At 67.4% G+C, this 55,567-nt stretch carries 51 protein-coding genes, 2 tRNA genes and 1 pseudogene (2 of these 54 cut by a window edge); 27 read left to right on the plus strand and 27 right to left on the minus strand.

The genetic code is table 11. From position 1 onward, the window contains the following. Positions 1 to 1,392, plus strand: the 3' portion of a protein-coding gene (asnB, locus tag ACFFGH_RS14390; protein WP_386669383.1) for an asparagine synthase B. The gene continues 342 nt to the left of window position 1, outside the view; 1,392 of the gene's 1,734 nt are visible here — the last part of the coding sequence; the start codon falls outside the window, past its left edge; its stop codon occupies positions 1,390 to 1,392. A 94-nt stretch (positions 1,393 to 1,486) separates the two neighbouring features. Here the strand turns inward: asnB and parC are convergent, their stop codons facing one another. Next, the gene (parC, locus tag ACFFGH_RS14395; protein ID WP_386670230.1) at positions 1,487 to 3,730 is read right to left on the minus strand and encodes a DNA topoisomerase IV subunit A; all 2,244 of its coding nucleotides are present in this window, start codon (positions 3,728 to 3,730) and stop codon (positions 1,487 to 1,489) included. A 350-nt stretch (positions 3,731 to 4,080) separates the two neighbouring features. On the opposite strand from parC, the gene ACFFGH_RS14400 reads away from it, so the two are divergent. The 6 genes from ACFFGH_RS14400 to ACFFGH_RS14425 all read left to right on the plus strand — a co-directional run bounded on the left by ACFFGH_RS14400 (position 4,081) and on the right by ACFFGH_RS14425 (position 8,067). Beyond that, on the plus strand, positions 4,081 to 4,650 hold the full coding sequence (locus ACFFGH_RS14400; protein WP_386669385.1) for a sigma-70 family RNA polymerase sigma factor: 570 nt from the start codon (positions 4,081 to 4,083) through the stop codon (positions 4,648 to 4,650). Continuing rightward, positions 4,647 to 5,426, plus strand: coding sequence for an anti-sigma factor (locus ACFFGH_RS14405; RefSeq protein WP_386669387.1), 780 nt, complete (start codon positions 4,647 to 4,649; stop codon positions 5,424 to 5,426). Before ACFFGH_RS14400 ends, ACFFGH_RS14405 begins: the two co-directional genes overlap by 4 nt. A 173-nt stretch (positions 5,427 to 5,599) precedes the next feature. Further along, positions 5,600 to 5,684, plus strand: a tRNA-Leu gene (locus ACFFGH_RS14410). A 228-nt stretch (positions 5,685 to 5,912) separates the two neighbouring features. Then, complete coding sequence (locus ACFFGH_RS14415; protein ID WP_386669390.1) at positions 5,913 to 6,161, plus strand: integrase core domain-containing protein; 249 nt, start codon at positions 5,913 to 5,915, stop codon at positions 6,159 to 6,161. Positions 6,162 to 6,352: 191 nt separating this feature from the next. Further along, positions 6,353 to 7,141 carry a histidine phosphatase family protein gene (locus ACFFGH_RS14420; RefSeq protein ID WP_386669392.1) on the plus strand — a complete coding sequence of 263 codons (789 nt, stop codon included), beginning with the start codon at positions 6,353 to 6,355 and terminating at the stop codon, positions 7,139 to 7,141. Positions 7,142 to 7,143: 2 nt separating this feature from the next. Further along, positions 7,144 to 8,067 (plus strand): NAD(P)H-hydrate dehydratase, encoded by a 924-nt coding sequence (locus ACFFGH_RS14425; RefSeq protein ID WP_386669394.1) that lies wholly within the window; start codon positions 7,144 to 7,146, stop codon positions 8,065 to 8,067. Between the two features lie 245 nt (positions 8,068 to 8,312). Here the strand turns inward: ACFFGH_RS14425 and ACFFGH_RS14430 are convergent, their stop codons facing one another. From ACFFGH_RS14430 to ACFFGH_RS14450, 5 genes are all read right to left on the minus strand, one after another. Continuing rightward, on the minus strand, positions 8,313 to 8,726 hold the full coding sequence (locus tag ACFFGH_RS14430) for a copper-binding protein (RefSeq protein WP_386669396.1): 414 nt from the start codon (positions 8,724 to 8,726) through the stop codon (positions 8,313 to 8,315). Positions 8,727 to 8,736: 10 nt separating this feature from the next. Then, entirely contained in the window at positions 8,737 to 11,886 is a 3,150-nt protein-coding gene (locus ACFFGH_RS14435; protein WP_386669399.1) for an efflux RND transporter permease subunit, read from the minus strand. After that, on the minus strand, positions 11,883 to 13,232 hold the full coding sequence (locus tag ACFFGH_RS14440) for an efflux RND transporter periplasmic adaptor subunit (protein ID WP_386669400.1): 1,350 nt from the start codon (positions 13,230 to 13,232) through the stop codon (positions 11,883 to 11,885). The genes ACFFGH_RS14435 and ACFFGH_RS14440 overlap by 4 nt, the downstream gene beginning before the upstream one ends. Beyond that, positions 13,229 to 14,542 carry a TolC family protein gene (locus ACFFGH_RS14445; RefSeq protein ID WP_386669402.1) on the minus strand — a complete coding sequence of 438 codons (1,314 nt, stop codon included), beginning with the start codon at positions 14,540 to 14,542 and terminating at the stop codon, positions 13,229 to 13,231. The genes ACFFGH_RS14440 and ACFFGH_RS14445 overlap by 4 nt, the downstream gene beginning before the upstream one ends. A gap of 70 nt (positions 14,543 to 14,612) precedes the next feature. Next, the gene (locus tag ACFFGH_RS14450; protein ID WP_386669404.1) at positions 14,613 to 14,999 is read right to left on the minus strand and encodes a hypothetical protein; all 387 of its coding nucleotides are present in this window, start codon (positions 14,997 to 14,999) and stop codon (positions 14,613 to 14,615) included. A 371-nt stretch (positions 15,000 to 15,370) separates the two neighbouring features. Between ACFFGH_RS14450 and rnr the strand changes: the two genes are divergently transcribed. The 3 genes from rnr (at position 15,371) to ACFFGH_RS14465 (ending at position 19,029) form a co-directional block, all read left to right on the plus strand. Beyond that, entirely contained in the window at positions 15,371 to 17,800 is a 2,430-nt protein-coding gene (rnr, locus tag ACFFGH_RS14455; RefSeq protein WP_386669406.1) for a ribonuclease R, read from the plus strand. Between the two features lie 195 nt (positions 17,801 to 17,995). After that, complete coding sequence (gene rlmB, locus ACFFGH_RS14460; protein WP_386669408.1) at positions 17,996 to 18,748, plus strand: 23S rRNA (guanosine(2251)-2'-O)-methyltransferase RlmB; 753 nt, start codon at positions 17,996 to 17,998, stop codon at positions 18,746 to 18,748. After that, positions 18,745 to 19,029 carry a CBU_0592 family membrane protein gene (locus ACFFGH_RS14465; protein ID WP_386669410.1) on the plus strand — a complete coding sequence of 95 codons (285 nt, stop codon included), beginning with the start codon at positions 18,745 to 18,747 and terminating at the stop codon, positions 19,027 to 19,029. Before rlmB ends, ACFFGH_RS14465 begins: the two co-directional genes overlap by 4 nt. Before the next feature lie 152 nt (positions 19,030 to 19,181). Here the strand turns inward: ACFFGH_RS14465 and rnt are convergent, their stop codons facing one another. The 10 genes from rnt to pstS (ACFFGH_RS14515) all read right to left on the minus strand — a co-directional run bounded on the left by rnt (position 19,182) and on the right by pstS (ACFFGH_RS14515) (position 28,184). Further along, positions 19,182 to 19,838: a ribonuclease T gene (rnt, locus tag ACFFGH_RS14470; RefSeq protein ID WP_386669412.1), complete on the minus strand. Its 657-nt coding sequence runs from the start codon at positions 19,836 to 19,838 to the stop codon at positions 19,182 to 19,184. 34 nt (positions 19,839 to 19,872) lie between these two features. Beyond that, entirely contained in the window at positions 19,873 to 20,640 is a 768-nt protein-coding gene (locus ACFFGH_RS14475; protein ID WP_386669414.1) for an HvfC family RiPP maturation protein, read from the minus strand. Further along, entirely contained in the window at positions 20,630 to 21,493 is an 864-nt protein-coding gene (locus ACFFGH_RS14480; protein ID WP_386669416.1) for an HvfB family MNIO-type RiPP peptide maturase, read from the minus strand. The genes ACFFGH_RS14475 and ACFFGH_RS14480 overlap by 11 nt, the downstream gene beginning before the upstream one ends. Positions 21,494 to 21,567: 74 nt before the next feature. Continuing rightward, positions 21,568 to 21,954 (minus strand): HvfA family oxazolone/thioamide-modified RiPP metallophore, encoded by a 387-nt coding sequence (locus ACFFGH_RS14485; protein WP_386669417.1) that lies wholly within the window; start codon positions 21,952 to 21,954, stop codon positions 21,568 to 21,570. 231 nt (positions 21,955 to 22,185) lie between these two features. Continuing rightward, positions 22,186 to 22,884, minus strand: coding sequence for a phosphate signaling complex protein PhoU (gene phoU, locus ACFFGH_RS14490; protein ID WP_386669419.1), 699 nt, complete (start codon positions 22,882 to 22,884; stop codon positions 22,186 to 22,188). Positions 22,885 to 23,033: 149 nt separating this feature from the next. Beyond that, entirely contained in the window at positions 23,034 to 23,840 is an 807-nt protein-coding gene (gene pstB / locus ACFFGH_RS14495; protein ID WP_386670232.1) for a phosphate ABC transporter ATP-binding protein PstB, read from the minus strand. A 49-nt stretch (positions 23,841 to 23,889) separates the two neighbouring features. Continuing rightward, entirely contained in the window at positions 23,890 to 24,750 is an 861-nt protein-coding gene (gene pstA, locus ACFFGH_RS14500) for a phosphate ABC transporter permease PstA (protein WP_386669421.1), read from the minus strand. Then, complete coding sequence (gene pstC, locus ACFFGH_RS14505) at positions 24,750 to 25,721, minus strand: phosphate ABC transporter permease subunit PstC (protein WP_386669423.1); 972 nt, start codon at positions 25,719 to 25,721, stop codon at positions 24,750 to 24,752. The genes pstA and pstC overlap by 1 nt, the downstream gene beginning before the upstream one ends. A 155-nt stretch (positions 25,722 to 25,876) precedes the next feature. Next, positions 25,877 to 26,968: a phosphate ABC transporter substrate-binding protein PstS gene (gene pstS, locus ACFFGH_RS14510; protein ID WP_386669425.1), complete on the minus strand. Its 1,092-nt coding sequence runs from the start codon at positions 26,966 to 26,968 to the stop codon at positions 25,877 to 25,879. Positions 26,969 to 27,173: 205 nt separating this feature from the next. Next, positions 27,174 to 28,184: a phosphate ABC transporter substrate-binding protein PstS gene (gene pstS / locus ACFFGH_RS14515; RefSeq protein WP_386670233.1), complete on the minus strand. Its 1,011-nt coding sequence runs from the start codon at positions 28,182 to 28,184 to the stop codon at positions 27,174 to 27,176. Between the two features lie 382 nt (positions 28,185 to 28,566). Here pstS (ACFFGH_RS14515) and ACFFGH_RS14520 point away from each other — a divergent pair, with 382 nt between their 5' ends. After that, a complete protein-coding gene (locus tag ACFFGH_RS14520; protein ID WP_386669427.1) occupies positions 28,567 to 29,874 on the plus strand; it encodes a porin in 1,308 nt (435 codons plus the stop codon). A 63-nt stretch (positions 29,875 to 29,937) separates the two neighbouring features. Here ACFFGH_RS14520 and nth read toward each other — a convergent pair whose 3' ends face one another. The 3 genes from nth to ACFFGH_RS14535 are packed head-to-tail and all read right to left on the minus strand — an operon-like array spanning position 29,938 to position 31,847. After that, entirely contained in the window at positions 29,938 to 30,633 is a 696-nt protein-coding gene (gene nth, locus ACFFGH_RS14525) for an endonuclease III (protein WP_386669429.1), read from the minus strand. Further along, positions 30,630 to 30,986, minus strand: a complete 357-nt coding sequence (locus ACFFGH_RS14530; RefSeq protein WP_386669430.1) for a hypothetical protein — start codon at positions 30,984 to 30,986, stop codon at positions 30,630 to 30,632. Before ACFFGH_RS14530 ends, nth begins: the two co-directional genes overlap by 4 nt. A 54-nt stretch (positions 30,987 to 31,040) precedes the next feature. After that, a complete protein-coding gene (locus ACFFGH_RS14535) occupies positions 31,041 to 31,847 on the minus strand; it encodes an enoyl-CoA hydratase/isomerase family protein (protein WP_386669433.1) in 807 nt (268 codons plus the stop codon). Between the two features lie 203 nt (positions 31,848 to 32,050). Between ACFFGH_RS14535 and ACFFGH_RS14540 the strand changes: the two genes are divergently transcribed. The 6 genes and pseudogenes from ACFFGH_RS14540 (at position 32,051) to ACFFGH_RS14565 (ending at position 35,989) form a co-directional block, all read left to right on the plus strand. Beyond that, positions 32,051 to 32,737, plus strand: coding sequence for an FKBP-type peptidyl-prolyl cis-trans isomerase (locus ACFFGH_RS14540; RefSeq protein ID WP_386670234.1), 687 nt, complete (start codon positions 32,051 to 32,053; stop codon positions 32,735 to 32,737). 87 nt (positions 32,738 to 32,824) lie between these two features. Continuing rightward, positions 32,825 to 33,642, plus strand: a pseudogene (locus ACFFGH_RS14545) (DUF1289 domain-containing protein). After that, positions 33,639 to 34,487 (plus strand): sulfurtransferase, encoded by an 849-nt coding sequence (locus ACFFGH_RS14550; protein WP_386669435.1) that lies wholly within the window; start codon positions 33,639 to 33,641, stop codon positions 34,485 to 34,487. Before ACFFGH_RS14545 ends, ACFFGH_RS14550 begins: the two are co-directional and overlap by 4 nt. Positions 34,488 to 34,597: 110 nt before the next feature. Then, a complete protein-coding gene (locus ACFFGH_RS14555; protein ID WP_386669437.1) occupies positions 34,598 to 34,951 on the plus strand; it encodes a hypothetical protein in 354 nt (117 codons plus the stop codon). Then, entirely contained in the window at positions 34,890 to 35,744 is an 855-nt protein-coding gene (locus tag ACFFGH_RS14560; protein ID WP_386669439.1) for a substrate-binding domain-containing protein, read from the plus strand. Before ACFFGH_RS14555 ends, ACFFGH_RS14560 begins: the two co-directional genes overlap by 62 nt. Further along, positions 35,744 to 35,989 (plus strand): OmpA family protein, encoded by a 246-nt coding sequence (locus ACFFGH_RS14565; protein ID WP_386669441.1) that lies wholly within the window; start codon positions 35,744 to 35,746, stop codon positions 35,987 to 35,989. Before ACFFGH_RS14560 ends, ACFFGH_RS14565 begins: the two co-directional genes overlap by 1 nt. A gap of 5 nt (positions 35,990 to 35,994) precedes the next feature. On the opposite strand, the gene ACFFGH_RS14570 is transcribed toward ACFFGH_RS14565, so the two are convergent. Beyond that, a complete protein-coding gene (locus tag ACFFGH_RS14570) occupies positions 35,995 to 36,792 on the minus strand; it encodes an enoyl-CoA hydratase/isomerase family protein (RefSeq protein WP_386669443.1) in 798 nt (265 codons plus the stop codon). 103 nt (positions 36,793 to 36,895) lie between these two features. Here ACFFGH_RS14570 and ACFFGH_RS14575 point away from each other — a divergent pair, with 103 nt between their 5' ends. Next, positions 36,896 to 37,339, plus strand: coding sequence for a copper chaperone PCu(A)C (locus tag ACFFGH_RS14575; protein WP_386669445.1), 444 nt, complete (start codon positions 36,896 to 36,898; stop codon positions 37,337 to 37,339). Between the two features lie 30 nt (positions 37,340 to 37,369). Here the strand turns inward: ACFFGH_RS14575 and ACFFGH_RS14580 are convergent, their stop codons facing one another. The 3 genes from ACFFGH_RS14580 to ACFFGH_RS14590 form a co-directional block, all read right to left on the minus strand. Beyond that, positions 37,370 to 37,912: an acyl-CoA thioesterase gene (locus tag ACFFGH_RS14580; protein WP_386669446.1), complete on the minus strand. Its 543-nt coding sequence runs from the start codon at positions 37,910 to 37,912 to the stop codon at positions 37,370 to 37,372. Continuing rightward, on the minus strand, positions 37,909 to 40,800 hold the full coding sequence (uvrA, locus tag ACFFGH_RS14585; protein WP_386669448.1) for an excinuclease ABC subunit UvrA: 2,892 nt from the start codon (positions 40,798 to 40,800) through the stop codon (positions 37,909 to 37,911). Before uvrA ends, ACFFGH_RS14580 begins: the two co-directional genes overlap by 4 nt. Before the next feature lie 132 nt (positions 40,801 to 40,932). After that, positions 40,933 to 41,694 (minus strand): YidB family protein, encoded by a 762-nt coding sequence (locus tag ACFFGH_RS14590; protein ID WP_386669450.1) that lies wholly within the window; start codon positions 41,692 to 41,694, stop codon positions 40,933 to 40,935. Positions 41,695 to 41,895: 201 nt separating this feature from the next. Between ACFFGH_RS14590 and rplU the strand changes: the two genes are divergently transcribed. The 3 genes from rplU to obgE all read left to right on the plus strand — a co-directional run bounded on the left by rplU (position 41,896) and on the right by obgE (position 43,745). Beyond that, complete coding sequence (gene rplU, locus ACFFGH_RS14595; protein WP_386669452.1) at positions 41,896 to 42,213, plus strand: 50S ribosomal protein L21; 318 nt, start codon at positions 41,896 to 41,898, stop codon at positions 42,211 to 42,213. A gap of 12 nt (positions 42,214 to 42,225) precedes the next feature. After that, entirely contained in the window at positions 42,226 to 42,486 is a 261-nt protein-coding gene (gene rpmA, locus ACFFGH_RS14600) for a 50S ribosomal protein L27 (protein ID WP_386669454.1), read from the plus strand. A gap of 194 nt (positions 42,487 to 42,680) precedes the next feature. Continuing rightward, positions 42,681 to 43,745: a GTPase ObgE gene (gene obgE, locus ACFFGH_RS14605; protein WP_386669457.1), complete on the plus strand. Its 1,065-nt coding sequence runs from the start codon at positions 42,681 to 42,683 to the stop codon at positions 43,743 to 43,745. Between the two features lie 429 nt (positions 43,746 to 44,174). Here obgE and rpsT read toward each other — a convergent pair whose 3' ends face one another. Further along, positions 44,175 to 44,447, minus strand: a complete 273-nt coding sequence (gene rpsT, locus ACFFGH_RS14610; protein WP_386669460.1) for a 30S ribosomal protein S20 — start codon at positions 44,445 to 44,447, stop codon at positions 44,175 to 44,177. A gap of 152 nt (positions 44,448 to 44,599) precedes the next feature. On the opposite strand from rpsT, the gene murJ reads away from it, so the two are divergent. From murJ to ACFFGH_RS14640, 6 genes are all read left to right on the plus strand, one after another. Continuing rightward, positions 44,600 to 46,156, plus strand: a complete 1,557-nt coding sequence (gene murJ, locus ACFFGH_RS14615) for a murein biosynthesis integral membrane protein MurJ (protein ID WP_386669463.1) — start codon at positions 44,600 to 44,602, stop codon at positions 46,154 to 46,156. A gap of 43 nt (positions 46,157 to 46,199) precedes the next feature. Continuing rightward, complete coding sequence (locus tag ACFFGH_RS14620; RefSeq protein ID WP_386669465.1) at positions 46,200 to 47,150, plus strand: bifunctional riboflavin kinase/FAD synthetase; 951 nt, start codon at positions 46,200 to 46,202, stop codon at positions 47,148 to 47,150. A 93-nt stretch (positions 47,151 to 47,243) separates the two neighbouring features. Further along, positions 47,244 to 50,048, plus strand: a complete 2,805-nt coding sequence (ileS, locus tag ACFFGH_RS14625) for an isoleucine--tRNA ligase (RefSeq protein WP_386670236.1) — start codon at positions 47,244 to 47,246, stop codon at positions 50,046 to 50,048. Between the two features lie 135 nt (positions 50,049 to 50,183). Further along, positions 50,184 to 50,690, plus strand: coding sequence for a signal peptidase II (gene lspA / locus ACFFGH_RS14630; RefSeq protein WP_386669468.1), 507 nt, complete (start codon positions 50,184 to 50,186; stop codon positions 50,688 to 50,690). A 9-nt stretch (positions 50,691 to 50,699) separates the two neighbouring features. Further along, positions 50,700 to 51,650 carry a 4-hydroxy-3-methylbut-2-enyl diphosphate reductase gene (ispH, locus tag ACFFGH_RS14635; RefSeq protein WP_386669470.1) on the plus strand — a complete coding sequence of 317 codons (951 nt, stop codon included), beginning with the start codon at positions 50,700 to 50,702 and terminating at the stop codon, positions 51,648 to 51,650. 57 nt (positions 51,651 to 51,707) lie between these two features. Continuing rightward, positions 51,708 to 51,783 (plus strand) — tRNA-Thr (locus tag ACFFGH_RS14640). A 210-nt stretch (positions 51,784 to 51,993) separates the two neighbouring features. Here the strand turns inward: ACFFGH_RS14640 and ACFFGH_RS14645 are convergent. The 3 genes in view from ACFFGH_RS14645 to ACFFGH_RS14655 are tightly spaced (at most 20 nt apart) and all read right to left on the minus strand, a layout consistent with a single transcriptional unit that may run on beyond the window. Next, positions 51,994 to 54,231: an SDR family oxidoreductase gene (locus ACFFGH_RS14645; protein ID WP_386669473.1), complete on the minus strand. Its 2,238-nt coding sequence runs from the start codon at positions 54,229 to 54,231 to the stop codon at positions 51,994 to 51,996. Between the two features lie 20 nt (positions 54,232 to 54,251). Beyond that, positions 54,252 to 55,463 (minus strand): UDP-galactopyranose mutase, encoded by a 1,212-nt coding sequence (gene glf / locus ACFFGH_RS14650; RefSeq protein WP_386669475.1) that lies wholly within the window; start codon positions 55,461 to 55,463, stop codon positions 54,252 to 54,254. Between the two features lie 12 nt (positions 55,464 to 55,475). Then, on the minus strand, positions 55,476 to 55,567 hold the final stretch of the coding sequence (locus ACFFGH_RS14655; RefSeq protein ID WP_386669478.1) for a glycosyltransferase. It continues 1,192 nt past the right edge of the window; the window shows 92 of its 1,284 coding nt (coding positions 1,193-1,284); its start codon lies beyond the right edge, outside the window; its stop codon occupies positions 55,476 to 55,478.

Genomic DNA, 55,567 nt, shown 5'->3' on the forward strand with positions numbered 1-55,567 from the left:
GTCGGTCGATGGCTGGACGACCTCAACGGCATCTTCGCGTTCGCGTTGTGGGACCGCGCCGCGGGCCGGTTCGTGATCGCGCGCGATCCGCTCGGCGTATGTCCGCTGTACTGGGGGCACGACGGCGACGGCCGGCTCTGGGTGGCGTCGGAAATGAAGGCGCTGGCACGCCTGTGCGAGGACGTGGCGGCGTTCCCGCCCGGGCACTGGTTCGACAGTGAGACGGGCGAGCTGCGCCGCTACCACCGGCGCGCATGGCGCGACTACGAAGCCACGCGGGGTGCGGAAGTTTCGCCTGCCGAGCTGCGGCATGCGTTCGAGCGCGCCGTGCATCGGCAGCTCATGAGCGACGTGCCTTACGGCGTGCTGCTCTCTGGCGGGCTGGACTCCTCGCTCGTCGCCGCCTGCGCCGCGCGGTTCGCCCGCCGGCGCATCGAGCAGGACGACCAGGCCGAAGCCTGGTGGCCGCGGCTGCACTCGTTCGCGATCGGGCTCGACGGCTCGCCGGACCTCGCGGCTGCGCAGATCGCCGCCGATGCAATCGGCACGGTGCATCACGGCTTTACCTACAGCTTCGAGGAAGGGCTCGATGCCCTGCCTGAGGTGATCCGACACGTCGAAACCTACGACGTGACCACGATCCGCGCGTCCACGCCGATGTTCCTGCTGGCGCGGCGCATCCGCGCGATGGGCGTGAAAATGGTGCTGTCGGGCGAGGGCGCCGATGAGGTGTTCGGCGGGTATCTGTATTTCCACAAGGCGCCGAACGCGCGCGAGTTCCATGCCGAGACCGTGCGGAAACTCGATGCCCTGCACCAGTTCGACTGCCTGCGCGCCAACAAGTCGATGATGGCCTGGGGCGTCGAGCCGCGCGTGCCATTCCTCGATCTCGAGTTTCTTGACGTTGCGATGCGCATGGATGCGCGGCTGAAGATGGCGCGCCCCGGGCCCGATGGCGGTCGCGCGATCGAGAAGGCAGTCCTGCGCGAGGCGTTCAAAGGCTACCTGCCGGATGGAATCCTCTGGCGGCAGAAGGAGCAGTTCAGCGATGGCGTAGGGTACGGCTGGATCGACGGGCTCAAGGCGCATGCCGAGCGCATCGTCAGCGATGCCGAACTCGCAGCGGCGGCCGTTCGCTTTCCGCTCAATCCGTCCGCGACGAAAGAGGCGTACTGGTATCGCAGCCTCTTCGAACGTTATTTTCCGACCGCCGCGTGCGCGGCCACGGTCCCGGCCGGAAGATCGATCGCGTGCTCATCACCAGTTGCGATCGCATGGGACGCCGCGTTCGCGGCTGCGGCTGACCCCTCGGGCCGTTCCGTGGCCGGAGTTCACCGCGCCGCACTGGCGGACGCGGATGCAACGCTGCAACCGGCAGCTGCGTTGCTCTGATCGCAGTCGAGTCGGGTCGCCGAAGTGAAAACGGCCTGGACAGTGGAGTGCTGTCCGGGCCGCGGTATGACGGCGGATCGGGGCGCCGCCGTGGTTACTCGACGGACAGCCCTTCGACCTTCTGCCAGCCACGTGGCAGCAAGCCACCGCGCGTTGCACGCGTGCCGATGTAGGGCTCGAGGTCGGCGAACTTCAATGTCATCGTGCGCGTGCCCGACTTGACACTCAGCGTGCCGCCCGGTGACACGGCGGCAACCGCGACGACGCGTTCGGTGCCGAGTTTTGCCTTCGGGATCTCGATGAGCTTGTTGCCCTTGCCCTTATCGAGCTCGGGCACGTCAGCGATCGGGAACGCGAGCATGTGGCCGGCATTCGTGACCGCAACGAGCAGGTCCTTGGACACATCGGCCGCGGCCGCGGGCGGCAGCACCTTCGCGCCCGGCGTCAGCGACAGCATCGCCTTGCCGGCCTTGTTGCGGCTGACGAGGTTCTCGAAGCGTGTCAGGAAGCCGTAGCCGTGGCTGGTCGCAAGTACGAAGCGGGTGTCGTTGTCGCCGCTGGCAAGTGCCTGGAACGATGCGCCCGGCGCCGGCGAAAAGCGCCCGGTCAACGGCTCGCCGTTTCCGCGTGCCGAGGGCAGGCCGTGGACGATCGCCGAGTACGCGCGGCCGGTCGAATCGAGGAACGCGACCTGCTGCGTGCTGCGGCTGCGCACCGCGGCCATGAGCCCGTCGCCTTCGCGGTAGTTCAGCGTCGACGGATCGATGTCGTGGCCCTTCGCCGCGCGCACCCAGCCCTTCTCGCTGATCACGACCGTCATCGGCTCGCTCGGCACCAGCTCGGTTTCGGAGAGCGCCTGCGCGGCGCCGCGCGCGACCAGCGGTGAGCGCCGTGCGTCGCCGTACTTCTTCGCATCGGCGATCAGTTCGTCCTTGACCAGCTTCTTGAGCTTGGCCTTGCTGCCGAGCGTCGCGATGATGCGTGCGCGTTCGTCGTCGAGCTCGGCCTGTTCGGTGCGGATCCGCATTTCCTCCAGACGGGCGAGCTGACGCAGCTTCGTCTCGAGGATGTAGTCGGTCTGCTCGGCGGTGAGCTTGAAGCGCTGCATCAGCACGGGCTTGGGCTCGTCCTCGGAGCGGATGATGCGGATCACCTCGTCGAGGTTGAGATACGCGATCAACAGGCCTTCGAGCATGTGCAGCCGGCGCTCGACCTTTTCGAGGCGGTGCTTGAGCCGGCGCGTAACCGTGTCGGTGCGGAACTCCAGCCATTCGGTCAGGAAGGCCTTGAGGCTCTTGACCTGCGGGCGGCCATCGAGGCCGATCACGTTGAAGTTGACTCGGTAGCTCTTTTCCAGGTCCGTCGTCGCAAACAGGTGGCCCATCAGCGGCTCGACGTCGACGCGGTTGCTGCGCAGCACCAGCACGATACGGGTCGGATTCGCGTGGTCGGATTCGTCGCGCAGGTCCTCCAGCCATGGCAACTTCTTCGCGCGCATCTGCGTCGCGATCTGCTCGATCACCTTGCCCGGCGATGCCTGGTGGGGCAGTGCCGTCACCACGATATTCGGACCGTCTTTCTCGTACACGGCGCGCGTGCGCACGCTGCCGCCGCCGGTCTCGTACATCTGCAGCAGGTCCGCCGCAGGCGTGATGATTTCGGCCGTGGTCGGGTAGTCGGGCCCGCGCACGTGCTCGCAGAGGTCGCGCGTGGTCGCGTCGGGATCATCGAGCAGCCGCACGCAGGCGCTCACGACCTCGCGCAGATTGTGCGGCGGCACGTCGGTCGCCATGCCGACCGCGATGCCGGTGGTGCCGTTGAGCAGCAGGTGCGGCAGGCGCGCCGGCATCCAGGTCGGCTCTTCCAGCGTGCCGTCGAAGTTCGGCGTCCAGTCCACCGTGCCGTGCGCGAGTTCACCGAGCAGCACTTCGGCGATCGGCGTGAGCTTCGACTCGGTGTAGCGCATTGCCGCGAACGACTTCGGATCATCGCTGGAGCCGAAGTTGCCCTGGCCCTCGATCAGCGGATAGCGGTACGAGAACGGCTGCGCCATCAGCACCATCGCCTCGTAGCAGGCACTGTCGCCGTGCGGGTGGTATTTGCCGATCACGTCACCGACCGTGCGCGCCGACTTCTTCGGCTTCGCGCCTGCGTTGAGCCCAAGCTCGCTCATCGAGTAGATGATGCGGCGCTGCACCGGCTTGAGCCCGTCGCCGAGGAACGGCAGTGCGCGGTCGAGCACCACGTACATCGAATAATCGAGATAGGCACGTTCCGCATATTCGTGCAGCGGGATCTGCTCGAAGCCGTGGAAAGTCGTGCGGACGGGGTCGGTCATGGAAGCCATCGTTCGTTGGGACGCGGCGATTCTACCGGCGCCCTGTCTTTGCGCCTGAGACCGTAGGCGCTTGAAGCCGTTCAGGCCGCGGACGGCCTCGCGACATCCATCGCCGCGCTTCGCCCGTATCTGAAGCATCGAAGCAGAAGGGGAATCCGATGCCGGAGCAGCTATCAGCACGAAATGTGACGGCGTCGGCATCGCAGTATGCGTCGGGCGGACGCGGTCTGCGCAGGGGTGTCACGCCCGCGCGCCAAGGCATCCGAGTAGGCGGTGTATCGCTGTGGCCGGCGGAAATGCTTGCGCTGCGCCTACAATCGACGCCTCCCAGGGCCGCCAACGGGGCGGAAATGACCGATTCCATGGATTCAACCGCAGCAGCGGATCGGCTGGCTGCATGCCTGCAGTCGGTGGCCGCCGGCGATCGGGCCGCATTCGAACAGCTTTACCGGGCCACGTCGTCGAAGCTGCTCGGCGTATGCATGCGTGTGCTGCCGGACCGCGACGAGGCCGAGGACGTATTGCAGGAGGTCTATGTCACGGTGTGGCGCAAAGCGGCGCAGTTCGACGCCTCGCGCGCAAGCCCGATCACATGGCTTGCGATGATCGCGCGCAACCGGGCGATCGATCGCCTGCGTGCCGCGCCGTCGGGCGTGCGCAGCGCCCCGATCGAACTGGCCGAGGAATTGGCCGATCCGGGCGCTTCCCCACAGGACGGCGCCGAATCGTCGGCCGAGAACGCACGCCTCGGGCAGTGCCTTGACCGTCTCGACAGCCAGCGTCGTTCGCTGATCAGGACCGCCTTCTTCGAAGGCGTGACGTACGAGGAACTCGCGTCGCGCATCGGTTCCCCGCTGGGCACGGTGAAGAGCTGGATCCGCCGCAGCCTGCTGCAACTCAGGGCCTGCCTCGAACAATGAATACCGTCGACCTCGGTTTTGAACACGACCCGCCGGGCGACGACCTGCTGGCGGCCGAATACGTACTCGGTGTGCTCGATCGCGGCGCGCGGGCGCAGGCCCAGGCACGCGCCGAACGCGAGCGTGCATTCGCACAGCTCGTCGAGGACTGGGAGCAGCGGCTCGCTCCGCTGCTTGCGGAGATTCCGCCAGTCGAGGTGTCGGAGCACGTCTGGCCGCGACTGCGCACGCGCCTGGGCTGGGCGTCGGTCGAGCGCCGGCCGGGCCTGTGGAACAGCGTGCCGTTCTGGCGCGGGGCGTCGGGCGCCGCGCTCGCGGTGGCCGCCGCGCTTGCCGTCGTCGCGATCCGCCAGCCGGGCGAACCGCCGGGACCTGTGCAGACACCAGCGCCGATCGCAACCGCGCCTACCCCGGCCGCACCTCCTGCCGAGGAGCGTGCGAAGCCGGTCGTGGTCCTGGCGCGCGACGATGGCGGCGCTGGCTGGCTGGCCGCGATCGATACCGCGCGCAAGGCGATCACGATGACGCCGGTGCCAACGCCGACGTCGCCCGATGGCCGGGTCGGAGAGCTCTGGCTGATCCCGGCCGGCGGATCGCCGCGCTCGCTCGGGTTCGTATCGCATGAACTTGCGCATACCGTCGAGGTGCCGGACGACCTCGCGGACGCGCTCGCCGCAGGTGCGGTGCTTGCCGTCACGCTGGAGCCCGAGCAGGGCATCCCGCATGCGGCACCGACCGGGCCGATCGTGGCGAAGGGTGAGATCGGAACGATCTGATCGGATGGCCGGAAGGGTTTCCTTCCGGCCGCGTTGTGTTCGCAAGGCCGCTCGGGTGCGCATTGCGCGGGCGGGCGACCGGATGCCAAGCGGCGCGATGCAAAGCCGGTCGAAACAGATCTCCACGAACTGTTGACAACCCCAACGCCGCGAAGCAACATACGCGCCCCACTGCCCAGGTGGCGGAATTGGTAGACGCACTAGTTTCAGGTACTAGCGGGTAAAACCGTGGAGGTTCGAGTCCTCTCCTGGGCACCAAACGCAAGTCCGGCGACATCGCACGATGTCCCGGACGACGAAGAACCCGCCGCAAGGCGGGTTTTTTTATGCGCGCTCGGTCGCGGGACCCGTTTCTTACGGGCGATCGTTGGCGTTTCCCGCGTTGCGTTCGGCTCGATCCAATCCGAGCGCGCCACGAGCGCCTGCCGGATGCGTGCTTGATGCCGTGCGCTACTACCGCATGCTGGGCGCCGGCTCTTCCGAGAAATGACCGATAACGGGGCCCGCCACGCGTCCGGGCGCTTCCGCCAGCTTCTAAACCGACTCGCTCTGCGCCACCTGCGCACGCGGCCTTGTACGCCGCGGACCAACTGCAAGGTCGAGCGACTCGTCCAGACCCGCCTGCGCGAATCGGCCTGTGCCCGTTCGAGTACCAGCGGCAAACAGAGCGCATTGGCACTGCCTCGATGGCTCCAGCACTACAAGTGGCATCGGCCCCACCCCAGCCTCCGCTAGCAGCCACCGATCAGGCGCCTTCAGCTGTCAGTGAACAACATGGTGGGTCTACCGAAGTAGTCGCCGGACACACCAAGCGCGATCGCTTCTGCCGATCGAAGGTCCACACGCCGAACCGTGTACTGCGGGGCCGGACCAAGGCTGTGCTCCGCGCGATAGCGAGCGCTTCGTCCGTCTTGACGCAGCCTCCCATGTCGCTTGGGCACCGTGCCGCGATGGATCAGACTCAGAAATGGCCCGACCGCCTCTGGATCGTCCGGCACGGCGAGTCGGCGGGCAATGTCGCGCGCGATCGCGCCCAGCGGGTGCGCGCGCATTCGATCGACTATCCGACGCGCGATGCGGACGTCCCGCTGTCGCGCTTGGGTGAGAGCCAGTCCGATGCGCTCGGTCGCTGGTTTGCCGCGCTGCCCGAGGCTGAACGACCGGACGTGTTCCTCTGCTCGCCGTATGTGCGCGCCCGGCAGACGATGGAGCGCGTGCTGCAGCAGTGCGCGGTCGAGCGCGACCGCGTGGTCTACGACGAGCGGCTGCGCGAGCGCGAGTTCGGCATTTTCGATGGGCTGACCCGGCTCGGGGTCGAGCATCAATACCCGGAGCAGGCGCGGGCGTTGACGCTGATCGGCAAGTTCTACCACCGCCCGCCGGGCGGCGAGAGCTGGTGCGATGTCATCCTGCGGCTGCGCAGCGTGGTCGACACGATCACGCGCGAGTACCGCGGGGACCGCGTGCTGATCGTCGCGCACCAGGTCACGGTGCTGTGCTTTCGCTACCTGTTCGAGCAGATGGACGAAGCGCAGATCTTGGAGATCGATCGGCAGAAGGACGTGGCGAACTGCGCGATCACCGCGTACAGCTTCGATCCGTCGTGCGGCCATACCGGCCGGCTGGCGCTCGAGCGCTACAACTTCGTCGCGCCGCTGATTGCAGCGGGCGAACCCGTCACCACCGAGCCCGACGTTCCGGCCGGTCCGAGATAGCCATGCGCGATCCCGTCGAATTGACCCCGCAGTGGCTGCGACGCCACCCGCTTCCACAACCTTCGCAGGACGGTGACAAGGACGAACGCGGGCGCGTGCTGATCGTCGGCGGCGCAGGCGAAATGCCCGGCGCCGCGCTGCTGAGCGCGGTGGCGGCGCTCAGGGCCGGTGCCGGCAAGCTGCAGATCGCGACGCCGACCAGCGCTGCGCCGATGGTGGCCGGCGCGGTGCCCGAGGCGCGCGTCGTGTCGCTGCCAGAGACGCGTGCGGGGGCGCTGTCCTCATCCGCGCTCGATCGGCTTACGCAGATGAGCGAGCGCGCCGACGCGGTCGTTGTTGGGCCCGGGCTGCTGGACGGCATCGGCATGGCGCGCATGCTCGCGCAGTGGCTGACGACGCTGCCCGCGATTCCGGTCGTTATCGATGCTGCTGCACTGTCGGCGTTCGACCACAACCCTGACGCGATCGCTGCCGCGCCGGCGCTGCGCATCGTTACGCCGCATGCGGGCGAAGCGGCGCGACTGCTGGGCTGCGAACGCAGCGACGTGGTTGCGCGGCCAGTCGAGCTCGGCATCGAGCTGGCCAGGCGCTTCAACGCGGTCTGCGTGATGAAGGGCGGCACCGGTTACGTGATCGACGGACCGTCGCTGGACGGCGCCAAGGCTGAGCCGTTGCTCGTCAATCGCTATGGCAATGTCGGGCTTGCCACCTCAGGGTCGGGCGACATGCTCTCGGGCATCGTCGGCGGCCTGGCAGCCCGGGGTGCCAGTCCGTTTCTGGCGACCGCATGGGGCGTGTACCTGCATGCAGTCGCGGGCGATGCCTTGGCCGCGCGCTTCAAGGGCCCGCTCGGATTTCTTGCGCGCGAGTTGCTGGACGAAGTGCCGGCGCTGATGAATGCATTGGCGCCGCGTTCTTCGGGCTAGGTGTCGGGCGTCCCGTCTGTCGAATAGGGCAGGTGGCTGTGCCGCTAGTGGCAGCTCAACCTGACGGTGTGTTTTCTGTCTTCCAAGCCTGAAAACGCGGCCTGACTACGCGTGGCGCTTCGCCCAGCACGCTGCGGGCGAACGCCTGCCACCGGACGCGCGGGCGCCGATGCGCTGGAGCCACGCACGAGACGCTCGAAAGCGACACTGCGAAAGCCGTGCTGCCTTCGCAGTGTCGAAGCGGCTTACTCGGCCGGGGTGATGTTCGTGATCGTGTTGTTCGGGCCCGCGGAGCGGAACTCGAAGTTGACCTTCTGGCCCGCCTGCACGGCCTGGACCTGATCCGGCGTCGCGTCGAAGCCCATCGTCATCGACGGCCACTTCAGTGCCTCGACCGGGCCATGGGCGATCACGATCTTGTTGGCAGCGGCGTCAACGGATTCGACCGTGCCGGTGGCGGTTGCGACGGTGCCGGCGGCATCGCCGGCCATGCCCATCGATTGCGCGTCTGCGCCGGCTACGGGAGCTGCGGCGGGGTCGACGGCTGCAGGCGCTGCGGCCTCGGCGGTGGCGTCGGCCGGCGCGGCCGCGGTGTCGGCTTCTTCGCCGCAGCCGGCGAGAAGGGCGATCGAGAGCAGCGGGGCAATCAGAATCTTCATGGTGGAATCCTCAGGTGGTGGCGGGGGTGGAACGACTGCGGGCGATCCGGCGGCGACACAACAGCCGATAGGCCGCCGGGATGATCAACATGGATAGCAGCGGGGCCGTGACCATGCCGCCGATCATCGGGGCGGCAATGCGCTGCATGACCTCCGAGCCGGCGCCGCTGCCGATGAACAGCGGGATCAGGCCGGCCAGGATCACGGCCACGGTCATTGCCTTCGGACGCACGCGCAACACCGCGCCTTCGCGGATCGCGGTGTCGAGCTCGTCCGGGCCGGCGTGCGGGTTCCGCTCCAGTTCGCGATGCCATGCCTGCCGCAGGTACAGCAGCATGATCACGCCGAACTCGGCGGCCACGCCGGCCAGTGCGATGAAACCGATCAGTGTCGCGACCGAGATCGCGTGGCCGAGCATCCAGATCAGCCACAGACCGCCGACGAGTGCGAGCGGCAGGCTCAGCATGATGATTGAGGCCTCGATGACGTCGCGGAACACGAGGTAGATCAGCAGGAAGATGATCGCGAGCGCGGCGGGCACGACCCACTGCAGGCTTGCGAGCGCACGCTGCAGGTATTCGTACTGGCCCGACCAGCCCAGCGCATAGCCCGGCGGCAGTTTGACCTCGCGTGCGACCGCCGCCTGCAGGTCCTCGACCACCGAGCCCAGATCGCGCCCGGCCACGTCGACAAAGACGTACCCGGCAAGCCGGCCGTTCTCGCTCTTGAGCATCGGCGGGCCGGGGCTCAGCGACAGCGTGGCCACCTGGTCGAGCGTGAGCTGCACACCGCCGGGCGCGATGATCGGCAGTTGCGCGAGTGCGCCCAGCGAATCGCGATCGGCGCGCGGGTAGCGCACGACGATCGGGTAGCGCTCGCGGCCTTCGATCGTCTCGGCAATCGGATCGCCGCCCACGACGGTGCCGATCAGCCGCTGCAGGTCGCCCTGGCTCAGTCCATAGCGCGCTGCGGCTTCGGGGCGGATCCGCACATCGACATAGCGCCCGCCGCTGACGCGCTCGGCCAGCGCCGAGCTCACGCCGGGCACGGTCTTGGCGACCTGCTCGATGCGATCACTGAGTTTCTCGATCACCTTGGTGTCGGGGCCCAGCACCTTGATGCCGATCGGGCTCTTGATGCCGGTGGCGAGCATGTCGATGCGGTTGCGGATCGGAGGCACCCAGAGGTTCGTGAGGCCCGGCACCTTCACCGCTGCATCGAGCTCCTGCTGCAGCTTTTCCATCGTCATGCCGGGCCGCCACTGATCGCGCGGCTTGAACGTCACAGTGGTTTCGAACATCTCGATTGGCGCAGGATCGGTGGCGGTATCCGCGCGACCGGCCTTGCCGAATACATGCGCGACCTCGGGCACGGTCTTGATCATGCGATCGGTCTGCTGCAGCAACTGCGCGGCCTTGCCGGCGGACAGGCCGGGCAGTGCGGTGGGCATGTACAGCAGCGTGCCCTCGTTGAGCGGCGGCATGAACTCGCTGCCGATGCGCGACAGCGGGATCAACGTGATTGCGATCAGCACCACGCCGAGCGCCATCGTCAGCCGCGGGAAATGCAGCACCCATTCGAGCAGCGGGCGATAGCCGGCGATCAGCACGCGGTTCACCGGGTTCTTCGCTTCGGGCTTGATCTTGCCGCGGATCAGATAGCCCATCAGCACCGGGATCAGTGTGATCGACAGGCCCGCCGCGGCCGCCATCGCATAGGTCTTGGTGTAGGCGAGCGGTGCGAACAGCCGGCCTTCCTGCGCCTGCAATGCGAACACCGGGATGAAGGAGAGCGTGATCACCAGCAGGCTCGCGAACAGCGCCGGGCCGACCTCGGTCGCGGCCTCGCCCATCAGCTGCCAGCGCTCTTCGCCTTCGGCCTCGCGGCCGTGCGCTTCGTGGAAGTGTTCGAGGTGCTTATGTGCGTTTTCGATCATCACCACGGCCGCGTCGACCATCGCGCCGATCGCGATCGCGATGCCGCCGAGCGACAGCAGGTTCGCGCTGATGCCCTGCATGCGCATCACGATGAACGCGGCGAGGATGCCGAGCGGCAGCGTGATCACCGCCACCAGCGCCGAGCGCAGGTGCCAGAGGAACAACGCGCACACGAGCGCGACGACGATGAACTCCTCGATGAGCTTGTGGGTGAGGTTGCTCACCGCCTCGCGGATCAGCTCCGAGCGGTCGTACACCGGCACGATCTCGACGCCGGGCGGCAGGCTGCCCTTGAGTTCCTCCAGGCGCGCCTTCACCGCATCGATCGCGGCCAGCGCGTCCTTGCCGCTGCGCAGCACGATGATGCCGCCGGCCACTTCGCCTTCGCCGTCGAGTTCGGCGATGCCGCGGCGGAACGTCGGGCCGCGCTGCACGGTGGCCACTTCACCGAGCAGCACGGGCACGCCGTCGGTCGACGTGATCGGGATCTGTTCGAAGTCCTGCTGGCTGTCGAGGTAGCCCTCGCTGCGCACCATCAGTTCGGCTTCGCCCTGTTCGATGACCGAGCCGCCGGTCGCGCCGTTTGCCGCTTTGAGTGCATCGACCAGCTCCGAAACCGTCACCCCGCGCGCGGCGAGCGCCTGCGGGTCGGGCACGATCTGCCAGGCGCGCACCATGCCGCCGACGCTTGCGACTTCGGCGACGTCCGGGATCGTCTTGAGCTCGTAACGCAGGAACCAGTCCTGCAGCGCGCGCAGCTGGCCGAGATCGTTCTTGCCGGTGCGGTCGACCAGCGCGTACTCGTAGATCCAGCCCAGCCCGGTTGCATCGGGGCCGAGCGCGGGTGTCACGCCTTCGGGCAGGCGGTCACGCACCTGGCTGAGGTACTCGAGCACGCGCGAACGCGCCCAGTACAGGTCGGTATCGTCGTCAAACAGCACGTACACAAACGAATCGCCGAAGAACGAATAACCGCGCACCGCCTTGACGCCGGGCACCGACAGCATCGTCGTAGTCAGCGGGTAGGTGACCTGGTCTTCGATGATGCGCGGCGTCTGGCCTGGCCATTCGGTGCGGATGATCACCTGCGTGTCAGAGAGGTCCGGCAACGCATCGAGCGGCGTGCGCTGCACCGACCAGACGCCGGCGATCGCGAGCAGCACGGCGGCGACGAGCACCAGCGCGCGGTTCGCGATCGACGCCCGGATGATCGCGGCGATCATTGCCCGCCACCCTTGGCCGGCGCGGTGGGCTTGGGCGGTGGCATCGCCATGCCGTTGTGCTCGTTGGTGGGCACGGCGTCCCTAGCGGGCGCCGCGGGCTGGCCTCCATCGTCCGCAGGCGCTTCGAGCCGACCGAGCGCGCCCGAGAGGCTCGCTTCGGAATCGATCAGGAACTGGCCCGACGTGACGATGCGTTCGCCGCCCTTGAGGCCAGAGAGGATTTCCGTCCGCCCGCCGCTGGTCCGCCCCGTCGTCACCCGCACCGGCTGGAAATTCCCATCGGGGCCGACCACGATCACGCGGCTGTCCTCACCGGTCGCGATCAGCGCCTCGCTTGGAATCAGCGGCACGTCGCGGCCCTCCTCGGATTTGAGCGTGAGCTGGGCGAACATGCCCGGCACCAGCACGCCGTCCTCGTTTTTCAGAACGACACGCGCGCGCTGCGTCCGCGTGGTCGGATCGATATCGGGCAGCAGCGTCTCGACTTCGCCTTCGAACGTACGGCCCGGCGCGGCGCTGACGGTCGCGGTGACGGGCGTGCCCGGCCCGATGCCCTGCACGCCGGCCTGCGGAATCGCGGCTTCGAGCCACATCGTGTCGGTGCCGTTGATGCGGAACATCGGCATGCCCGGCATCGCGGTCTGCCCCTCGCGCACCATGATCTCGCTGACCACGCCGCCGCGCGGCGCGCGCAGGGTGACGCCGCCGCTTCCCGCGGTCGTGGCGTTCGACAGGCCCAGGTACCGCAGCCGCTGCTGTGCGGCGCCCCGCAGCTCTCGCGCGTACGGCGAATCCGCCTGCGCCAGCGCGCGGCTCTCGGCAAGTGCGCTGCCCCACGCGGAGGAGAGCACGGTCGCGAGCGGCTGACCGCGTCCCACCGACTCGAACGGCGCCTTGACGATCAGGCGCGAGATGATCGTTTCGACCGGTGCGCTGACGATCGCCTCCTTACGCAGGTCCCAGGTCAGCGTGCCGGGCACGCGAAGCTGCCCGGCCAGCGTGCCGGTCTGGACCGCTTCGGTGCGGATGCCGACGTTCTGCTGCACGCCGGGGTCGATGCGGACGCCGGTCGTGCCGCCGCCTTCGTCGGCGTACTTGGGCACGAGCTCCATGTCCATGAAAGGCGACTTGCCCGGCTTGTCGAAGTGCTGGTCCGGCACCATCGGGTCGTACCAGTACAGGACCTTGGGCTCACCGGCTTCAGCCGCTGCGGTTGTGGCGGCCGCTGCGCCGGCGGGCTCATCACCGTCGCGATTGGCCAGCCAGTAACCGCCGCCGAGGCCCGCCGCCAGCAACAGGGCGCCGGCGACGCTGGCGATCGTGGTCTGCTTACGGGACATGTTCATCGGGCGGTCTCCTCGCGCGGCAGCAGGTAGGCCAGCGCGGCCCAGACACGTCCCAGCTCGCCCAGATGGCGGGCATGCTCGACGTGGATCTCAAGCTCGTCGCGGCGTGCCTCCAGCCATGGCTGCAGCGGGCCGCCGCCGCCGAACACCGCCACTGCGGTTTCGGAACGGTCGCGCGCGAGTGGCAGGATCTGCGACTCCTTGCGTTCGACCTGCTGTTTCAAGCCACGCCACTCGGCCAACGCGCGCTCGATCGCTTCCTTCTGCGCGCGCCGGGCGTCCTCGCGCTCGGCGACCAGCGACGCGAGTTGCGCGCGGCGTGCGGCAATCGTGCGGTCCTGACGGTTGCCGGAAAACAGCGGTAGGCCGACGCGGAACTCGACCATCACCATGTCCGCACGCGAGCCGTCGCGCTGCCCGTAGGCCGCGGCAATGCTCCAGTCCGGGCGCTTGTCGGCCGAGGCCAGCGCGATTTCGGCCTCCGCGATCGCCTCGCGATAACGCCAGTCCAGCAGCTCGCGCTGCCGGTCGATCGTCGACAGCAGCACCTGTTCGGCAAACGGCAGTTCGGTGAGCGTCGGCGCTGCGCCGACCGCCGGCAGTTGCTCCGACGGCTGGCCGAGCCATCGCGCCAAGCTCGCGCGCGCGGCCTGAAGCCGCGCCTGGGCAGCATCGACACGGTTCTCGACCTCGAGCGCCGCGGCCTGCGCCGCCATCGCATCGACGGCCGAGCCCGTGCCCGCGCTGAGCCGCGCCTTCGCGACTTTGACCGCTACGGCCGCCTGTTCGCGCAACGCCGCGTACGACTCCATCTCGCGTTGCGCGGCCCAGGCCGCGAGCCAGGCCTGCGCGGCCTGCTCCTGCACTTCGAGTTGCTCGATCGCGCTAAGCGCTTGCGCGCGCTCGAGCTGCCGGTCGGCGATCAGCTGCCGCGCCTCCCGCTTGGCGCGCGCAGGAAACTCCTGCATCAGGCCGATCTTCTTCATCGTCATGTCGTCGCCATCCGGCCGGAACGCACCGGAGCCGGACACGGGCATGTTCTCGATGCCGACCATGAGTTGCGGATCGGGCAGTTCGGCGGCGCGCGCGGCTTCCTCGCGTGCGGCATCGATATCGGCGGATCGGGACTCGAGCGTCGGCGCGCCCCGCCCCGCAAGCGCCACGGCTTCTTCGAAGCTCAGCTGCGCCGCGGCACCCGGCGCCGCGTGAGCCGGCACGAATAACGAGAAGAACGAGAGGGCGAAGACGAGCCCTGCCCGGGTTGGTGCTGTGGCCACGCGCGCGCGGCGCATGGCAAAGGAAACACGCATAAAACCTCCTGACGCGCACAACGAAGCGTCGCCCTGGCGGGCAACGGCGAACGGCGTACGGGCAGAAGGCCTAGATCAGCAGACTACAGAAGCGAAGCGTGGGTGGCGGATCGGCCCGTAGGACCGGAACGCTCTCGTAGAGCTGCAGTGACGATGCGGAAGCAAGCATCCTTGCCAGCTCGAACCGGAGCGGCGGAAGCACCACAGGCGGGACCTGGGCCACTCGCAGATCCGGAGTCGTCGAGTTATCCGGGTTGCAGTGCTTTTCGCACAGCACCGGTGAATCCATCGTCTCCATGCCACCGCAATCGGTCATCACGACCTCGACCTTGGCAGGCGCCTCAACCAGTGGGCACGCGTATGCAGCGATCGCTGCGTGCTGGAAGAGGAAGGTCAACAGCACCGCGAGTGCGACGCGGAAGGCAGTGCGATGACGTCGGAAAGCGCCGAGCTTCATGCCATGCATCCCGCATGCGTCACCGTTTCCCGTTGCGCCGAAGCGGTGGGAAAACACGCAGAAAACGGCTTGTGGCCTTTGCGAAGCATCTGGGTACCGTACCGCAGGGGGCGGTATGCAACAACCTAGGCGCGCTACGCCTGGGGTTCGTGTTCATCGGCATCCAGCGCCGCCAACCGCAACGAACGAGCCCCAGGATCGAGTGCTGCGCGAGGCCGTCGTGCATGCGGCAGTCGATCTCTGCATGCGGCTTGATTGACGCCAACCGCTGCGCTTTCTTCGCGAGGGCAAGCATCAGCCACGCGCACGCGACACGTGTCGCGCGCGTCATTGCCACGGCGCGTTGACGATGGACCTGTACCATCACGCCGATGAAAAAGACACCGAAGAAGAACGCTGGCGGCCGAGGCAAGGGCGCGCGCGGCGAGACGGGCGAAGCGAAGGGCGGCCACAAGCGCGCCGGCGGTAACGCACGTGGCCCGAAGCGGCCGGGCTGGATGCCGGAACCGCCACCGCGTGGCTTCAAACCGTTGAAGCCGCCAGCGGCAGGTACCGCGCCTCCGGGCCAGGACCCGCATGCCGAGCGCGAAGCGTCGCGTTACGAGAACCCGATCGCGAGCCGCGAGCTGATCCTGCATCACCTGTCGGCCGCAGAAGGCCCGATGCAGGCGGAGGCACTCGCCGAAGCGCTCGAGCTGACCGAGCCTGAGCGTGTGGACGCGTTGAACAACCGTCTGCGCGCGATGGTGCGTGACGGCCAGTTGCTGCAGAACCGCAAGGGCGCGTTCGCCCCGGCGGCGCAGATGGATCTGGTCGCGGGCTCGGTCATCGCCAATCCCGATGGCTTCGGCTTCCTGCGCCCCGACGGCGCCGGCAGCGAGGACCTGTTCCTGCCGCCGTTCGAAATGCGCAAGGTCATGCACGGCGACCGCGTGCTGGCCAGCATCACCGGCCTGGACCGTCGCGGCCGCCCGCAGGGCAGCATCGTCGAAGTGCTCGAACGCCGCCTGACGCGACTGATCGGCCGCTACACGGTCGAGGCGGGCATCGGCTACGTCGTGCCCGACGACCAGCGCATCCAGCGCAACCTGCTGATCGCGTCCGACGCACATGCCGATGCGAAGGAAGGCCAGCTCGTCGTTGCCGAGATCGTCCATGCGCCGGACCCGAAGCGCCCGCCGATCGGTCGCGTGCTCACCGTGCTGGGCGAGCGCCTGACGGCATCGCTCGCGGTGCAGGCGGCGATTCACGGCCACGACATCCCGCACGAGTTCCCGCAGCCCGTGCTCGACCAGGCCGCGAACATCCCTGTCGAGGTCGAGGAATCGACCGCTGCGCAGCGCACCGACATCCGCCACCTGCCGCTGGTGACGATCGATGGCGAGGACGCGAAGGACTTCGACGACGCGGTCTACTGCGAACCGAACCGTGACGGCTTCCGCCTCGTGGTCGCGATTGCCGATGTCTCGCACTACGTGCGCCCCGGCACGCCGCTCGACGACGAGGCGCAGAAGCGTGCGACGAGCGTGTACTTCCCGGGCTTCGTCGTGCCCATGCTGCCGGAGACGCTGTCCAACGGCATCTGCTCGCTGAAGCCGAAGGTCGACCGACTCTGCTTCGTGTGCGACATGCAGGTCGACCGCAAGGGGCAGGTCACAAATTCGAGGTTCTACGAAGCGGTCATGCACTCCCATGCGCGCCTGACCTACACGCAGGTCTGGAACGCAATCGGCGAGGGCATCGCCGAGGACGCCCGCGAGGACGCGCTGCAACGCATCGGTGAGCTGCTGCCGCACGTCCAGCAGCTGCACCAGCTCTACCAGGTGCTGCGCAAGGCGCGCGAAAAACGCGGTGCGATCGAGTTTGAATCGAGTGAGGTGCGCTTCGTGCTTGGCCCGCAGGGCGAGGTCACGCAGGCGGGCATGATCGAGCGCAACGACGCGCACAAGCTCATCGAGGAATGCATGATCGCGGCGAACGTCGAGGCCGCGAAATGCCTGCTCGAACGCGAGATTCCCGCGCCGTTCCGCATCCACGAGCGGCCGCCGGAAGGCAAGTACGAGGACCTGCTCGAGTTCCTCAAGGAATTCAACCTCAAGATGCCGGCGTGGTCGAAGGTCGAGCCGCGCGATTTCACCGCGCTGATCCGCAAGATCCGTGACCGGCCCGATGCGGCGCTGCTCGAATCGGTGCTGCTGCGCAGCCAGTCGCTGGCGGTGTATTCGCCCGAGAACGTCGGCCACTTCGGTCTCGCGCTCGAGTACTACGCGCACTACACCTCGCCGATCCGCCGCTATCCCGACCTGCTGGTGCACCGCGCGATCAAGCATGCACTCAGCGGCGCGAAGCCCGAGAAGTTCAAGTATTCGCCGAGCGACATGGCGCAGCTCGCGCTGCAGTGCTCCGAGCGTTCGCGGCGTGCCGACGAGGCGCAGCGCGAGGTCGACGAGCGCTATCGCGCGGCGTGGATGGAGCAGCACGTCGGCGGCGAATTCGACGGCGTGATTAGTGGCGTGACGAGCTTCGGGTTGTTCATCGAGCTCGCCGAGTCGAAGGTCAACGGCCTCGTGCACGTGACCCAGTTGCCGAACGACTTCTACCACTTCGATCCGATCCGCAAGACCCTGACCGGCGAGCGCCGCGGCCGCGAGTTCCGGCTCGGCGACCGCGTGCGGATCGTCGTGCTCAAGGCGAGCGTCGAGGACCGTCGTATCGACTTCCGGCTGGTCGAGGAGCGCGACGACGTAAGCCCGCTACCGCCGCGCGGCAAGCCGGCGAAGCGGACCAAGCAGAAGTACTGAGCGCCACCGCGGCCGGGCCCATGCCCGGCCACGGCTTAGCTCGCAGTTCCGGTAGCCAGCTGCATCTGCCAGCAAAACCGTGGGCACTTCATTGCATCCGGGCATTGCCTTGACCGCGTCATAGCCGATCGCCTCGCGCTGCCCTGGATGCGACAATCCCGATCCTTTCACCGCGGCCGGTTGGCACTTGACCCCATGAGCCAGAAACAATGGATCGCCGGCATCAATGCCGTCTCCTCCGCGCTGGAGCACGACGCCGAGCACGTGCGCGAGGTACTGATCGAAGCCGGTGCGAAAAATCCGCGCTTGGGCGAAATTGAAAACCAGGCGCGCCGGCTCGACATCGACGTGCGACGCGTCGGCACGCAGGCGCTCGACGGCGTGGTCGGAAACCTGCGGCATCAGGGCGTGGTGGCGCGCTACGCCGCTGCCAAGACCTGGAGTGAGAACGAGCTTGAAGGGCTCATCGAAGCCGCTGAGGGTCGAGCGCTGGTGCTGATCCTCGACGGCGTGCAAGACCCGCACAATCTCGGCGCCTGCCTGCGCAGCGCGGCGGCCGCCGCCGTCACAGTCGTTGTGTTTCCGAAAGACAAGGCAGTGCAGGTCAATGCGACCGTGCGCAAGACCTCGGCCGGCGCGGCCGACACGATCCCGGTCATTCCGGTGACCAACCTCGCGCGCACGATGCGCGAGCTGCAGCAGCTGGGCGTGTGGATCTACGGGCTGGCCGGCGATGCGGGCGCGTCGCTGTACGGGCTGGACCTGCGCGGCAACGTCGCGCTGGCGCTCGGCGGCGAGGCGGACGGGCTGCGCAGGCTCACCCGCGAGAACTGCGACCAGCTGGTGAGCATCCCGATGCCGGGCGGTTCGAACGTGGAGAGCCTCAACGTGTCGGTCGCGGCCGGCGTGTGCCTGTTCGAGGCCGTGCGCCAGCGGGTGCCGGCATGAACCTCGCCTGGTACGACGTTGTTGGTCTGCTCGGCACGCTGCTGATCCTGATCGCGTACTTCCTGCTGCAGGCGCGTCGCCTGTCGGGCAATGGCGTCGCGTATCCAGTGCTCAACCTGTTCGGCGCAGCCGGCGTGCTCGTCTCGCTGCTCGGCACGTTCAATCTGTCGGTGTTCCTGCTCGAAACCGCCTGGATTCTCGTCAGCGCGTATGGGATCTGGACATCGATGCGCCAGCGCCGGATCGACGGCGAGTCGCACCAGAGCGGTGGGGGCAAGTGACTCACTGCAGGTGACTGCGGGCGGCCGCGCTGATCCGTCGATAGCAGCGCGCATGTATCAGGCGTGCGGCCGTTGCTCACGGTGGGCCTTCAGGTCGATCCCATCGCGCGCAACTGCCATCCCACGCTGCTAAAGCCGTTACAGACGCCAATTCACCCCGCCGGCGACGGCCACGCGTTGACGATCTTGCAGAACAGCTCCGCAGTGCGCTCGGCGTCGTAGACCGCAGAGTGCGCCTCTGCCGCGTTCCACGGCAGGCCGGCCGCTTGCAGGGCACGGCCGAGCACGGTCTGCCCATACGCGACGCCGCCGAGCGTGACCGTATCGAACACGCTGAAAGGGTGGAAGGGGTTGCGCTTGTGGCCGCAGCGCGCAATCGCCGCGTTGAGAAAGTTCAGATCGAAATGGGCGTTGTGGCCGACAAGGATCGCGCGCTGGCAGCCGTGTTTCTTCATCGACTCGCGCACCGGCGCGAACACCGTGTCCAGCGCAATGCGCTCGGGCTTCGCGTCGCGGAACGGATGGTCCAGGACGATGCCGGTAACCTCGAGCGATTTCGGGTCGATCTCCATGCCCGACGCCGGCACCACATGCGCATTGACCGCGGGGCACGGGAACAGAAGGCCGTCGGCATCGATGTCCAGCGGCACCACCGCAATCTCGAGCAGGGCATGGCGGTTCCAGTCGAAGCCGCCGGTCTCGACATCGACGACCACCGGCAGAAAGCCGCGGAACCGGGATGCGAGGCGCGGAGCCTGCGGAGACGGGGACTGGGCACCGCCGGCGGCGCAGACATCGGATTCGGACATGCCCGAAGCCTAGCAGACGCCCGTGGCGGCGGCCTCAGCGTCGTGTGCCGAGCAGCACGCCGTCGCGTCTGAACTGCTCGAGCATTGCACGGCCCTGTTCGACGAAGGCGTCGACATCGTCGGCGCCCGCTTCGGCCGCAAGCGCCTGCAGCTGCTCGAGGCCGCTGAGCTCGGGCGCTTCTTCGATGCGCTGCAGCAGCCGGAACGTCAGCGGTGACAGCTCCACGAAGCGGACGCTGCCGTCTGCGTCACGGCTCGGCATCAACAAGGTCGGCACGGCCGGCGGCGCGTCCGGCAGGTGACCGGGACCAAGACGGTGCACGGGCCATTCGTAGGCCAGCGGCCAGGCGAGCGGCGAAAGCGCCGGGCGGCCCTGCAAGAGATCGCCCGCCGGATCATGCGGCACGTCGTCGGGCCGCGCATCGGAGATCTGCAGCGCCAGTTCGATCCATTCGTAGTGCGCAAGCTCGCGCAACCACGGCGGATCGTCCATTCCTTCGTCGGCACGCGTGTCGAGATAACGCAGGAATTCGCGCGCGAGTTCGGTGAACAGCGGGGTATGGCTGGGATGGTCGCGGTAGAACGCGCGGATCAAGGCGGTCCAGCCCTCGTCGCCGAGGATGCGGCGGATGACCGGGAAGTTGCCGGCCAGTACGCCCTCGACATTGTTGAAGAACAGCTCGCGGTAGATGCGCAGGCGCCGCTCTTCGATGCTGCCGGGGGCAACACGCGCCGGGTCGCGGATGCAGGCGCTCAGCGCACGCTGCGAGGCGAACCCGTCGTCGGCATGCTCAGGCAGCATGGCGAGATTGCCGGGGCTGGCGGCCGAGCAGCGCACGTACGGTACCGAGCTCGGCGAGCAACTCGTCGAACGGCGGCAGGTTGAAGTCGCGCTCGAGCAACGTCGGTCGCGGGCCGAACAACCGGTACGCCTCGGAAAGCAGCGTCCAGACCGGGTCGCTCACCGCGGCGCCGTGCGTGTCGACCTTGAGGTCCTCGGCTTCGTCGTAATGGCCGGCGACATGGATGTACGCGATGCGCTCGCCGGGCAGCGCATGCAGGAATTCGAGCGGATCGTAGCCGTGGTTCGTCGCGTTTACGACGATGTTGTTCACGTCGAGCAGAAGGTCGCAGTCAGCACGATCGACCACCGCATTGATGAAGTCGATCTCGCGCATTGCGCCACGCGGGCCAGGATCGAGCGTCGTGTAGTACGAGATGTTCTCGACCGCGATGCGTCGGCCCAGCACGTCCTGGGTACGGCGGATCCGCGCGGCCACGTGCTGGACGGCCTGCTCGTTGAAAGGAAGTGGCAGCAGGTCGTAGAGGTGGCCCTGCTCGTCACTGCAGGCGCTCAGGTGCTCGCTGTAGATCGCGCAACCGTGTGCATCGAGAAACCGGCGCAGACGCACGAGGAAGGTTTCGTCCAGCGCGCCGGGGCCGCCGAGCGACAGTGACAGCCCGTGGCAGACCAGCGGATAGCGCGCCGCAAGCTCGGTAAACGCCTCGCCGAGCGAGCCGCCGACGCCGAGCCAGTTTTCAGGTGCAACCTCGATGAAGTCCACACTGCCGGGCGCCGCGGAAGTCAGCGGTCCGAGCAGTGCACGGCGCAGGCCGAGGCCGACTGCGTCGGGGGCGAGGGTGGAAGCGCTCATCGGAGGATGCCGGGTGGTGCGGGGTGGAACGCAACGCAACACCGGAGCCGGGATGCCCGGCTCCGGCAGTCACATCAGGCCTTGCTGCCGCACTTGCCTTCGCCGCACTTGCCCTCGGCTGCCTTCGCCTTGTCGGCGCCGCACTTGCCTTCGGCTGCCTTGCCAGCGCCACACGTGCCCTCGGCCGCCTTGGCCGGGCCCGGCTGCGCCTTCTCGGCGCCGCACTTGCCTTCACCACACTTGCCTTCGCCGCACTTGCCCTCGGCGGCCTTCGCGTGGCCTGCGCCGCACTTGGCTTCTGCAGCCTTCGTGCCCTTCGCGTCCTTGGCCGTGGCGGCCGTCGCGGTGTCGGCGCCGAGCATGTAGCCCTGGGCGAGCGGGGTGGCAGCAAACGCGGAAGCCGACAGCAGCAGCCCGCCGGTCAGAGCGGCGAGGGCGGGCTTGTTGATCGAACGGGACATGGATTACCTCGTCAGTTGAATGGCGCCGGCGATGGTAGCGCGGCAGGTGGAGTCCCGGCCCCCGTGCGGGTGAACCGGGTCAGGGTGTGGACAGTCCGCGGTGGCGTTCCGATCCCCATGCCTGCTCATACGCGGCCGTAAGGCGTTCGGATGCAGCCGAACCGTTCGGCGACCCGAACGAAAACGGGCGGACCCGAAGGCCCGCCCGTTTGCCGCCCAGCTCCGACGCAATTACGGGGCGGACGCGGTGTTCGTCTCGTCGCGCTTGTCACGCGGCGGCAGCGCTTCCTCACCCCGCACGAGGAACCACACGTTCTCGGCAATGTTGGTCGCGTGGTCGCCGATGCGTTCGATGTTCTTGGCCATGAACAGCAGGTGCGTGCACGGCGTGATCGCGCGCGCGTCCTCCATCATGTAGGTCAGCAGCTCGCGGAACAGCCCGGTGTAGGCCGCGTCGATGTCGGCATCGCGGTCGCGTACGCGCTGCGCGACCTCGACGTCGTTCGTGCGGTACGCCGACAGCACGTCACGCAGCTGCTTCACGGCCAGCGTGCCGATCGAGTGCAGGCCGCTCACGTGCGGCAGCGGCGGCGCCGTATTCAACGCGATCGAGCGCTTGGCGACGTTCGCGGCGTAATCGCCGATGCGTTCGATATCCGCGGCGATGCGGATCGCGGCGAGGATCTCACGCAGGTCGCGCGCCATCGGTCCGCGCAGCGCAAGCTTCATGACGTCATGGCTGACTTCGTGTTCGAGCGCGTCGATCGCCTCGTCGTTCGCGATGATCCGCTCGGCCGCCTTGTCGTCGCGACGCTGGACCACGTCGAGCGCGGCTTCGAGCTGCGCCGCGGCCATCTCGCCCATGCGGAGCATTTCGTCGAGCAGGCGCTGCTGCTCGGAATCGTGGCTCTTGAGGATGTGGTCGGGCATGTCTTGGGTCCTGGAGGTGGCGAGGCGGCTGGATCAGGGGACCGGGCTCGCGTCGTGCGCTTGCCGGATCACCGCGGTTACGGGCGGCTTGCCCGGGCGTGGTTCGACGCTGGACCTACCCTGAGGAGAGCAGGCGCGAGCGCGTCGAATCAGCCGAACCGGCCGGTGATGTAGTCCTCGGTCTGCTGCTTGGAAGGATTGGAGAAGATCGTTTCGGTCGGCCCGTGCTCGATGAGGTCGCCGAGGTACATGAACGCCGTGTAGTCCGAAACGCGCGCGGCCTGCTGCATGTTGTGGGTCACGATCGCGATCGTGTAGTTGCGCTTGAGCTCCTCGACGAGCTGTTCGATGCGGCTGGTCGAGATCGGGTCCAGCGCCGAGGTCGGTTCGTCGAGCAGCAGCACGTCCGGGCGCAGGGCAACCGCACGCGCGATGCACAGGCGCTGCTGCTGGCCGCCCGACAGGCCGAGCGCGCTCTGGCCCAGCTTGTCCTTGACCTCGTCCCAGAGCGCGCCCTGGCGCAGCGCGCTTTCCACGCGGTCGTTCATGTCCGACTTCGACAGGCGCTCGTGGTGGCGGATGCCGTACGCGACGTTCTCGTAGATCGTCATCGGGAACGGCACCGGCTTCTGGAACACCATGCCGACCTTGCTGCGCAGCCGGTTCATCGGGTACCTCGGGTCGAGGATGTTCTCGCCGTCGAGCAGCACCTGGCCACTGGCCTTGAGCTTCGGGTACAGCGCGTAGATGCGGTTGAACACGCGCAGCAGCGTCGACTTGCCGCAACCCGAGGGGCCGATCAGCGCGGTGACCTGCTTCTCGGGAATCTCGAGGTCGATGTTCTTCAGCGCGTGGAACTTGTCGTAGTGGAAGTCCAGCCCGCGCGCGGCGAGCTTGACCGGCGAGGCCTGCGCAGCGTGGTCCGCGGCAGTGATGTTGAGACGGGCGTCGTTCATGGCCAGGGTCAGGACTTCGGAATCGGCAAGGACGGGAGTGTGCGACAGATCAGTCATGGCTGACCCGGTTGCGCGCGATGACGATGCGCGCAATCAGAGCGGTGACGAGCACGAACATGGTCAGGACGAGTGCACCCGCCCAGGCCAGCACCTGCCAGCTTTCGAACGGGCTGCCGGCGAACTGGTTCATCACCACCGGCACGCTGGCCATCGGCTGCATCACGTCGGTGCTCCAGTAGAGGTTACCGAACGAGGTGAACAGCAGCGGGGCGGTCTCGCCGCTGATGCGCGCGAGCGCGAGCAGCACGCCGGTGACGATGCCGGACGAGGCGCTGCGGTACAGCACCTGCACCGTGACCTTCCACTGCGGCACGCCGAGCGACAGCGCCGCTTCGCGCATCTGCGAGGGCACGAGGCGCAGCATTTCGTCCGTGGTGCGCACGACGACCGGCAGCACGATGAACGCAAGCGCGATAGCGCCAGCCAGCGCCGAGAAGTTGCCGCCGGTCTGCATGACGATGAGCGTGTACACGAACAGGCCGAGCACGATCGACGGTGCCGACAGCAGGATGTCGTTGACGAAACGCACCACCAGGCCGATGCGACGTGCGTGGCCGTACTCGGCCAGCCAGGTGCCCGCGGCGATGCCGAGCGGCGTGCCGATCAGGATCGCCATCAGGCTCATCAGCGCGCTGCCGAAGAACGCATTGCGCAGGCCGCCTTCCTGCATCGGCGGCGGCGTGTCCTGGCTGAACAGTGCCCAGGTGATGCCCGGCAGGCCCTTGGCGAGCAGGGTCCAGAGGATCCAACCGAGGAAGAACAGGCCGAAAACGGCCGTCGCGCACGCGAAGACGATCGCGACGACGTTGGTGATGCGGCGACGACGATAGAGAGCGGTCGAGGTGGCCATCAGGTGCCCTGCCTGCGTGCGAGCTGGGCCAGCATGATGCGGGCGATCGCAAGCACGATGAACGTCACGATGAACAGCACGAAGCCCAGCAGCAGCAGGGCGGAGCGGTAGGTTTCAGTCGCTTCGCCGAAGTCGTTCGCGATCAGTGCGGCGATCGTCGTGCCCGGCTCGAGCAGCGAGGCGGTGAAGTTGACACTGTTGCCGACCACGAACGCGACCGCCATCGTCTCGCCGAGCGCGCGGCCCAGTCCGAGGAAGATGCCGCCGATCACGGCCGACCGCGTGTACGGCAGCACGATGTCCCAGCTGACTTCCCAGCGCGTCGAGCCGAGCGCGTAGGCGGACTCCTTGAGCCGCGTCGGAACGGTCAGGAAGACCTCACGCATGACGGCCGAGATGAAGGGGATGACCATGATCGACAGCACCACGCCGGCGGTCAGCAGGCCGATGCCGAGCGGCGGGCCCTGGAACACCGGACCGATGATCGGCAGCGTGCCGAGGTTGTCGTTGAGCCAGGGTGTGACGTACTCGGTCATCACCGGCACGAGCACGAATAGGCCCCACATGCCGTAGATGATCGACGGAATGCCCGCCAGCAGCTCGATCGCGGTGCCGATCGGCCCACGCGCCCAGCGCGGCGCGACTTCGGTCAGGAAGAACGCGATGCCGAAGCTCACCGGCACGGCGATCAGCATCGCGATGATCGCGGTGACGATCGTGCCGTAGATCGGCACGAGCGCGCCGTACTGGTCTTCGACCGGGTTCCACTCGGTCGTGGTGAAGAAGTCCAGCCCTTCCTTTTCGAGCACCAGGCGACCGCCCCAGAGCATCGACAGGGCGGCCGCGGCCAGTGCGATCAGCACGAACACGACCGTTGCCGTCAGCCCGTGGCGGAACAGTCGGTCGTTGCGCGCGTCGCGTACGTCGCGATCACGCGCGGAGGAAGCGACAGGAGCGGAGAGTGCACTCATGGGTACGGCGTCGGGTCTCGGTGGTGGCGCTCGCCGTCATCCGTGGCGTCGCGGGGATCGCACTCGCAGCACCGGGAAGGGCCGGGCCCCGGCCGTCCGGATTTCTCCCGGACGACCGTGCCCATGCCCTTCCCGGTCCGTGGGATGCGATTGCGTCAGGATTTGAACTCGGTCGCCCAGTAACCCTTGACCTGTTCGACCAGCTCCGGCGGCAGCGGTACGTAGTCCAGCGCCTGCGCCTGCGGCTGGCCGTTCTCCAGTGCCCACCCGAAGAACTCGCGGGCCTGCTTGGCGCGCTCGGGATTCTTCGGCTGCTTGTGCATCAGGATGAAGTTCGTCGCGGTGATCGGCCAGGCCTGCGCGCCCGGGGCGTTAGTGATCACCAGGTTGAAGTCCTGCGCGTTCTTCCAGTCGGCCGACGCAGCCGCCGCCTGGAACGCCTCCGCGCTCGGCGCCACCCAGTTGCCGGCAGCGTTCTGCAGCATGGTGTGCGCCATCTTGTTCTGCAGTGCATAGGCGAGTTCGACGTAGCCGATCGAGCCCTTGATCTGCTTCACGTACGACGCCACGCCTTCGTTGCCCTTGCCGCCGACGCCGCCGGGCCAGTTGACCGAGGTGCCCTCACCGATCTTCTGCTTCCAATCGGGGCTGACCTTGGACAGATAGTTCGAGAAGTTGAACGTGGTGCCCGAACCGTCGGAGCGGTGCACGACGTTGATCTTCGTCGCCGGCAGCTGCACGCCCGGGTTGAGCGCCGCGATCGCCGGGTCGTTCCACTGCTTGATCTTGCCCATGAAGATGTCGGCCAGCACCGGGCCGGACAGGCGCAGCTCACCCGGGTCGATGCCTTCGACGTTGACCACCGGCACCACGCCGCCGATCGCGGACGGGAACTGGGCCAGGCCGGCGGCATCGAGCTCCTCGCTCGACAGCGGCTTGTCGGACGAGCCGAAGTCCACGGTGCCAGCCTTGATCTGGGCGATGCCGCCACCCGAGCCGATCGACTGGTAGTTCACGCGCGCGCCGGTGGCCTGGTTGTAGTCCGAGGACCACTTCGAGATCAGCGGATAGATGAAGGTCGCACCCGCGCCCGTGATCTGGGCGTTGACCTTGTCCCCCGCGCCAGCGCCCGGCTGGCCTTCGGCGGCGCCGTTCCCGGCAGGGGCGGCGTCGTCGGACCCACCGCACGCGGCGACGGCGAAAACCAGGGCAATCGAGAGCGCGGCAGACCGCAGCGTCGTTTTCATGCGCATTCCTCCAGGCGGGACCGGCAGGTCAGGGATCGCGGTATGAAACGACAGTTTTGTTACAGCGCCATTACGCCCGTGTCTTCAGGCGGGACCGTATGGCGCTGCCTGGCCCCTCGCCGGGCGGCGGCCCGAAGCTCCGCATGGGCGCGAGGCAACCGGAAACGGGCCCGCAGGCCCGTCCCTGGATCGATCCCGGATGGGATCAGTACTTCATGTTGCCGTTCCAGTAGGTCTCGATCTGCTGGACCAGCGGGTCGGGCAGCGGCACGTAGTCGAGAGACTTCGCCTGCGCATCGCCGTTCGCGTAGACCCAGCGGAAGAACTCCTTCGCCTGCTTCGCATTCGCCGCACTCTTGGGCTTTTTATGCATGAGGATGAAGTTCGTCGCCGTGATCGGCCACGAGTTCGCACCCGGGGCGTTCGTCATCACCAGGTAGAAGTCCTTCGCCTCGCCCCACTTGGCGTTCGCGGCGGCCGCCTGGAACGTCTCGTCCGACGGCAGCACGTAGTTGCCGGCCGCGTTCTTCAGGCGCGAGTAGGGGATCTTGTTCTGCAGCGCGTACGACAGCTCGACGTAGCCGATGCCGCCGGGGATCTGCTTCACGTACGCCGCAACGCCCTCGTTGCCCTTGCCGCCGATGCCGACCGGCCAGTTCAGCGCCGTGCCTTCACCGACCTTCGCCTTCCACTCCGGGCTGACCTTCGAGAGGTAGTTCGCGAAGTTGAACGTCGTGCCGGAGCCGTCCGAGCGCCGCACCACGGTGATCTTCTTCGCCGGCAGGTTGACACCGCCGTTGAGCGCAACGATCGCCGGGTCATTCCACATCTTGATGTTGCCCAGGAAGATGTTCGCGAGCGTCGGGCCGTCGAGCTTCAGCGCGCCGGACGGCACGCCCGGCACGTTGATCACCGGCACCACGCCGCCGATCACCGACGGAAACTGCGCCAGGCCGTGCTTGGCAAGCTCTTCCGGCGCGAGCGGGGCATCGGACGAGCCAAAGTCGACGGTCTTCGCCTTGATCTGGGCGATGCCGCCGCCGGAACCGATCGACTGGTAGTTGACGCGGTTGCCGGTGGCCTTCGCATAGTCGGCCGACCACTTGGTCATGACCGGGTATACGAACGACGCGCCCGCGCCGGTGATGTCGGCAGCCTGGACATTGCCACCGGCGACAGCGGCGGCGACGGCGATCACCGCCACGCGGAACTTCATGGACTTCAACACGTTCTGGCTCCTCGATAGGACCCGGGCGGCGCCCGGCGGCCAGCATTGCAGCGTCGGGCGATGACAGCCGGGTGTCGCGTGTGTTGCCGGCAGATGACAGCGGCCCTCGCACAGTCGGCTGCGAGCACTTTGGACAACGTCGCACACGCTCGCGCCAGCACTGTCGTGCCTCTGCATGTCGCGCCCCGTATGGGGTCGCCTGCCGTCGATTCAGCACTCGTGACTCGACCGGAGCCGGTTAAAGGCGCGTCAACGCCGACATAAAACTGCAATGGAAAATGCGTCAAATGCGCGTCGAACCACGAGCCGCGCAGCGCACCGCTGCCTTGCCGGCCGCCACCCACGCTCTTCTTCCTATGGAGTCATTCCCATGCGTTCTTCCATGTTGGCCGCTGCGATCGCGCTTGCCGTCGGCAGCAGTGTCAGCTTCTCCGCTTTCGCCCAGAGCGGCATCAGCGCCGAGGAAATCGCTGCGCTGAAGGCACAGATCGCCGCACTGCAGGCGCAGGTTGCCGAGCTCGAGACGCGCACGGAAGCCCAGTCCGATATCAACATCGGCACCCAGGAAGCGCTGGACAAGATGGCGGCCGAGAATCCGAAGGTCGAGACCAAGGGCGGCATCAAGGTCACCTCGCCGGACAAGAACTTCGAAGTGCAGATCGGCGGACGCATCCATTTCGATACGTACGCATTCGACAACGACCTCGTCGATCCGACCGGTACGACCGAGTTCCGCCGTGCGCGCCTGACGTTTGCAGGCAAGGCGTACGGATGGGCCTACAAGCTGGAGAACGACTTTGCAGCCGGCGGCGGGCTGGAAGGCTTTCGGGACGTTTTCATCGCGACCGAGGCGTTCGGCGGCAAGGTGACGATCGGCCAGTTCAAGCCATTCCGCGCGATGGAAGAGCTGACCAGCTCGAACGAGATCACGATGCTCGAGCGCCCCTTCATTACCGCCAGCGGCCTGTTCGCGGGACGTCAGTTCCGGCAGGGCGTGGGCTATCACCGCGGCAACGACAACTACACGTTCGGCGTGGCCGCGTTCAATACGCGCGATGCGGCCGGCCCGCGCAACGAAGGCGTTGGCGCATCGGCACGCCTGACGTATGCCCCGATCAACACCCCGGAGAGCACGCTTCACTTCGGCATCTCGGCGAGCACCGAGAACGCGAACCAGGGTTCGCCGGACGTCCGCGCAGCCGTGGCGTACGCGGGCCGCCGTGGTCCCTCGCAGACGATCGCGACGACGACCGGCGGCAGCGGTGACTCCGTCGATCACGTGGGCCTGGAGGCGGCTGGTGCGTTCGGGCCGCTGTACTTCCAGTCCGAGTACGCGATGGCGACCTTTGGCGCGCCGCTCGACGGCGACCAGGACATCAGGACGTTCTACGTGATGGGCAGCTGGATGCTGACCGGCGAGCACAAGCCGTACAAGGCCGCAGCTGGTGTGTTCGGCTCGCCGAAGGTCGGCGAGAACGGCGCTTGGGAGCTCACCGCTCGTTACGACACGATCGAGAACGAGGACGTTGCGGGACTCGAAGTGGCATCGACGACGCTCGGCGTGAACTACTACGTCAATCCGAACGTGCGCTTCATGTTCAACTACATTCGGGGTGACAACGACTTCACCGGCGACAACACCAGCCAGTACGCACTGCGCGCGCAGCTCGCGTTCTGACCGCGCGGCCATCTCTCTTTGCGTGACATTGGCGCCCCGGGTTTCCGGGGCGTTTTTTTTGCGCTATTTGGTGACTGCCGACTCGGGCGTCTTGTCGGGATAGCGGCAGAGGTCGGAGATCGGGCAGTGCGGGCAGTCAGGCCGACGTGCCTTGCAGATGTAGCGGCCATGCAGGATCAGCCAGTGGTGCGCGTCGTGCAGGTACTCCGGTGGCACGGCTTTCAGCAGCCTGTCCTCGACCTCGCGCACGTTCGCGCCCGGCGCCAGACCAGTGCGATTCGAGACGCGGAAGATGTGCGTATCGACCGCCATCGCGAGCTCACCGAATGCAGTGTTCAGCACGACGTTGGCCGTCTTGCGGCCCACGCCGGGCAACGCCTCGAGCGACTCCCGGTCGCGTGGCACCTCGCCACCGTGCAGTTCGATCAACTGCTTGGCCATTGCAACGACGTTCGCCGCCTTCGTGCGGTGGAAGTTGATCGTCGCGACGTATGGCGCCAGCCCTTCCACGCCGAGCGCAGCGATGGCCTGGGGCGTGTTCGCAACCGGAAACAGGCGGCGCGTGGCCTTGTTGACGCCGACATCCGTCGCCTGCGCCGATAGCGTCACCGCAACCAGCAGCTCGTACGGCGTACTGAACTCGAGTTCGGTGGTGGGCTTCGGGTTCAGCGCCTTGAAGCGGGCGAACATCTCCGCCACCTCGGCTTTCGTCAGCCGCGGGCCGCGCCGACGCGGGCGCTTGGATGCAGGCGAGCTCATGTGTCGCTCCGGCCAGCAGCGCGTGCCTTGGCCCGGACGAGTGCTGCGGCCGCGGCCGCAGGCAGCGCAGGTGCGGGCCGCGGAGCCGATACGGCCGTTTGTGCGGCGGACACCTGCACATCGGCCGACGAGGCGCGAGCCTGCTCCCTGTCGCGCGCGCGCCGCGCCAGCCGGCGTTCGCGCGCGCGGAAGCGCTCACGCGCCGCGAGCGCGGCCACGCGCGAATCACGCGCGGCCGCTACTGCCTCGCTGCATGCAGGAGCGCAGCCCATGCAGGCCTGTGTGTCGAGCAGGCCGCGCTCGATCGCACGATCGACGTCGCCATCGGCGAGCGCCGCAGCGACTTCGTGCACGGCATCGCCCGAAGGGGCGACGCAGCCGCAGGCGGGGCAGGGCGGAGCCATCGATCAGGTGCCGTTGAACCCGGGCTTGCGCCGCTCCAGGAACGCGGTGGTGCCTTCGCGCATGTCGTCGGTCGCGAACATCAGGCCGAACTGCGCAGCTTCGTATTCGAGTCCTTCCTCGATGCCGCACTCGCCACCGACGTTGATGCAATCGAGGGCGCCGCGCAGTGCGAGCGGTGCGGCATTCGCGAGCTGTTCTGCGATCTTCATCGTTTCAGCTTCGAGGTCGGCCGCCGGAACCACACGATTGACGATGCCAAGCTCGTGCGCACGTGCCGCGTCGATCGGCGTGCCGATCAGGCACAGCTCCAGCGTCGTCGCGCGGCCGGCTAGGCGCAGCAGACGCTGCGTACCACCGAAGCCGGGGATCAGCCCGAGGTTGATCTCAGGCTGGCCGACCTTGGCCGTATCGGCTGCAATGCGCAGGTGGCAGCACATCGCAAGTTCCAGCCCGCCGCCGAGCGCGAATCCGTTGACCATCGCGATCACCGGCTTGGGCAGTTTCTCGACCGAGCGCATCATGCGCTGTCCGCGCAACGAGAAGTCGCGGCCCTGCACGGGGCTAAGGGTGTTCATTTCCGCAATGTCCGCGCCGGCGACGAACGCCTTCGCGCCCGCGCCCGTGAGCACGACCGCACGCACGGTTGCATCGGCGGCGGCGTCGGCAAACGCCGTCTGCAGCGCATCGATCGTAGCCGCGTTGAGCGCGTTGAGCTTGTCGGGACGGTTGACCGTGATGACGCGGACGGCGCCGCGGTTCTCGACAAGGACTGGGCTGCCGGTGGCAGAAGAAGGCGTCGCTTCGGACATGGAAATCCTCGGATTTGTGAATGAAAAGGACCGCGTTTTGGACGGTGCGGAACTCCGCCATGGCCGCGCTGTCTGAGCGCTGGACGTCAGTAGCAGTTAAGTTGTGCCGCCGTTATCCTAGCGCGCTGCCCGGGGCTACGGCCCGAAGCGCATCCTTTGCGGACGGTCCTGCCGTTCCGCCACTCCAGTGGAGATTCCATCGTATGAAGTTGCGTCTGATTGCCGTCGCCGTGGCGGCTCTGGTCTTCACCTCCGGCCAGGTCGCCGCGCAGGACACCTCGTCGGAAAAGGGCAAGCTGAGCTATGCGCTGGGCTATGACCTGGGCCGCAATGCTGCCGAGAGCGGCGAGGCCATTGACATCAATACGATGATCAAGGGCCTGCAGGAAGGCTATGGCAAGAAGGAGCCTTCCGTCCCCGTCGACCAGCTGCGTACCGCCCTGCAGAACATGCAGAAGCGCCAGCAGGAAAAGGCCAAGGCCGAGTGGGAAAAGGCCGCGGCACAGAACAAGACCAAGAGCGACGCGTTCGTCGCTGCGAACAAGGCGAAGGCAGGCATCAAGACGCTGCCGAGCGGCGTTCAGTACCGCGTGATCGATGCCGGCCAGGGCGCGAAGCCGACGCAGGCCAGCACCGTGCAGCTTCAGGTGGCAGGTCCGTACGCGTGGGGCGAGCGCCCGGCGCAGGCGCGTCCGGCGCAGGAGATCCCGGCAGTCAAGGTCAGCGAGATCGAGATGCCCGCCATGCGCGAAGCGATCCTGCAGATGCCGGCGGGTGCGAAGTGGGAAATCACGCTCCCGGCCGACAAGGCATACGGCGCCGACCCGCGCACCGGCTTCCCGCCGAACGTGGCGGTGCAGTTCGAGGTCAAGCTGGTCGCGATCAAGTAACGACCGGCTTCACCCTCTCGTCGTACCCTGTTGCGCCGGCCCTGCCGGCGCAACTTTTTTCCGGCCTCCGAAGCATTCCGTACTGCAATGACCACGTTCCAGCCCGCTGTCCTCACCCCCTGCACCGGCGTCTGCCAGCTCGGTCCCGATGGGCTTTGTGACGGCTGCTTCCGCACCGGCAACGAGATCGCCGCCTGGTCGCAGATGAGCAACGAGCAGCGGCTGCGGATCATGGATGAAGTGCTGCCGGAGCGCGAAGCGCGACGCGCATGAGTGCGAGCCGGCTCGCGGTGGATCCGCTCGACTTCGACCGGCTCACCGCTGCGCTGCACCCGCTGGCGTCACCGCCCGACGAGCCGGGATGGAACCACGATGAACTACTGGGCCTGCTGCAGCCAGCACACGCATGGCGCGACGCGGCAGTGCTGGTGGGCCTGGTGCCGCGCGCGGCTGGGCTGCAGGTACTGCTGACACGCAGAACGGACGAGCTGCGGCACCACGCGGGCCAGGTGAGCTTCCCCGGCGGCGGCGTCGAACCCGATGACCACGACGCGGTTGCGGCCGCTGTCCGCGAGACAGGGGAGGAGCTCGGCATCGATGCATCGCTGATCGAACCGCTCGGCTTTCTAGACCCGCTGCTGACGATCACCGGCTTCCGCGTGCTGCCGGTCGTCGCCCGCGTCAGCCCGGCCTACGTCGCCGTGCCGGATCCGGGCGAAGTCGCGGACGTGTTCGAAGTGCCACTCGCGTTCCTGCTCGATCCCGCGAACCTGGCATCGCAGACGCTCGAGCTGCAGGGCAAGCCGCGGCGTGTGTGGGAGTACCGCTATCCTGCCCAGCGCATCTGGGGCGCGACGGCCTCGATGCTGCTGAACTTCCGCAATCGACTGGAGGCCGTGCGATGAGCGAATGGACCACGCTGGTAGACGCCGAGCAACTGCATGCAGCGCTCGGGCGGGACGACGTCATCGTACTCGATGCTCGAGCATCGCTGGGCAGTGCGGGCGCCGCCGAAGCCGCGTATCGCGAAGCCCACGTGCCGGGTGCACGTTTCGTCGACCTGGAATGTGATCTTTCGGACCACGCGCGCGGCGAGGGCGGTCGCCATCCGTGGCCTTCGTCGGAGCGCTTCTGCGAAGTCCTGCAGCGCTGGGGCGTGCGTCCAAGCGATCAGGTCGTCGCGTATGACGCTGGCGACGGTGCGCTCGCGGCCGCGCGCGTGTGGTTCATGCTGCGCGCGCTCGGGCACCGGCGCGTCGCGGTGCTTGATGGCGGCATGGCGCGCTGGGCGGCACTCGGTTTACCGCTCGATCAGCAGGTGCCGCGGCCCCAGCGCAGCGAGTACGAAGCCGGGTTCGACGATGCACGACTGCTGGACGCCGAAGCGGTGCAGCAGCACCTTGCAGGCGGCGGCACGCTCGTGGATGCACGTGCAGCCGAGCGCTTCCGCGGCGAGGTCGAGCCCTTGGACCGCGTGGCCGGTCATGTACCGGGCGCGATCAACCGCCCCTATGCGCGGAACCTGCGCGATGGGCGCTTCAAGCCTGCACAGGAGCTAGCCGACGAGTTCGGTGGCGCGCTCGGCGATGCGCGCCCTCGCGACGTCGTGGTGATGTGCGGCTCGGGCGTGACGGCGTGCCACCACCTGCTCGCGATGGAGCACGCAGGGTTCCAGGGGGCGAAGCTGTTCACCGGCTCGTGGAGTGGTTGGCTCGAAGAGCCGCAGCGACCGGTCGCGCGCGGCGACTAGACGCCATGCCTGCCACGCGCGTGCATGCGCGTGGCGAAGCCAGCCCTTTCCGACGCGTTGGTAACGAGCGCGGGTATTGGTGCACCTGCGCGACTGTCACATCAGTTCGCATGGAGCGTCGTTTCGAGGTCATTCGGCCTTCCAAAGATGCGCGCGCTCGCATCCAGGGGAAATTCGACACGATCACACTGCGCGTGTTGCTCGCAGTTCTGCTTGGACTGTTCGCCCAGGCCTCCAATGCACGGGCCGACGAGGTCGAACGCCTGCGCGTTCGCGGCTCCGACACGATGGCGGTGAATCTCGTGCCCGCCGTCGTTGAGTCGTGGCTCCACGACATCGGCTACAACGACATTCGGCGCCAGTCACGTAACCGCGCTGTTCTCGAGGTGCACGCCACGCGCGATGGCCTTCCGGTGGTTGTCGAGATCACGGGCAAGGGACCGCGTCGGGCATCGATGCGTTGATCGAAGGCGAGGCCGAACTCGCGATGACGGCGCGCGCTCCGACGACACGGGAGATCGATGCGGTCTGGTAGCTGGGCGATCTGCGCTCACCGGGCAGGAATTCGTATTGGCCGTCGATGGCATTGCGGTACCGGTGCATGCATCCAGCACCGTCCGCCAGCTATCGGCCGATCAGTTGCGTTCGGTGTATTCGAAGCGCATGACCAACTGGCGCCAGCTCGGCGGCCCCGACCGGCCGCTCCGCGCGGTGCTCGGATCTGCGCGTTCTGCTGCGGGCGAGTTCTTCGTCGACGCCGTCCTCGATGGCGCACCGCCGGCCGCACGAGTGCTCAGGTGCGGCGAGGTGGCCTCCGAAGTCGCGCGTGCTGCATCGGCGATCGGCATCATTTCGCTGCGCTCGCGCGTGCCGCGCGGCGTGCGTTCGCTGGCAGTCAGCGACGGCGTCGTCGCAGTGCTCCCGACGCGCGTGGACGTCCTCAGCGAGGACCACCCGTTGTTGCGCCGCTACAACCCGCTCGGCGGACAGGTGATGTCGGCGCTCGGCCGCAGCCTAGCGCTGTACTCGTCAATACGCGCCGCGCAGTCGGCGGTCGAGCGGGCCGGTCATTTCGCAGTGATGCTGCGCCCTGCGCCAACCTCGCCGCCGATCGTCGCGAGCGATGCTTGCAGGCGCCTGATCAACGGAGCCGAGCGGCTGCCGCTGAGCCTGCGCTTCAACCACGACGCGACTGGTTCGCTGTTCGAAAGCCTGGCCGAGCACGACCTGGACCGCGTGGTCGCACTGATGCGCTGATGCGCTCGCCGCGCTACCACGAGCGCCGCGTGGTCGTGATCGCGTTCGGCCACCGCGATGGCGCCGGCGACCTGGTGCCGACGCTGATCAGCAACGACCGCGCCGACGTCCTCACCGGCTATCTGCAGGGGCGCGGCGTGCGCGTGCGTGCCGCGCACGGGCTGGGCGCCGAGCGGCCGCTCGCCCCACCGGACCGGCGCAGCGCGCGTTTCCGCAACGAGCGTGTCGAAATCTGGGTGATCTGAGCCCGCTACTTGCGCAGGCGGGCAACCAGCGCATGCAGCGCCTGCTGCGTCGCCGGTGCGTACCACGCGTCGAGGAAGGATTCGAGCGCGATGTGCTCCGGCTGCATCGCCTCGAAAACGTCTGCCCGCGCGATCGCACGCGTTCGCAACATTGCCGGCTGCGGCAGCGCGAGCAGCCGGCCCAGCCAGGCGGCTGCATGGCCGGTCACGTCGTCCGCAGGCACCAGCGCATCCACAAGGCCAATCGCCTGCGCATGCGCGCCGTCGACCATTTCGCCCGCGACCAGCAGCCGTTCCGCGCGATATGCACCCACCACGCGGCGTAGAAGGCGCTGCACGCCTTCCGGCACGGCCAGGCCGACCTGTGTCTCGTTGAGCCCGATGCGCAGCGGCTTGTCCGGGTCGGCGCTGGTCGCCATCACCCGGTAGTCGCAGCACAGCGCAAGCACGCAGCCACCGGCGGGCGCGTGCCCACCGATCGCGGCCACCACGGGCACCGGGCAGCTCGCGAGCGCGCGTGCCGCATCGAAGAACGATTCCCAGGCGGCGCGCAGTCGCTCGCGGTCGTCGCCCAGCGACAACAGGAGCGGCACGTCGAGGCCTGCGGAAAACACGGTCGGGCCGTCAGGTCGGCGGTCGGCCGACAGCACGATGGCGCGCGCGCCGTTCGCGACCGACGAGTCGACCGCCTCGCGCAACGCGGTACACAGCTCCGGGTCGAGCGCGTTCACCGGTGCTCGCGCAAGCCTCAGTTCGGCGATGCCGGCGGCGTCGTCGAGCCACGAGGTCTGGACCAGGCTCATCGGCTCGACCCAGAGCAGGAAGAAAAAGCGGCGACGCCGCGGCGGGCGAGGGCAGAGGCGTGCATCGGAAGCTCCATTCAAGGGCAGCCGGTATCATAGGGGCATGTCGACGACACGCTTGCTGGCTGCTTCCCTGCTCACTGCCGTGGCAGTCGCATCGTCCGCCTGCGCGCGCGAATGCGCGCCGCAAATCGAAGATGGCTGGCTGCGACTGCCGCCGGGCTCGATGCCGATGCTGGCGGGCTTCGCGCGCATCGAGAACAGTTGCTCGGCGCCGATCGTCGTGGTCGCTGCACGCAGCCCGTCGTTCGCCGACGTGTCGCTGCACGAGACGCGGCTGGATGGCGGCATCAGCCGCATGCGGGCGGTGCCCGAGCTGCCGATCGCGGCCGGAGCGCAGGCCGAACTGGAACCCGGCGGCCTGCACCTGATGCTGATGGACCCGCGAGCGCCGGTGAAGGCGGGCGACACCGTCACGGTCGAACTCGATCTGAAAGACGGCCGTACGCTGCGAGGAAACTTCCCGGTGCGTGCGATCGGCGGCTGAAGCAGGCCCGCACGCGCGGGCCCGTCCGGCTCAGTCGTCCAGCTTGCAGGCGGACCGGACGAAGTCGGGAAGAGGCGCCGCGCGGCCGTCTTCCCGGTCGATCCACACCATCACCACATTGCCGTCGCAATACAGCGCGCCGCTGTCGCCCGCATCAACGATGCGATGGCCGAGCGTCACGCTCGTGTTACCGAGCCGTTCGACGAACAGTTCGACCATGATCTCGCCCGGCCAGCCGATTGGCCGCCGGTAGTTGAGGTTGGACGCCGCAACCACCGGCGCGATGTGATCCTCGAGCCCCATGCCGGGCATCGTGATCATCCAGCGCAGCCGTGCCTCCTCGAGGTAGCTCAGGTACTTCGAGTTGTTGACGTGGTTGAACGCGTCCAGGTCGCGCCAGCGCACCGTCAGCGGGACGCGTATCAGCGGCTCCGCTACGACGGTCGGGGCCGCATCCGCTGCGGGCGCGGACGCGGCCGCCTTGTCCGGCTTGGGCTTCTCAGCCGCGGGCTTGCGCTTGCGCGGTGCAGGTCGGCGCTTCTTGGTTGCCGGGGCGGGCGTGGGGTCGCTCATGCGGTCGTGTTCTTCCTCTTCGCGCTCTTGCGCACCGGCTTAGCTTCAACCGGAGCGAGCAAAGGCGCAAGGAAGCGGCCGGTATACGAGTGCGGAGTCGCCGCGATCTGCTCCGGCGTTCCGGTCGCGAGGATGGTGCCGCCGCGGTGCCCGCCCTCGGGGCCGAGGTCGATGATCCAGTCGGCTGTCTTGATGACATCGAGGTTGTGTTCGATCACCACCACGGTATTGCCGTCATCGCGAAGCCGGTGCAGCACTGCGAGTAGATGCTCGATGTCGTGGAAGTGCAGGCCGGTCGTGGGCTCATCGAGGATGTACAGCGTGCGCCCGGTGTCACGGCGCGAGAGTTCCTTCGACAGTTTCACGCGCTGGGCTTCACCGCCGGACAGCGTGGTCGCGCTCTGACCGAGCTTGATGTAGCTCAGGCCGACATCCATCAATGTCTCGAGCTTGCGCGAAATCGTCGGGATCGCCTCGAACAGCGTCAGCGCGTCCTCGACGGTCATTTCGAGCACGTCGTTGATGTTGTAGCCCTTGTAGAGGATCTCCAGCGTTTCACGGTTGTATCGCTTGCCGCCGCAGACATCGCAGGGCACGTACACGTCCGGCAGGAAGTGCATCTCGACCTTGATCAGGCCGTCGCCCTGGCAGGCCTCGCAGCGGCCGCCGCGCACGTTGAAGCTGAAACGCCCGGCCGCATAACCACGCGAACGGGACTCCGGCACCTGCGCGAACAACTCGCGCAGCGGCGTGAACAGGCCGGTGTACGTCGCCGGGTTCGAGCGCGGCGTACGCCCGATCGGCGACTGGTCGATGTCGACGACCTTGTCCCACAGCTCGATGTTCTCGTACGAATCATGCGGCGCGACGGGTTGCGCCGCACCGTTGAGTTCGTTCGCGGTGATCGGATACAGCGTGTCGTTGATCAGTGTCGACTTGCCCGAGCCCGACACGCCGGTCACGCAGGTCAGCAGGCCGGCCGGAATCGCCAGGTCGACATTCTTCAGGTTGTTGCCGCGCGCACCGCGCAGGTGGAATGTGGTTTTCGGATCGGGCTTGTGGCGCTTGGCCGGCACCTCGATCCTGCGTGCGCCGCTGAGGTACTGGCCCGTCAGCGAACGCGGCGCGCCAATGATGTCCGCGTACTGCCCCTGCGCGATGACTTCGCCGCCATGCACGCCGGCGCCGGGGCCGATGTCGACGATGTGGTCTGCAAGCCGGATTGCGTCCTCGTCGTGCTCGACGACGATGACGGTGTTGCCCAGGTCGCGCAGCCTCGTCAGCGTGCCGAGCAGGCGCTCGTTGTCGCGCTGGTGCAGGCCTATCGACGGCTCGTCCAGCACGTACATGACGCCGACCAGGCCTGCACCGATTTGCGACGCAAGGCGGATGCGCTGCGCTTCACCGCCCGACAGCGAGTCGGCCTTGCGCTCGAGCGTCAGGTAATCCAGACCCACGTCAACGAGGAAACGCAGGCGGTCGCCGATTTCCTTGACGATCTTGAGCGCGATCTCGCCGCGCCAACCGGGCAGTTCGAGCTGCAGGAAGAACGTCAGTGCTTCGTCGACCGGCAGCACCACGATGTCAGACAGCGGACGCTCGGCGACGAACACGTTGCGCGCGGCGCGGTTCAGGCGGGCGCCACCGCACTCCGTGCAGGCGCGTTCGCTGATGTACTTGCTGAGCTCCTCGCGCACCGCTGACGATTCGGTCTCGCGGTAGCGACGTTCGAGGTTCGGCACGATGCCCTCGAAGCGATGCTTGCGCTGGTGCTTGGTGCCACCTTCGCTCATGTACGAGAACGCGATGACTTCGTTGCCACTGCCGAACAGCACCGCTTCGCGCACCTTCTCGGAGAGCGAGCTCCACGGCGCATCGACCTTGAAGTCGTAGTGCTTGGCCAGCGACTGGATCAGCTGGAAGTAGTACGCATTGCGACGGTCCCAGCCGCGCACCGCGCCGGCCGCGAGCGAGGCCTCGGGATTGACCACCACGCGCGCCGGGTCGAAGAACTGCGCGACACCGAGGCCATCGCAGGTCGGGCATGCGCCGACTGGCGAGTTGAACGAGAACAGGCGTGGCTCGAGTTCGGGCAGCGAGTAATCGCAGACCGGGCAGCTGTATCGCGCCGAGAACAGCAGCGGCGGCAACGCCGGATCGTCGAGTGACATCACCGATGCCATGCCGTCGCCGAGCTTGAGCGCGGTTTCCAGCGACTCCGCCAGCCGCTGCTTCATGTCCTCGCGCGGGCGGAAACGGTCGATCACCGCCTCGATCGTGTGTTTCACGCGCAGTGCGAGCGGGGGCACGGCATCGATTTCGTGGACCACGCCATCGACACGGACGCGCACGAAGCCCTGCGCACGCAGCTGTTCGAACACCTGCACATGCTCGCCCTTGCGCTCGCGCACCACGGGGGCAAGCAGCATGAAACGCTGTTCCTGCGTTTCCGCCTTCGAGGCCAAGGCGACGATCTGGTCGACCATCTGGCTGACCGTCTGCGCCTCGAGCGGGTAGGCGTGCAGCGGGCAGCGCGGCGTGCCGACGCGCGCATACAGCAGGCGCAGGTAGTCGTAGATTTCGGTGATCGTGCCGACCGTCGATCGCGGATTATGCGAGGTCGACTTCTGTTCGATCGAGATCGCCGGCGACAGGCCTTCGATATGGTCGAGGTCGGGCTTTTCCATCACCGACAGGAACTGCCGGGCGTACGCGGACAACGACTCGACGTAGCGACGCTGGCCCTCGGCGTAGATCGTGTCGAACGCGAGCGACGACTTGCCCGAACCGGACAGCCCGGTGATCACGATCAGCTTGTCGCGCGGCAGGTCGAGGTCGATGTTCTTGAGGTTGTGCGTCCGCGCACCGCGGATGCGGATCATGTCCATGCTTGAACCGGAGATCTCGTAGGGGATGCGGCGGTCGCGGCACGCAGGCAGCGCGATGGCCGAACAGGGGAGCGTAGCGAGGCGTCGATATGGGGGCAAACCACGCGAACGGAACCCTTCACGAGCATTGGCTCACCCGGTGAGATCGTGCGTCTCCGGGGCTGACTGCATGCCGAGGGTGGTCCCGGGCTCGGCAGTCCGGCTGCAGCCGCGGAAGATGGCGAAGCCGACCAGCAGCACGACGATCAGCAGCAGCCAGATGGCCATCGGCCGGGCTGGACCCGCGCGCGTTGGAGTCGGTGTGGAGCCCTGGGGCGGATCGACCGGGGGCGGAAGCGGTTCAGGGGCTGCGGCCGGACTGGCGTCGTCGATGACTTTCGCTGCTGCCGCCATGTGCGCATCGCCGACCACACCGACGCTGCCGCCGAGCGCGACCGCGCCGGCTTCGAGCGCGGCCGCGCCGATGTGGCCGAGGTCGTTGCGCAGATGCTCCTGAGTGCCGCCGAACCAGCCGTGGAAGCGGTCGGGGATCGCGGCGACGCTATCGGGCAGGTCGCCGTGCTCGCTCAGTTCATGGATGACGTCGGGAAGCATCGCGGCGGCCGCGGCGCGCACGTTCGCGGTTGGCATTCCGAGGCGGTCCGCCATCCGCGCGATTGTCTCGGTTCCGAGCACACGCTCGAGGCGTTCGCCGTCCAGCGGATGATTAGAGCCCGCGCCGAGCCACGAGTCGACGGCATCGCCCAAGCCCTGGTCGCGAAACGCCTGGACGAAGCCGGCCGCGCCGCCGCGGTCGGGGTTGAACACCTGCGCAACCAGCATGCCGAGCAGGCGTCGGGCATGCGGCTCGTCCAGTCCCAGCAGGCGGGTGTGCTCGAGGATGCGGTCGAACATGGTCGGTCTCCATGGCGGCGCCAAGCATCTGGCTGTCCCGACTAGAGCACTGCCGACGTCAACGCGGTGGAAACCCGGCTCGAGCGCCGTGACGTGTGTCGCGAACAGCCGACTTGCCCGCAAGGACCGGGTCGCCTAAAATCCCGCGTCTGTTTGCCCGCTGGGCGACAGGACCACAATAACTACAGAGGAAGTCTGGTCATGTACGCAGTACTGGTCACCGGCGGTAAGCAATACCGCGTGATGGAAGGCGAGAAGCTCCGCGTCGAACTGCTCGACGTCGAAGCCGGCAGCGAAGTCACGTTCGACAACGTTCTCATGCTTGGCGGCAGCGACGGCGTGAAGGTGGGCAACGACGTCAACGGCGCTACGGTCCGCGCAACGGTCGTCGGCCACGGCCGCGCCGACAAGGTGAAGATCGTCAAGTTCCGTCGCCGCAAGCACCACCGCAAGCAGATGGGTCACCGTCAGCACTACACCGAAATCCAGATCACCGGCATCGCCGGTGGCGCGAAGTAAGGAGCAGCCGTCATGGCACATAAAAAGGGCGTAGGTTCCACCCGCAACGGCCGCGACTCCAACCCGAAGTACCTCGGCGTGAAGATCTACGGTGGCCAGGCGATCGAAGCCGGTAACATCATCGTGCGTCAGCGCGGCACCCAGTTCCATCCGGGCTCGGGCGTCGGCCTCGGCCGCGACCACACGCTGTTCGCGCTGGTCGACGGCAAGGTCGAGTTCTCGACCAAGGGCGCCAACAAGCGCCGCACCGTCAGCGTCGTCGCCGCCGAATAAGCGCGCACGCCGTTGTATCGGGAAGCCCCGCTTCGGCGGGGCTTTTCGTTTGTGGTGCCCGAATGCCTGCCGCTCATGCACAAAGCGGAGCCGGCCTGTCCACGGCCGCTGCACTGTTCATCGTTAAACTGCGCAAGCAATCCGCAAAGCCGGCCCGGCTTCGCGACCACCGATCCACCACCAGCCGGAATTCCATGAAACTCGTCGACGAAGCCGAAATCCAGGTCATTGCAGGCAACGGCGGCAACGGCTGCGTCGGTTTCCGTCGCGAGAAGTTCATTCCGCTGGGCGGGCCGGACGGCGGCGATGGCGGTGACGGTGGCAGCGTCTGGCTGCAGGCCGATGAAAACCTCAACACGCTGGTCGATTTCCGCCACCAGAAGCAGTTCCGCGCACAGCGCGGCGAGAACGGCATGGGCCGACAGATGTACGGCAAGGCGGGCGAGGACCTGACGATCACGGTGCCGGTCGGCACGGTCGTCATGAACGTCGAGACCGACGAAGTGATCGGCGACCTGACGCGCCACGGCGAGCGCCTGCTCGTCGCGCGCGGCGGCAAGGGCGGCCTCGGCAACATGCACTTCAAGAGCTCGACTAACCGCTCGCCGCGCAAGGCCTTGCCGGGTCTGCCAGGCGAGGAGCGCGAGCTGCGCCTCGAGTTGAAGCTGCTCGCCGACGTCGGCCTGCTGGGCTTCCCGAATGCCGGCAAGAGCACGCTGATCCGCGCGGTATCGGCAGCGACGCCGAAGGTCGCCGATTATCCGTTCACCACGCTCTACCCGAACCTCGGCGTCGTCAGTGTCGAGGCGCACCGCAGCTTCGTGATTGCCGATATTCCGGGCCTGATCGAGGGCGCGGCCGACGGCGCAGGTCTGGGTGCGCAGTTCCTGCGCCACCTCCAGCGCACCCGGCTGCTGCTGCACCTCGTCGATATCGCCCCGATGGAAGGTGGCGTGGAAGGCGTGACGCCGGCCGAGCAGGTGCGCGCGATCGAACGCGAGCTCGAAAAGCACGACCCGGAGTTGCTGAAGAAGCCGCGTTGGCTCGTGCTCAACAAGGCCGATCTGTTGCTCGAAGAGGAGCAACAGGACGCGGCGCGCGCCGTCATCGAGGAGCTCGGCTGGAGTGATCGCTGGTATCTCGTGTCGGCCATCGGGCGCGAGGGCACCTGGCCGATCATGCTCGACGTCATGGCGTTCTTCGATCGCCAGCGTCAGGATGCGCTCGACGAGGCGAATGCGGCCGGCGACGGCGTCTGAGTCGCGACGGGTAGACGCAAGGCCATGCAGGCAGTCGTGTCTGGGGCGCCGTATTGCGCCGCCCGTATGTGGACGAGTGCGAGCGGGCGCCGCGCCGCTACCACTGTCGCTACAGGCAGGGTGTTGCTGTCGTCCCCGCGGAGCTGGCGGCGCCATGCGCCAAGCCTTGAGAGCACTGCGGGGCGTGCGCGTTATACACGTCGGGTACAGGCGGGCGGGTCGGGTGGATGCCCGCCTCGTTGCCTGCGGCTCGCAATGCCCCCGGTGGCGTCCTATGGCCGATCCCGAAACCGTGACGCCGGCAGCGCGTATGCCGCGACCTTGGATCTGTCTAGCGCGTCGTGGCGCCCCGAATTCACTGTCGGCCTGAGCCCGGCCACAAAAAAACCCGGCCGGGGCCGGGTTTCTTCGAGCGTCTGCCAGCCTGGATCAGGCGGCGGTCTGAAGCGCGCGGATGCGGGCGTTCAGGCGGCTCTTGTGACGTGCAGCCTTGTTCTTGTGGATCAGGCCACGCGAGCTGAAGCGATCGAGGATCGGCTGCGCGGTCGCGAAAGCGGCCTGGGCACCGGCGGCGTCATTTTCGTTGATCGCCTTCAGCACCTTCTTGACGGCGGTGCGCAGCATCGAACGCTGACTGGCGTTACGGGCGTTGCGCACGACTGCCTGCTTGGCGCGCTTCTTGGCGGACTTGATGTTTGCCACGGTGGGTTCCTGAAAATTGGTTGAAACTGGTAAGGAATGCGGGTGCGGAAAATCAGACCCAAAAGTATGGCTAGCTCAATGGCTTGCGTCAACTCCAAGCAAATAGGGAAGTGTTCATGAAACAGGGGCCGGGCCGCAGGAGAGCGGCCGGAATGCTGCGCTCGACCGTCGTGTTCAGCGCAATGACGTTCCTCTCGCGCATCGCGGGCTACGCACGGGACTCGCTGCAGGCCTATGTATTCGGCACCAGCGCGGCGGTGAGCGCGTTCGTGGTGGCCTACCGCATCCCGAACTACCTGCGGCGCATCTTCGCCGAGGGCTCGTTCTCGTCGGCGTTCGTGCCGGTGCTCTCCGAGCTCAAGCAGAAGGGCGACGACGAGGCGCTGCGCGATGTGCTCGACCACGTCGCCGGGGCGCTGCTGGCGGCGGTCATCGTCGTCACCGCGCTTGGCATGCTGCTGGCACCGTGGATCGCGCGGTTGTTCCTGCTGTTCGCCGACGCCGGGGACGACGGCATCGTCGCGATCACGGCGGACATGCTGCGGATCACGTTCCCGTACCTCGTCTTCATCTCGATGACGGCGCTCGCCGGTGGCGTGCTCAACACGTTCCGCCATTTCGGCGTGCCGGCGCTGACCCCGGTGCTGCACAACATCGCGATCATCGCCGCGATGCTGGTGCTGCCGCGCTTTCTCGACATGCCCGAGAAGGCGCTGGCCTGGGGTGTGCTGGCCGCGGGCGTGCTGCAGATGCTGGTGCTGTGGCCGACGCTCGCCCGGCTCGGTGTGCGGCCGCGCTTTCGCTTCAACTTCGGCCACGAGGGCGTGCGGCGCGTACGCACCCTGATGCTGCCGACGATCTTCTCGTCCTCGGTGGCGCAGGTGAACCTGCTCGTCGGCACGATGTTCGCGTCGATGCTGGTGGTCGAGGCGCAGGCGTGGCTGTACTACTCGGACCGACTCACCGAACTGCCGCTGGGCCTGTTCGGCGTTGCGGTCGGCACGGTGATCCTGCCGCAGTTGTCGCGCCACTTCGCAGGCGCCGACGAGGCAGGCTACTCGCGCTCGCTGGACTGGGGCCTGCGCGTGGTGCTGCTGCTCGGGCTGCCCGCTGCGCTAGGCCTCGCGCTGCTGGCGGTGCCACTGACCGCGGCGCTGTTCGGTCGTGGTGAGTTCACCGCGGAGGACACTCGCATGGTCGGTTATGCGCTCACCGCGATGAGCCTGGGCATTCCCACATTCATGCTTAGCAAGGTGCTGCTGCCGGCTTTCTACGCGCGTCAGGACACGCGCAAGCCGATGCGCGCCGCGGTAATCACGGTGGCCGTCAATGTCGCGCTGACGGTCGCGTTCGTGCTTCCGCTCGACTACCTCGACGTCCGTGCCGCCCACGTCGGCATCGCTGCGGCCACCGCGCTGGCCGGCGTGGTCAACGCCGCGCTGCTCTGGCGCTACCTGCGACGCGACGGCATCTACCGCCCCGAGCCGGGCTGGACGCCGTGGCTGACGCGCATCGCGGCGGGCCTTGCGGCGATGGCGGCCGTCGTGATCCCGTTCGAGTGCTGGGTCAGGACCACCCAAGGACCGTGGATGACGCTGCCCGACCTGTGGCGCGTGGCCTGGGTGCTGCTGATCATCGCCGCTGGTGCGGGCGCCTACGGCGCGGTGCTGCTCGCACTCGGACTGCGGCCGCGTCACCTTCGCCATTGAGCGCCGGACGGACGGGACCGGGCACGCGGCTATACTTCCGCGGATGAGCAGGCTGTTTCGAGACGTCGAGGGCGGGCCGCGGTGCCCGCACGGCAGTGTGGTCTGCATCGGCGCATTCGATGGCCTGCACCTCGGGCACCAGGCGCTGGTGCGCCACACGGTTTCGCGTGCGCGCCTGCTCGACCTGCCCGCCATCGCGCTGAGCTTCGAGCCGCTGCCTCGCGAATTCTTCGCACGGGGCGAGCCACCGGCACGGCTGTCGCTCGCACGAGCCAAAGCGTGCGGTCTGTTCGACCTCGGCGTCGACCAGGTCGGGCTGCTTCGGTTCCACCACGGGCTGAGTCAGCTCACCGCCGAGCAGTTCGTCGACGCGGCGCTGGTCGACCGGCTTCGAGCGCGTGAGGTCTGGGTTGGCCCCGACTTCGTGTTCGGCCACCGCCGCGGTGGCGATCTGGCAACGCTGCAGGTGCTCGGGCAGTCGCGCGGTTTCACGGCCGGGGCGATCGAGCCTGTGCAGCTGGACGGTGAGCGCATATCCAGCACGGCGATCCGTGCGGCGCTGCGCGACTCCAACTTCGATGCGGCGGCCCGCATGCTCGGGCGCCCGTATGCGATTGCCGGGCGCGTCGTGCGGGGGCAGCAGCTCGGCCGCACGCTCGGCTACCCGACCGCGAACCTGCGGTTTGCCGGCCGCGCACCTGCACTGTCGGGCATCTTCGCGTGCCGGGTGCGTGGCATCGCCGAGCGGCCATTGCCGGCCGTGGTGAGCCTGGGCACGCGCCCGACCGTGGATGGGGTTGAGCCGCTGCTCGAGGCCCACATCTTCGACTTCGACGGCGATCTTTACGGACGGCGGATCGAAGTGGAGTTTGTTGCCAAGCTGCGCGACGAGGCCCGCTTTCCCGACCTCGAAACACTCACCGCACAAATGCACCGCGATGCCGACCAGGCGCGCGCCCTTCTCATGCACGATCAACGCCGCGCGTTCGGCTGAGACCTCGCTGTGAACGATTCCAACAAGTCCGGCACCGATTCCAAAGACAATCCGTACAAGGCGACGCTGCACCTGCCGGCGACGGACTTCCCGATGCGTGGCGACCTGCCCAAGCGCGAGCCGCAGACGCTCGCGCGCTGGGAAAGCGAAGGGCTGTACGCGCGCGTCCGCGAACAGGTTGGCAAGCGCGAGAAATCGTTCGTGCTGCACGACGGCCCGCCGTACGCGAACGGCACGATCCACATCGGCCATGCGGTCAACAAGGTGCTCAAGGACATCGTGGTGAAGTCCAAGCTGCTCGCCGGCTTCGACGCACCGTACGTGCCGGGCTGGGACTGCCACGGCCTGCCGATCGAAGTCGCGGTCGAGAAAAAGCACGGCAAGGTCGGCGACAAGCTCGACGCAGCCGCGTTCCGCCAGAAGTGCCGCGAGTACGCAGCCGAGCAGATCGAACTGCAGCGCCGCGATTTCAAGCGCCTCGGCGGTCTTGCGGACTGGGACAACCCCTACCGCACGATGGATTTCCGCTTCGAAGCCGACATGCTGCGCTCGCTCGCGAAGATCGTCGAGCGCGGCCACATCGTGCGCGGCGCGAAGCCGGTGCACTGGTGTTTCGATTGCGGCTCGGCGCTGGCCGAGGCCGAGATCGAATACGCCGACAAGAAGTCGCCGGCGGTCGACGTCGCGTATCACGCGCGTGATCCGCAGGCGCTGGCGCAGGCGTTCGGTGTCGACATTGAATCGGGCACCGAAGTCGCCGTGCCGATCTGGACGACGACGCCGTGGACGCTGCCGGCAAGCCTCGCGGTTTCGATTGGAGCCGACCTCGAGTACTCGCTGGTCGAAGGGCTGGCCGGCCCGAACGGCCGGCGCCTGCTGGTACTCGCGAGCGCGCTGGTGGAACGGACACTCGCGCGCTACGGCGTCGAGGACGTGCGCGTGCTCGGCACCGCCGCGGGCGCGGCGATGGAGAACCTGGTGCTTGCGCATCCTTTCTACGAGCGCGACATCCCGCTGCTGCTCGGCGAGCACGTCTCGGCGGAAGAGGGCACTGGCGCCGTGCACACCGCGCCCGGCCATGGCCAGGAAGACTTCGCGGTCAGCCAGCAGTACGGTCTGATCGAGCGCTACAGCGCCGCACAGATGAACCCGGTCGATTCGCGCGGTCGCTACCTGCCGGGCACGCCCGATGCGAACGGTGCCGAGATCGCCGGCCTGCACATCTGGAAGGCGAACGATGTGCTCGTCGAAGCCGTGCGCGGCCTCGGCCTGCTGCTCGCAGCCTCGCCGCTCGAGCACAGCTACCCGCACTGCTGGCGCCACAAGACGCCGGTGGCATTCCGGGCGACGCCGCAGTGGTTCATCTCGATGGAGCAGGCCGGGCTGCGTCGCGATGCGCTCAACGCGATCCGGCAGGTCGGCTGGTTCCCGGAGTGGGGCGAGGCGCGCATCGCCGGCATGGTCGAAGGCCGTCCGGACTGGTGCATCAGCCGCCAGCGCACCTGGGGCGTGCCGATCGCGCTGTTCGTCCACCGGCACACCTTCGAGCCGCATCCGCGCTCGGCCGAGCTGATGCGCGAGGTCGCCAGGCGCGTGGAGCAGGCCGGCGTCGACGCGTGGTACGAGCTCGACGCGAGCGAACTGCTTGGCGACGAGGCCGGCGATTACGACAAGGTCACCGACATCCTCGATGTCTGGTTCGATTCGGGCGTCACCCACGAATGCGTGCTTGCGCAGCGGCCGGACGACGGGCTGCACAAGCCGGCCGACCTGTACCTCGAAGGCTCCGACCAGCACCGCGGCTGGTTCCAGTCCTCGCTGCTGACCGGCGTCGCGATGGACGGCGTCGCGCCGTACCGGCAGGTGCTGACGCACGGCTTCACGGTCGATGCGCAGGGCAAGAAGATGTCGAAGTCGATCGGCAACGTGGTCGAGCCGCAGAAGGTCATCGACCAGATGGGTGCCGATGTGCTGCGCCTGTGGATCGCCTCGACCGATTACCGCAACGAGATGTCGGTCTCCGACGAGATCCTCAAGCGCAGCGGCGATGCGTACCGCCGCATCCGCAACACCGCGCGCTTCCTGCTCGGCAACCTGCACGGCTTCGAGCCGGCGCGCGACCTGCGTCCGCTCGAGGACATGGTCGCGCTCGACCGCTGGATCGTGCATCGCGCGCACGAGCTGCAACAGCGCATCACCGCCGCGTACGAGCGCTATGACTTCGCCGAGATCGTGCAGGCGCTGTCGAACTTCTGCAGCGTCGACCTGGGCTCGGTGTACCTGGACATCACCAAGGACCGGCTCTACACCATGCGCGAAGATTCGCGCGGGCGCCGTTCGGCGCAGAGCGCGATGTACCGCATCGCCGAAGCGTTCGTGCGCTGGATCGCACCGGTGCTGAGCTTCACCGCCGACGAGATGTGGCAGCACCTCCCGGCGCCCGCCGAAGGCGAGCGCGCGGGCAATGTGCTGTTCGCGACCTGGTATGACGGGCTTGCCGCGCTTCCGGCTGATGCCGCGCTGTCGGCCGCCGACTTCGACCGGCTGCTCGGCCTGCGCGAGCAGGTCAGCCGCGTGCTCGAGCCGATGCGCGCGGCGGGCGAGATCGGCGCCGCGCTCGAGGCCGAGATCGCACTCCGTGCGTCCGCTGCCGACCAGGACTGGCTCGCGTCGTTCGCAGACGAACTGCGTTTCCTGTTCATCAGTGGAGACGTCACGGTTCAGCCCGATACGACGCCGCAGACGATCGCGGTTTCCGCGTCGCCGACCGGAAAGGCCAAGTGCGCCCGCTGCTGGCACTACCAGTCGAGCATCGGGCTGGCGCCGAACCATCCGGCGCTCTGCGCGCGCTGCGTCGAGAACGTCGACGGTGCGGGCGAGGACCGACGCTGGTTCTGACCGGCGTCACTCCGAAGCGCTGAATTCCGTCAGCGCAAGCGATACAGGCGCCCTGTTCCGGCGCCCTGATCAATGCGACCTTTTGGCCCGCTGCTTCGGGCCTCCGGCTACGGCCGACTTTGCAGGCACATGCACATGACCCATCCCAAACCCAACGCACTGATCTGGCTGCTGGTCTCGGCCGTCGTCATCATCCTCGACCAGCTCACCAAGGCGTGGGTGCTCACTTCGCTGCCCGAGTACACCGCAATCCCGGTGATCGAGGGCATCTGGAACTGGTACCGCACCTACAACACCGGCGCCGCGTTCAGCTTTCTCAGCGAGGCGGGCGGCTGGCAGAAGTACTTCTTCGTGATCCTGGCGGCGATCATCAGCGGGCTGCTCGCCTGGTGGCTGTCGCGCACGCCCCGCAACGACTGGCGCGTAGCGCTGCCGTACGCGCTGGTGATCGGCGGTGCGATCGGCAACGTGATCGACCGCGTCGTCCACGGCCACGTGGTGGACTTCATCCAGTGGCACTGGCGCGACTGGTACTGGCCGGCGTTCAACATCGCCGACATGGCGATCGTCGGTGGCGCGATCGGCATCGCGGTGCTCGGGCTGTTTGGCGGGCAGAAAGGCCCGGCGCGCGCGGAGGGGTAGAATCGCCCGATGGACGTCCTGCTTGCCAACCCCCGCGGCTTCTGTGCCGGTGTCGATCGCGCGATCGAGATCGTCAAGCGCGCGATCGAAACGCTCGGCGCGCCGATCTACGTGCGCCACGAAGTCGTGCACAACCGCTTCGTGGTCGACGACCTCAAGCAACGCGGTGCGATCTTCGTGGAGGAGCTCGACGAGGTGCCCGACGACGCGACCGTGATCTTCAGTGCGCACGGCGTCTCGCAGGCCGTACGCGCTGAAGCCGACCGTCGTAGGCTCAAGGTCTTCGACGCGACCTGTCCGCTGGTGACGAAGGTGCACCTCGAGGTCGCGCGTCACTGCCGCGCCGGCCGCGACGTGGTGCTGATCGGTCACGAGGGGCATCCCGAGGTCGAAGGCACGATGGGCCAGTGGCAGCGCGAATGCGGGGAAGGGCGCATCTATCTGGTCGAAGACACCGACGACGTGGTCGAGCTCGAGGTCGCCCAGCCCGAGAACCTCGCGTACACCACGCAGACGACGCTGTCGGTCGACGACACGCGCATCGTCATTGCCGCCTTGCGCGAGAAGTACCCCGCGATCCAGGGGCCAAAGAACGACGACATCTGCTACGCCACGCAGAACCGTCAGGACGCGGTGCGAGAACTGGCTTCGCGCTGCGATCTGGTGCTGGTGGTCGGCTCGATCAACAGCTCGAACTCGAACCGCCTGCGCGAGCTGGCCGAGCGCGACGGCGTGGAGGCATACCTGATCGATGGCGCCGACGAGATCAATCCCGCTTGGGTGGCCGGGCGCGTCCGGGTCGGCGTAACGGCGGGCGCGTCGGCGCCGGAGGTGCTGGTGCGCGGAGTGATCGACCGGCTGCGCGAACTTGGCGCGACTCAAGTGGGTGAGCTGGAAGGCGAGCCGGAGAACATGGTGTTCGCGCTTCCGCGCGAGCTTCGCTTGCAGCTGGTTGATTGACCCTTTTGGGAACGGCCCCTACAATGGCCGGCCTTGCGGTCCACCGCAATGTGTTACGCCGGAATAGCTCAGTCGGTAGAGCGGCGCATTCGTAATGCGTAGGTCGTAGGTTCGATTCCTATTTCCGGCACCAATCAAAAGCCCGCGACGGAAACGTCGTGGGCTTTTGTCTTTCTGGCTGGCCGTCCGGGTTCGCACTTGGGCATCGCGGCGGATGGGCAGCCAACAGGCTCGGCAGATCACGCTGCTGAGCCGCAACCTGCCGCCCATCGGCAGAAGGCCACGCGCACACCCCTTTCAGCGAATTGTGCGGCCCGGGCCGAAGGCCCCGGCCCGCGTTTCGTCAGGCCGCCCGGGCGCTTGGCGCCGGCGGCGCGTTCGCGGCTTCCGGCATCAGGGATGCCACGTGCGTGAAATACCGGCCCAGTGCGTCATCGAGCGATGGCATGCCGAACGCCCGATGGCTGCTCATCGCGCTGAAACGCGGACGACGTGCAAGCAGGCGGCGACGGTGGTCGTGGCAGATCTGGATGCCGCTCGGGTCGACCTCGGCGAGTTGCGCCGCACGCATTGCGAGGTCGGCCCACGTGATCGCGTCGCCATTCGTCAGGTGCCAGATGCCGGCTTCGCGATCGATCAACAGATCGAGGCAATGGTCGACGAGGTCGGGCACATAGGTCGGCGAAATCGTGAGGTCCTGCGAGGCCACGAACGGCTGTTGCTCGCGAAGGGCACGGAGGGCGACCGAGATGAAGTTGTGCTCGTCCCAGGGCCCGAAGAACGAGCTGGTGCGGATCACAAGCGCGTCGGGGTGACGGTCCAGCACGAGTTTTTCGGCCCGGGCCTTGCTTTCACCGTAGACGTTCAGCGGCTCGATCGTGTCGGTCTCGACATAAGGCGCGCCCTGTTCGCCGTTGAACACGAGGTCCGTCGAGAACGTGACCAGACCGACGCCGTGCCGGGCGCAGACCGCGGCCAGGGTCGCCGGGCCGTGGGTGTTCTCGCGGAAGCAGCGCTCGGCGTCCTTCTCGGCCTCGTCGACACGGACGTAGCCGGCCGTGTTGATGACGGCCCACGGCTGGTATTTCTCGAACGCGCGCTCCACCGAGTCGGCATCGGCGATGTCCATGTCAGCACGCGAGAGCAGGCGGAAGTTGAGCTCGCGCTGGGTGCAGATGCGCGCGAATGCGCGCCCCAGCGTGCCGGTTGCGCCTGTGATCAGGATCGGTGCGGTGTTGCCCCCGATTCGCGGCCGCGGCGGGAATGTCAGCTGGGGCAGCGACACCGGCTGCTGGACCTCGAAGCGCTCCGGACGCAACCACCAGCCCGAGCCCGACAGCACTGGATCGTCCGGCAACGAGCCGCGGGCGAGTTGCTTCATCAACCCGGCGACCGCGGTGGGGCGGGGCACGCCACCCCGCACGTCGAACGCGCCCGATTCGTAGTAATCACGGCATTCGGTCAGCAGGCAGTTCCAGTCGTACAGACCCAGCAGGCCCCACACCGTCACCGCCCGGATGTCCGCACCTTGGGCGCGCGCCTGCTCGGCACCGGCCCAGATCTCGGCGAGCCAGCGCAGCTGGTCCTCGCGCTTTGCATCGATGTGGGCTTCGGTGATCGCGATCGGCAGGCCGTACCGCTGCCATGCTTCCAGCAGCAGTGGGCCGATGCCGCCCGTAGGCTCGGCGAGCGCCAGCGCCGCGTGGATGTCGGCATAGCGGTGCCGCCGGTTGCCGCCGCGGTAGGGCAGCGGATAGTTCTCGAGGTTCTCGTCGAGGAAGCGCTCGCTGGTGACGTAGTAATTGACGCCGATGATGTCCGGCGGGCACGGGTTGTCCCGGAACCAGAGGATTTCCTCCGCCGTCGCGCCGCACTTCCTGATCAGCCACGACCACAGCGGATGGGCCTCGTCGACCCGTCCGCAGATGAGGTCCCAGCCGAGCCAGCGCAGTTCATTGCTGAGCTTGGCCTGGTAGGCGAGCAGCGGAGTGCTGTAGATCTTGCCGAGATCGTCGGTCTGGACCAGCTTCGCGTTCGGGTTGACCTCGCGGATCGCGCGCATCGCCAGAACGGTGCCACGGCACTCGTTGAACAGCGCGTCCTTGAACGTGCGCTCGTCGCGGCCGTGCGGGTACCACACGCCGTACAGGCCGCTGAAGCGCGCGGTCGTCAGCGGCTCATTGACCGGCGTGTAGTGCTCCACCCACGGGTAGCGGGCCGCCACGGCGCCGGCATAGCTCGCCAGCTTCTGCGGAAACTCCGGGTCAACCAGGCTGGTGTGGATCGGGCCGCTGCCGTGGTGGACGAGCCCGACGATCGGCTCGACGCCGAGCTCGCGCAGGCGGCCAAGCCGCTCGTCGGGCCACGACCAGTCCGCGGACTCCGGACCGTCCGGCGCGATCTGTTCCCACAGCACCGGATACCGGATCGCACGAATTCCCAGTTCCGCGAAGCGGTCGATGTCGTCGACCCGGTTGATATGCGCACTCCGCGCGAGCTGGTAGGTGTACTGATCACCCACCCGGCTGATCGTGCACTCCACACCGCCCCACAGTTCCAGGTTTTCGTTCGGGCCCGTCATAGCGTGCTGGTACTCCCGGGTTAGCGCTTGGAGCTGATCAGTGGGGCCGAGGCCGCCTGCGAGGCGCTGCTGCCCGACCGCACTGCGACCAGGTCGGCGGGCGCTGCTTCGGCATCGCTGTCGCTGTCGCTGTCGCCGAGCTTCTCGAGCACGTACTCCGAGGCCTTGAGCGCGGCGCCGACACACTGGTCCATGTTGTAGTAGCGGTACTGCGCAAGACGGCCGACGAAGGTGACGCCCTTTTCCTGCTGGGCGAGTGCTTCGTACCGCTTGAACAGCACTTCGTTTTCGGGGCGCGGCACCGGGTAGTACGGGTCGCCTTCGGCCTGCGGGAACTCGCGCACCAGCGACGTGCCGGAGTGCTTCTGGCCGGTGAGGTGCTTGAACTCGGTGACGCGGGTGAAGTCGTAGTCGTTTGGGAAGTTCACCGTGCCGACCGACTGGTACTGCTCCGTGTCCGGCAGATGCTGGTGCTCAAACCGCAGCGAGCGGTAGGGCAGGCGGCCATAGCAGTACGCGTAGAACGCATCGACCGGACCGGTGTAGACGATGTGGTCGGACTGCACCTTCTCGCGCATCTCGAAGAAATCGACGCCGGTTTCGACACGGATGTTCGGATGGTCGAGCATGCGCTCGAACATCTTCGTGTAGCCCTCGGCCGGCATCTTCTGGAAGGTGTCGGTGAAGTAGCGATCGTCGCGGTTCGTGCGCGTGGGGATGCGCGCGGCCACCGAAGACGCCAGCTGCGACGGATCCAGGCCCCACTGCTTGCGGGTGTAGCCGCGGAAGAATTTCTCGTAGAGGTCCTGGCCGACGGCGTTGACGACCACGTCCTCGCTGGTGCGGATGTTCTCGCGCGGCTCGCGGACGGAGTCGTAGAACGCCTGGATCGTGTCCTCGTTGAGGTCGAGGCCGTAGAGCTCGTTGACGGTGTCGATGTTGATCGGGATCGGCACCAGCTTCTCGCCGACCTTCGCGAGCACACGGTGCTCGTAGTCGCGCCACTCGGTGAACTGCGACAGGTACTCGGCGATGCGGGCACCATTGGTGTGGAAAATATGCGGGCCGTACGGGTGGATCAGTACGCCGTGCGCATCCGTGCGGTCATAGGCGTTGCCGCCGATGTGGTCGCGCTTGTCGATCACGAGCACGTCGTAGCCGCGCTCGGCCAACTGGCGGGCCACGACGGACCCGGAGAAACCGGCGCCTACGATCAATACATCAGTCTTCATCGGGTCTTCCTGTCAGTGCGCGATAGCGGAGGCGGGAGCGGTGTCGAACACGGCTTCCTGGATGTTGCGGCGCATGGAGGCGACGGTCGCGTCCCACGTCGCCG

It is taken from the genome of Lysobacter korlensis (assembly GCF_042434515.1).

What these genes read in the sequence shown, in the direction of transcription:
- rlmB (WP_386669408.1), top strand. Translation starts at nt 17,996, where the DNA reads ATGAGCCAGAAACAATGGATCGCCGGCATCAATGCCGTCTCCTCCGCG.
- uvrA (WP_386669448.1), bottom strand. Translation starts at nt 40,800, where the DNA reads ATGGACATGATCCGCATCCGCGGTGCGCGGACGCACAACCTCAAGAAC.
- ACFFGH_RS14430 (WP_386669396.1), bottom strand. Translation starts at nt 8,726, where the DNA reads ATGAAGATTCTGATTGCCCCGCTGCTCTCGATCGCCCTTCTCGCCGGC.
- ACFFGH_RS14555 (WP_386669437.1), top strand. Translation starts at nt 34,598, where the DNA reads ATGGAGCGTCGTTTCGAGGTCATTCGGCCTTCCAAAGATGCGCGCGCT.
- ACFFGH_RS14570 (WP_386669443.1), bottom strand. Translation starts at nt 36,792, where the DNA reads ATGAGCCTGGTCCAGACCTCGTGGCTCGACGACGCCGCCGGCATCGCC.
- ileS (WP_386670236.1), top strand. Translation starts at nt 47,244, where the DNA reads ATGCGTGGCGACCTGCCCAAGCGCGAGCCGCAGACGCTCGCGCGCTGG.
- ACFFGH_RS14475 (WP_386669414.1), bottom strand. Translation starts at nt 20,640, where the DNA reads ATGCTGCCTGAGCATGCCGACGACGGGTTCGCCTCGCAGCGTGCGCTG.
- ACFFGH_RS14580 (WP_386669446.1), bottom strand. Translation starts at nt 37,912, where the DNA reads ATGAGCGACCCCACGCCCGCCCCGGCAACCAAGAAGCGCCGACCTGCA.
- phoU (WP_386669419.1), bottom strand. Translation starts at nt 22,884, where the DNA reads ATGCCCGACCACATCCTCAAGAGCCACGATTCCGAGCAGCAGCGCCTG.
- ACFFGH_RS14450 (WP_386669404.1), bottom strand. Translation starts at nt 14,999, where the DNA reads ATGAAGCTCGGCGCTTTCCGACGTCATCGCACTGCCTTCCGCGTCGCA.
- ACFFGH_RS14465 (WP_386669410.1), top strand. Translation starts at nt 18,745, where the DNA reads ATGAACCTCGCCTGGTACGACGTTGTTGGTCTGCTCGGCACGCTGCTG.
- ACFFGH_RS14405 (WP_386669387.1), top strand. Translation starts at nt 4,647, where the DNA reads ATGAATACCGTCGACCTCGGTTTTGAACACGACCCGCCGGGCGACGAC.
- ACFFGH_RS14535 (WP_386669433.1), bottom strand. Translation starts at nt 31,847, where the DNA reads ATGTCCGAAGCGACGCCTTCTTCTGCCACCGGCAGCCCAGTCCTTGTC.
- pstS (WP_386670233.1), bottom strand. Translation starts at nt 28,184, where the DNA reads ATGAAGTTCCGCGTGGCGGTGATCGCCGTCGCCGCCGCTGTCGCCGGT.
- ACFFGH_RS14520 (WP_386669427.1), top strand. Translation starts at nt 28,567, where the DNA reads ATGCGTTCTTCCATGTTGGCCGCTGCGATCGCGCTTGCCGTCGGCAGC.
- ACFFGH_RS14440 (WP_386669400.1), bottom strand. Translation starts at nt 13,232, where the DNA reads ATGAACATGTCCCGTAAGCAGACCACGATCGCCAGCGTCGCCGGCGCC.
- ACFFGH_RS14485 (WP_386669417.1), bottom strand. Translation starts at nt 21,954, where the DNA reads ATGTCCCGTTCGATCAACAAGCCCGCCCTCGCCGCTCTGACCGGCGGG.
- lspA (WP_386669468.1), top strand. Translation starts at nt 50,184, where the DNA reads ATGACCCATCCCAAACCCAACGCACTGATCTGGCTGCTGGTCTCGGCC.
- rnr (WP_386669406.1), top strand. Translation starts at nt 15,371, where the DNA reads ATGAAAAAGACACCGAAGAAGAACGCTGGCGGCCGAGGCAAGGGCGCG.
- ACFFGH_RS14560 (WP_386669439.1), top strand. Translation starts at nt 34,890, where the DNA reads ATGGCCTTCCGGTGGTTGTCGAGATCACGGGCAAGGGACCGCGTCGGG.
- ACFFGH_RS14565 (WP_386669441.1), top strand. Translation starts at nt 35,744, where the DNA reads ATGCGCTCGCCGCGCTACCACGAGCGCCGCGTGGTCGTGATCGCGTTC.
- ACFFGH_RS14645 (WP_386669473.1), bottom strand. Translation starts at nt 54,231, where the DNA reads ATGACGGGCCCGAACGAAAACCTGGAACTGTGGGGCGGTGTGGAGTGC.
- ACFFGH_RS14425 (WP_386669394.1), top strand. Translation starts at nt 7,144, where the DNA reads ATGCGCGATCCCGTCGAATTGACCCCGCAGTGGCTGCGACGCCACCCG.
- pstS (WP_386669425.1), bottom strand. Translation starts at nt 26,968, where the DNA reads ATGAAAACGACGCTGCGGTCTGCCGCGCTCTCGATTGCCCTGGTTTTC.
- murJ (WP_386669463.1), top strand. Translation starts at nt 44,600, where the DNA reads ATGCTGCGCTCGACCGTCGTGTTCAGCGCAATGACGTTCCTCTCGCGC.
- obgE (WP_386669457.1), top strand. Translation starts at nt 42,681, where the DNA reads ATGAAACTCGTCGACGAAGCCGAAATCCAGGTCATTGCAGGCAACGGC.
- ACFFGH_RS14620 (WP_386669465.1), top strand. Translation starts at nt 46,200, where the DNA reads ATGAGCAGGCTGTTTCGAGACGTCGAGGGCGGGCCGCGGTGCCCGCAC.
- ACFFGH_RS14540 (WP_386670234.1), top strand. Translation starts at nt 32,051, where the DNA reads ATGAAGTTGCGTCTGATTGCCGTCGCCGTGGCGGCTCTGGTCTTCACC.
- ACFFGH_RS14420 (WP_386669392.1), top strand. Translation starts at nt 6,353, where the DNA reads ATGTCGCTTGGGCACCGTGCCGCGATGGATCAGACTCAGAAATGGCCC.
- pstB (WP_386670232.1), bottom strand. Translation starts at nt 23,840, where the DNA reads ATGAACGACGCCCGTCTCAACATCACTGCCGCGGACCACGCTGCGCAG.
- pstC (WP_386669423.1), bottom strand. Translation starts at nt 25,721, where the DNA reads ATGAGTGCACTCTCCGCTCCTGTCGCTTCCTCCGCGCGTGATCGCGAC.
- rplU (WP_386669452.1), top strand. Translation starts at nt 41,896, where the DNA reads ATGTACGCAGTACTGGTCACCGGCGGTAAGCAATACCGCGTGATGGAA.
- ispH (WP_386669470.1), top strand. Translation starts at nt 50,700, where the DNA reads ATGGACGTCCTGCTTGCCAACCCCCGCGGCTTCTGTGCCGGTGTCGAT.
- glf (WP_386669475.1), bottom strand. Translation starts at nt 55,463, where the DNA reads ATGAAGACTGATGTATTGATCGTAGGCGCCGGTTTCTCCGGGTCCGTC.
- ACFFGH_RS14415 (WP_386669390.1), top strand. Translation starts at nt 5,913, where the DNA reads ATGACCGATAACGGGGCCCGCCACGCGTCCGGGCGCTTCCGCCAGCTT.
- ACFFGH_RS14590 (WP_386669450.1), bottom strand. Translation starts at nt 41,694, where the DNA reads ATGTTCGACCGCATCCTCGAGCACACCCGCCTGCTGGGACTGGACGAG.
- nth (WP_386669429.1), bottom strand. Translation starts at nt 30,633, where the DNA reads ATGAGCTCGCCTGCATCCAAGCGCCCGCGTCGGCGCGGCCCGCGGCTG.
- ACFFGH_RS14400 (WP_386669385.1), top strand. Translation starts at nt 4,081, where the DNA reads ATGACCGATTCCATGGATTCAACCGCAGCAGCGGATCGGCTGGCTGCA.
- ACFFGH_RS14435 (WP_386669399.1), bottom strand. Translation starts at nt 11,886, where the DNA reads ATGATCGCCGCGATCATCCGGGCGTCGATCGCGAACCGCGCGCTGGTG.
- ACFFGH_RS14445 (WP_386669402.1), bottom strand. Translation starts at nt 14,542, where the DNA reads ATGCGTGTTTCCTTTGCCATGCGCCGCGCGCGCGTGGCCACAGCACCA.
- ACFFGH_RS14480 (WP_386669416.1), bottom strand. Translation starts at nt 21,493, where the DNA reads ATGAGCGCTTCCACCCTCGCCCCCGACGCAGTCGGCCTCGGCCTGCGC.
- parC (WP_386670230.1), bottom strand. Translation starts at nt 3,730, where the DNA reads ATGACCGACCCCGTCCGCACGACTTTCCACGGCTTCGAGCAGATCCCG.
- ACFFGH_RS14550 (WP_386669435.1), top strand. Translation starts at nt 33,639, where the DNA reads ATGAGCGAATGGACCACGCTGGTAGACGCCGAGCAACTGCATGCAGCG.
- rnt (WP_386669412.1), bottom strand. Translation starts at nt 19,838, where the DNA reads ATGTCCGAATCCGATGTCTGCGCCGCCGGCGGTGCCCAGTCCCCGTCT.
- rpmA (WP_386669454.1), top strand. Translation starts at nt 42,226, where the DNA reads ATGGCACATAAAAAGGGCGTAGGTTCCACCCGCAACGGCCGCGACTCC.
- ACFFGH_RS14575 (WP_386669445.1), top strand. Translation starts at nt 36,896, where the DNA reads ATGTCGACGACACGCTTGCTGGCTGCTTCCCTGCTCACTGCCGTGGCA.
- pstA (WP_386669421.1), bottom strand. Translation starts at nt 24,750, where the DNA reads ATGGCCACCTCGACCGCTCTCTATCGTCGTCGCCGCATCACCAACGTC.